Annotated in this window: 51 protein-coding genes (2 of these 51 only partly in view); 22 read left to right on the top strand and 29 right to left on the bottom strand. The window is 70.7% G+C overall.

Going from position 1 to position 57,362, the window contains the following annotated elements:
* The 5 genes from ACGFMK_RS09615 to ACGFMK_RS09595 all read left to right on the top strand — a co-directional run.
* Positions 1-1,034, top strand: the 3' portion of a protein-coding gene (locus ACGFMK_RS09615) for a hypothetical protein (RefSeq protein ID WP_392760011.1). The gene continues 25 nt to the left of window position 1, outside the view; 1,034 of the gene's 1,059 nt are visible here — the last part of the coding sequence; its start codon lies beyond the left edge, outside the window; it ends in the stop codon at positions 1,032-1,034.
* Positions 1,031-2,188, top strand: coding sequence for a DUF6346 domain-containing protein (locus ACGFMK_RS09610; protein WP_392760009.1), 1,158 nt, complete (start codon positions 1,031-1,033; stop codon positions 2,186-2,188). Before ACGFMK_RS09615 ends, ACGFMK_RS09610 begins: the two co-directional genes overlap by 4 nt.
* Positions 2,189-2,446: 258 nt before the next feature.
* On the top strand, positions 2,447-3,316 hold the full coding sequence (locus ACGFMK_RS09605; protein WP_392760007.1) for a ribokinase: 870 nt from the start codon (positions 2,447-2,449) through the stop codon (positions 3,314-3,316).
* Positions 3,317-3,371: 55 nt separating this feature from the next.
* On the top strand, positions 3,372-5,003 hold the full coding sequence (ptsP, locus tag ACGFMK_RS09600) for a phosphoenolpyruvate--protein phosphotransferase (protein ID WP_392760005.1): 1,632 nt from the start codon (positions 3,372-3,374) through the stop codon (positions 5,001-5,003).
* Between the two features lie 84 nt (positions 5,004-5,087).
* Positions 5,088-6,473: an MFS transporter gene (locus tag ACGFMK_RS09595; protein WP_392760004.1), complete on the top strand. Its 1,386-nt coding sequence runs from the start codon at positions 5,088-5,090 to the stop codon at positions 6,471-6,473.
* A gap of 73 nt (positions 6,474-6,546) precedes the next feature.
* On the opposite strand, the gene ACGFMK_RS09590 is transcribed toward ACGFMK_RS09595, so the two are convergent.
* Positions 6,547-7,212 (bottom strand): DUF1707 domain-containing protein, encoded by a 666-nt coding sequence (locus tag ACGFMK_RS09590; protein WP_392760002.1) that lies wholly within the window; start codon positions 7,210-7,212, stop codon positions 6,547-6,549.
* Positions 7,213-7,311: 99 nt separating this feature from the next.
* On the opposite strand from ACGFMK_RS09590, the gene ACGFMK_RS09585 reads away from it, so the two are divergent.
* Positions 7,312-8,343 carry a hypothetical protein gene (locus ACGFMK_RS09585; protein ID WP_392760001.1) on the top strand — a complete coding sequence of 344 codons (1,032 nt, stop codon included), beginning with the start codon at positions 7,312-7,314 and terminating at the stop codon, positions 8,341-8,343.
* A gap of 3 nt (positions 8,344-8,346) precedes the next feature.
* On the opposite strand, the gene ACGFMK_RS09580 is transcribed toward ACGFMK_RS09585, so the two are convergent.
* From ACGFMK_RS09580 to ACGFMK_RS09570, 3 genes are read right to left on the bottom strand one after another with little or no spacing between them, the layout of a single operon-like run.
* Positions 8,347-9,003, bottom strand: a complete 657-nt coding sequence (locus ACGFMK_RS09580; protein ID WP_392759999.1) for a response regulator — start codon at positions 9,001-9,003, stop codon at positions 8,347-8,349.
* The gene (gene macS / locus ACGFMK_RS09575) at positions 9,000-10,136 is read right to left on the bottom strand and encodes a MacS family sensor histidine kinase (protein ID WP_392759997.1); all 1,137 of its coding nucleotides are present in this window, start codon (positions 10,134-10,136) and stop codon (positions 9,000-9,002) included. Before macS ends, ACGFMK_RS09580 begins: the two co-directional genes overlap by 4 nt.
* A 3-nt stretch (positions 10,137-10,139) precedes the next feature.
* Positions 10,140-11,393 (bottom strand): AI-2E family transporter, encoded by a 1,254-nt coding sequence (locus ACGFMK_RS09570; RefSeq protein ID WP_392759995.1) that lies wholly within the window; start codon positions 11,391-11,393, stop codon positions 10,140-10,142.
* A gap of 205 nt (positions 11,394-11,598) precedes the next feature.
* On the opposite strand from ACGFMK_RS09570, the gene ACGFMK_RS09565 reads away from it, so the two are divergent.
* Both ACGFMK_RS09565 and ACGFMK_RS09560 read left to right on the top strand, forming a co-directional pair.
* Positions 11,599-12,528, top strand: coding sequence for a hypothetical protein (locus tag ACGFMK_RS09565; RefSeq protein ID WP_392759993.1), 930 nt, complete (start codon positions 11,599-11,601; stop codon positions 12,526-12,528).
* A 211-nt stretch (positions 12,529-12,739) separates the two neighbouring features.
* A complete protein-coding gene (locus ACGFMK_RS09560; RefSeq protein WP_392759992.1) occupies positions 12,740-15,898 on the top strand; it encodes a beta strand repeat-containing protein in 3,159 nt (1,052 codons plus the stop codon).
* A gap of 90 nt (positions 15,899-15,988) precedes the next feature.
* Here the strand turns inward: ACGFMK_RS09560 and ACGFMK_RS09555 are convergent, their stop codons facing one another.
* Positions 15,989-16,753: a dioxygenase gene (locus tag ACGFMK_RS09555; protein WP_392759991.1), complete on the bottom strand. Its 765-nt coding sequence runs from the start codon at positions 16,751-16,753 to the stop codon at positions 15,989-15,991.
* Positions 16,754-16,961: 208 nt separating this feature from the next.
* On the opposite strand from ACGFMK_RS09555, the gene ACGFMK_RS09550 reads away from it, so the two are divergent.
* Positions 16,962-17,414 carry a MarR family winged helix-turn-helix transcriptional regulator gene (locus ACGFMK_RS09550; protein ID WP_392759989.1) on the top strand — a complete coding sequence of 151 codons (453 nt, stop codon included), beginning with the start codon at positions 16,962-16,964 and terminating at the stop codon, positions 17,412-17,414.
* On the opposite strand, the gene ACGFMK_RS09545 is transcribed toward ACGFMK_RS09550, so the two are convergent.
* The 13 genes from ACGFMK_RS09545 to ACGFMK_RS09485 form a co-directional block, all read right to left on the bottom strand.
* A complete protein-coding gene (locus ACGFMK_RS09545) occupies positions 17,407-17,952 on the bottom strand; it encodes a TetR/AcrR family transcriptional regulator (protein ID WP_392759988.1) in 546 nt (181 codons plus the stop codon). The genes ACGFMK_RS09550 and ACGFMK_RS09545 overlap by 8 nt on opposite strands.
* Positions 17,953-18,318: 366 nt before the next feature.
* The gene (dnaB, locus tag ACGFMK_RS09540; RefSeq protein ID WP_323325756.1) at positions 18,319-19,725 is read right to left on the bottom strand and encodes a replicative DNA helicase; all 1,407 of its coding nucleotides are present in this window, start codon (positions 19,723-19,725) and stop codon (positions 18,319-18,321) included.
* 508 nt (positions 19,726-20,233) lie between these two features.
* Positions 20,234-21,022, bottom strand: coding sequence for an ESX secretion-associated protein EspG (locus ACGFMK_RS09535; RefSeq protein ID WP_392759985.1), 789 nt, complete (start codon positions 21,020-21,022; stop codon positions 20,234-20,236).
* An 88-nt stretch (positions 21,023-21,110) separates the two neighbouring features.
* Positions 21,111-22,493 carry a hypothetical protein gene (locus tag ACGFMK_RS09530; protein ID WP_392759983.1) on the bottom strand — a complete coding sequence of 461 codons (1,383 nt, stop codon included), beginning with the start codon at positions 22,491-22,493 and terminating at the stop codon, positions 21,111-21,113.
* 1 nt (position 22,494) lies between these two features.
* On the bottom strand, positions 22,495-23,100 hold the full coding sequence (locus tag ACGFMK_RS09525; RefSeq protein WP_392759981.1) for a DUF3558 domain-containing protein: 606 nt from the start codon (positions 23,098-23,100) through the stop codon (positions 22,495-22,497).
* Entirely contained in the window at positions 23,097-23,453 is a 357-nt protein-coding gene (locus tag ACGFMK_RS09520) for a hypothetical protein (RefSeq protein WP_392759980.1), read from the bottom strand. Before ACGFMK_RS09520 ends, ACGFMK_RS09525 begins: the two co-directional genes overlap by 4 nt.
* Positions 23,454-23,580: 127 nt before the next feature.
* Positions 23,581-24,036, bottom strand: coding sequence for a 50S ribosomal protein L9 (rplI, locus tag ACGFMK_RS09515; RefSeq protein ID WP_323325143.1), 456 nt, complete (start codon positions 24,034-24,036; stop codon positions 23,581-23,583).
* 11 nt (positions 24,037-24,047) lie between these two features.
* A complete protein-coding gene (gene rpsR, locus ACGFMK_RS09510; RefSeq protein WP_003098744.1) occupies positions 24,048-24,296 on the bottom strand; it encodes a 30S ribosomal protein S18 in 249 nt (82 codons plus the stop codon).
* Between the two features lie 42 nt (positions 24,297-24,338).
* Complete coding sequence (locus tag ACGFMK_RS09505) at positions 24,339-24,863, bottom strand: single-stranded DNA-binding protein (protein WP_392759978.1); 525 nt, start codon at positions 24,861-24,863, stop codon at positions 24,339-24,341.
* Positions 24,864-24,880: 17 nt separating this feature from the next.
* Positions 24,881-25,210 (bottom strand): 30S ribosomal protein S6, encoded by a 330-nt coding sequence (rpsF, locus tag ACGFMK_RS09500; protein WP_323325134.1) that lies wholly within the window; start codon positions 25,208-25,210, stop codon positions 24,881-24,883.
* 123 nt (positions 25,211-25,333) lie between these two features.
* Positions 25,334-26,254, bottom strand: a complete 921-nt coding sequence (locus tag ACGFMK_RS09495) for a hypothetical protein (RefSeq protein ID WP_392759976.1) — start codon at positions 26,252-26,254, stop codon at positions 25,334-25,336.
* 91 nt (positions 26,255-26,345) lie between these two features.
* Complete coding sequence (locus ACGFMK_RS09490) at positions 26,346-27,188, bottom strand: hypothetical protein (protein ID WP_392759974.1); 843 nt, start codon at positions 27,186-27,188, stop codon at positions 26,346-26,348.
* A gap of 188 nt (positions 27,189-27,376) precedes the next feature.
* Entirely contained in the window at positions 27,377-28,180 is an 804-nt protein-coding gene (locus ACGFMK_RS09485) for a hypothetical protein (protein WP_392759972.1), read from the bottom strand.
* Positions 28,181-28,295: 115 nt separating this feature from the next.
* Here ACGFMK_RS09485 and ACGFMK_RS09480 point away from each other — a divergent pair, with 115 nt between their 5' ends.
* Positions 28,296-29,069 (top strand): deoxyribonuclease IV, encoded by a 774-nt coding sequence (locus tag ACGFMK_RS09480; protein ID WP_392759970.1) that lies wholly within the window; start codon positions 28,296-28,298, stop codon positions 29,067-29,069.
* Here ACGFMK_RS09480 and ACGFMK_RS09475 read toward each other — a convergent pair.
* Together ACGFMK_RS09475 and ACGFMK_RS09470 are read right to left on the bottom strand one after the other, a co-directional pair.
* A complete protein-coding gene (locus ACGFMK_RS09475; RefSeq protein WP_392759968.1) occupies positions 29,062-30,618 on the bottom strand; it encodes a glycosyltransferase family 87 protein in 1,557 nt (518 codons plus the stop codon). The genes ACGFMK_RS09480 and ACGFMK_RS09475 overlap by 8 nt on opposite strands.
* 48 nt (positions 30,619-30,666) lie before the next feature.
* Positions 30,667-31,725: an ROK family transcriptional regulator gene (locus ACGFMK_RS09470; RefSeq protein ID WP_392759966.1), complete on the bottom strand. Its 1,059-nt coding sequence runs from the start codon at positions 31,723-31,725 to the stop codon at positions 30,667-30,669.
* 56 nt (positions 31,726-31,781) lie between these two features.
* Here ACGFMK_RS09470 and ACGFMK_RS09465 point away from each other — a divergent pair, with 56 nt between their 5' ends.
* Complete coding sequence (locus tag ACGFMK_RS09465; protein WP_392759965.1) at positions 31,782-32,828, top strand: Gfo/Idh/MocA family oxidoreductase; 1,047 nt, start codon at positions 31,782-31,784, stop codon at positions 32,826-32,828.
* A 66-nt stretch (positions 32,829-32,894) separates the two neighbouring features.
* Here ACGFMK_RS09465 and ACGFMK_RS09460 read toward each other — a convergent pair whose 3' ends face one another.
* The 4 genes from ACGFMK_RS09460 to ACGFMK_RS09445 all read right to left on the bottom strand — a co-directional run bounded on the left by ACGFMK_RS09460 (position 32,895) and on the right by ACGFMK_RS09445 (position 41,293).
* Complete coding sequence (locus ACGFMK_RS09460) at positions 32,895-35,375, bottom strand: transglycosylase domain-containing protein (protein WP_392759964.1); 2,481 nt, start codon at positions 35,373-35,375, stop codon at positions 32,895-32,897.
* Between the two features lie 80 nt (positions 35,376-35,455).
* Positions 35,456-37,723, bottom strand: coding sequence for a transglycosylase domain-containing protein (locus ACGFMK_RS09455; RefSeq protein WP_392759963.1), 2,268 nt, complete (start codon positions 37,721-37,723; stop codon positions 35,456-35,458).
* Between the two features lie 356 nt (positions 37,724-38,079).
* Entirely contained in the window at positions 38,080-40,563 is a 2,484-nt protein-coding gene (locus tag ACGFMK_RS09450; RefSeq protein ID WP_392759962.1) for a transglycosylase domain-containing protein, read from the bottom strand.
* A 331-nt stretch (positions 40,564-40,894) separates the two neighbouring features.
* Positions 40,895-41,293: a DUF5318 domain-containing protein gene (locus ACGFMK_RS09445; RefSeq protein ID WP_323325117.1), complete on the bottom strand. Its 399-nt coding sequence runs from the start codon at positions 41,291-41,293 to the stop codon at positions 40,895-40,897.
* 244 nt (positions 41,294-41,537) lie between these two features.
* On the opposite strand from ACGFMK_RS09445, the gene ACGFMK_RS09440 reads away from it, so the two are divergent.
* The 4 genes from ACGFMK_RS09440 (at position 41,538) to ACGFMK_RS09425 (ending at position 44,582) form a co-directional block, all read left to right on the top strand.
* The gene (locus ACGFMK_RS09440; protein WP_323325114.1) at positions 41,538-42,092 is read left to right on the top strand and encodes a PadR family transcriptional regulator; all 555 of its coding nucleotides are present in this window, start codon (positions 41,538-41,540) and stop codon (positions 42,090-42,092) included.
* A gap of 69 nt (positions 42,093-42,161) precedes the next feature.
* Positions 42,162-43,250: an inositol-3-phosphate synthase gene (locus ACGFMK_RS09435; protein ID WP_392759961.1), complete on the top strand. Its 1,089-nt coding sequence runs from the start codon at positions 42,162-42,164 to the stop codon at positions 43,248-43,250.
* A 73-nt stretch (positions 43,251-43,323) separates the two neighbouring features.
* Complete coding sequence (locus ACGFMK_RS09430) at positions 43,324-43,881, top strand: RNA polymerase sigma factor (protein ID WP_392759959.1); 558 nt, start codon at positions 43,324-43,326, stop codon at positions 43,879-43,881.
* Entirely contained in the window at positions 43,878-44,582 is a 705-nt protein-coding gene (locus ACGFMK_RS09425; RefSeq protein ID WP_392759957.1) for a hypothetical protein, read from the top strand. Before ACGFMK_RS09430 ends, ACGFMK_RS09425 begins: the two co-directional genes overlap by 4 nt.
* Here the strand turns inward: ACGFMK_RS09425 and ACGFMK_RS09420 are convergent.
* Positions 44,575-45,213 carry an HAD family hydrolase gene (locus ACGFMK_RS09420; RefSeq protein WP_392759955.1) on the bottom strand — a complete coding sequence of 213 codons (639 nt, stop codon included), beginning with the start codon at positions 45,211-45,213 and terminating at the stop codon, positions 44,575-44,577. The two genes, ACGFMK_RS09425 and ACGFMK_RS09420, sit on opposite strands and share 8 nt — an antisense overlap.
* 67 nt (positions 45,214-45,280) lie before the next feature.
* Here ACGFMK_RS09420 and ACGFMK_RS09415 point away from each other — a divergent pair, with 67 nt between their 5' ends.
* From ACGFMK_RS09415 to ACGFMK_RS09395, 5 genes are all read left to right on the top strand, one after another.
* Complete coding sequence (locus ACGFMK_RS09415) at positions 45,281-45,754, top strand: MarR family winged helix-turn-helix transcriptional regulator (protein WP_392759953.1); 474 nt, start codon at positions 45,281-45,283, stop codon at positions 45,752-45,754.
* Positions 45,744-46,964, top strand: coding sequence for an MFS transporter (locus tag ACGFMK_RS09410; RefSeq protein WP_392759951.1), 1,221 nt, complete (start codon positions 45,744-45,746; stop codon positions 46,962-46,964). Before ACGFMK_RS09415 ends, ACGFMK_RS09410 begins: the two co-directional genes overlap by 11 nt.
* A gap of 100 nt (positions 46,965-47,064) precedes the next feature.
* Positions 47,065-49,119 (top strand): PhoX family protein, encoded by a 2,055-nt coding sequence (locus tag ACGFMK_RS09405; RefSeq protein ID WP_392759950.1) that lies wholly within the window; start codon positions 47,065-47,067, stop codon positions 49,117-49,119.
* 87 nt (positions 49,120-49,206) lie between these two features.
* Positions 49,207-50,817 carry an SdrD B-like domain-containing protein gene (locus ACGFMK_RS09400; protein ID WP_392759948.1) on the top strand — a complete coding sequence of 537 codons (1,611 nt, stop codon included), beginning with the start codon at positions 49,207-49,209 and terminating at the stop codon, positions 50,815-50,817.
* The gene (locus tag ACGFMK_RS09395) at positions 50,814-51,491 is read left to right on the top strand and encodes an SDR family oxidoreductase (RefSeq protein WP_392759946.1); all 678 of its coding nucleotides are present in this window, start codon (positions 50,814-50,816) and stop codon (positions 51,489-51,491) included. Before ACGFMK_RS09400 ends, ACGFMK_RS09395 begins: the two co-directional genes overlap by 4 nt.
* A 148-nt stretch (positions 51,492-51,639) precedes the next feature.
* Here the strand turns inward: ACGFMK_RS09395 and ACGFMK_RS09390 are convergent, their stop codons facing one another.
* The gene (locus ACGFMK_RS09390; RefSeq protein WP_392759944.1) at positions 51,640-52,947 is read right to left on the bottom strand and encodes an amidohydrolase family protein; all 1,308 of its coding nucleotides are present in this window, start codon (positions 52,945-52,947) and stop codon (positions 51,640-51,642) included.
* Positions 52,948-53,000: 53 nt separating this feature from the next.
* Positions 53,001-53,297, bottom strand: a complete 297-nt coding sequence (locus ACGFMK_RS09385) for a hypothetical protein (RefSeq protein WP_392759942.1) — start codon at positions 53,295-53,297, stop codon at positions 53,001-53,003.
* A gap of 655 nt (positions 53,298-53,952) precedes the next feature.
* Here ACGFMK_RS09385 and ACGFMK_RS09380 point away from each other — a divergent pair.
* Entirely contained in the window at positions 53,953-54,297 is a 345-nt protein-coding gene (locus ACGFMK_RS09380; RefSeq protein WP_392759941.1) for a phage holin family protein, read from the top strand.
* Here ACGFMK_RS09380 and ACGFMK_RS09375 read toward each other — a convergent pair.
* Both ACGFMK_RS09375 and ACGFMK_RS09370 read right to left on the bottom strand, forming a co-directional pair.
* Positions 54,294-54,947 carry a response regulator transcription factor gene (locus tag ACGFMK_RS09375; RefSeq protein WP_323325092.1) on the bottom strand — a complete coding sequence of 218 codons (654 nt, stop codon included), beginning with the start codon at positions 54,945-54,947 and terminating at the stop codon, positions 54,294-54,296. The genes ACGFMK_RS09380 and ACGFMK_RS09375 overlap by 4 nt on opposite strands.
* A complete protein-coding gene (locus ACGFMK_RS09370) occupies positions 54,944-56,743 on the bottom strand; it encodes a sensor histidine kinase (protein ID WP_392759939.1) in 1,800 nt (599 codons plus the stop codon). Before ACGFMK_RS09370 ends, ACGFMK_RS09375 begins: the two co-directional genes overlap by 4 nt.
* Before the next feature lie 174 nt (positions 56,744-56,917).
* On the opposite strand from ACGFMK_RS09370, the gene ACGFMK_RS09365 reads away from it, so the two are divergent.
* A protein-coding gene (locus ACGFMK_RS09365) for an ABC transporter ATP-binding protein (protein ID WP_247059524.1) crosses the window boundary here: on the top strand, positions 56,918-57,362 show its 5' portion. 257 nt of this gene lie beyond the right edge of the window; 445 of the gene's 702 nt are visible here — the first part of the coding sequence; its start codon is at positions 56,918-56,920; the stop codon falls past the right edge of the window.

Below are 57,362 nucleotides of genomic sequence, written 5' to 3'. Positions count from 1 at the left end.
GAACCGAGGGACGGCACTGGATTCTCGCCGGTGTCCTGTTGGTTGTGGCGTCCGGGTTCCTGTGGATGGCTCTGGCGTCGACGCAGCAGAGCCCGCGGGTCGCCGGGTTCGTGTTCGGGGGTGCGTTCGGGTTGCTCGGCCTGAACCTGGTCCGGCGGTCGCTGAAGAAGCCCGTCGTCAACGAGCTCGTCATCGATTCGACGGGGATCTCACGGGTGATCGGCGGGGTCGCCTGGGCGGTCCGCTGGGACGAACTCCGCGCTGCTTCCGTGGTGACGCGAAAGCGCGACCAAGTTGTGCTCACTCCGGCCGTCGATCGGTTCGAGAACCTGCACCGGAGCTTGGTTCGCGTCAACGACGGCGACTACCTCGTGGCGGGGATCGAGCTGTACGACACTGAAACGCCGCGAGTGCGCGAAGCACTGGCGAAGTACGTCGGCGTCAAGCGCGAACGCGTCGTCAATGCCCCGGTCTCCACCCCGGTTCGGCAAGCGGTGTCGGCGCCGTGGACGCCACCGACCGCTGAGATGCCTGTCGTCGTTGCGATCCACGTGAACGGCTGGGATCGGGTGAAGCTCCGCTGGGTGCGGTTCTTCGCCCTCATGATCGAGCTGGGGCTCGGTGTCGCGATCGAGTTCGGGCCGCGGAACGGCCTTCGCACGGCCTGTCTGGTCGTCTTCGTCATCGTCTTCGCCGGTATGGCCTGGCTGGAGGTCTTCGAACGGCAGAGCCGCGCCCGGAAAACCCGGGTCACGCTTGAGCTTTCGGCCGCCGGGCTGCGCTGGAAGTCCTACTACCGGCAGATCGTGGTCTCGTGGCCGGAAATCGCGGAACTGCGCGTGCCGTCGGGACTCGTCGAGTTCCGGCCGGCGAGCGACGACTTCCCGCTCGACCGCCCCGAACTCGCGCACCTGCGCCAGGGCGACGGCTGGTACCGGCTGCCGCGCGCGCTGAGCGCGACGGCGGCGAAGGAGTTCGACGAGCACATCCGTGGGGTCCTGCCCGCGAGCGTGCGCCTGGCCGTGAGCCAGTGACGTCGTTGCCGACCGGCTACGAGTCGGTTCCGGTCGTCCGCCGCCGGCGGTGGCTGAAGACCGCGGGGACGGCTCTTGTGCTCGTGGTGCTGGGCCTCGGAGTCTGGACGGCGATCGCGCGCGGCTCGTCCCGGCACGGCCCCGACACACCTTCCGACGTCGTTGCGCGGGCCACGTCCTGTGATCGGGTCGGCCCGGTCAGCCGCGGCGGGATCGGCTTCTACTGGTCCTGCACGGCGGAAGTGACCCAGCTCGGCCGGACGCGGGTGGTGCGGTTCGGGCTGGACGAGCTGACACCGGCGGACATCGGCCGGCCGGTGCCTGTGTTCAAGAAGAGCTCGACGGACTTCAAGCGTTCGGCCGAAAAGCGCGTGCCCTGGTGGTCGATCGTGCCGGCGATCGGGTTCCTGCTCGTCTGCACGATCTGGGCCGTGTCCAGGAGGCGGCGACGGCTCCGCTACCACGTCACGCCGTGGCTTCCCACCACTCAGCTCGCTTCGCTGACCCGCCTCCAGCCAACCTCTGATGCGCCCGGTACCGGGCGCGGGAGCCACAAGATCGCGCCCGGCGATTGGTCGGCGCGGCGGTACTGGCTGACGGCCGGTGCGCTCATGGTGTTCGGGGCCGCCTGCGCGGTCACCGGAACGCTCGCGAGTCCCGGTGACGGCCGGGAGATCCTGACGACGCTGGGATTGTTCGGCCTCACGGCGCCGATCTGGCTCATCGTGTTCACCCCGCGCTGGCACCGCTCGCGGGCCACCACGACCGCCTTGACGATCTCCGCCGACGGGATCGGCTGGTATCGCCGGAGCCAGACGAGCTTCACACTCGGTTGGGCCGAGGTGGCGGAGGTCAGGCTGATCACCGTGACCCACCAGGGACTCGTTTTGCGCATGGTCGATGTCTTCCTGGCGCCGACCGCTGTCGCGCGGCAGGACGAGGTGCGTGGCCTGTGGGAACTCGGTGCCGAGATCGAGGGGCAGCGGCTGCCCGCGGCGGTCGGGGCGATCCGGCTGCCGGAGGCGTTTTCGGACAGCGCCGCGTGTCAGGTGCGGGAGGCGATGGCCGCGTTCCGCGCGGATCTCTTCCAGGAGTTCACCGTGGCGGTCGCGGCGGGGGCGCCGCCGACGCCGATCACTCGGGGGGCTACGTGATCGGCGCCGGCGACCCGATGCCCTTCCCGGCTTGCGCCGGTTGGGCAACGTCATCCCGTTTCCGCGATGACGCACCAGGAGAGCGGAGCCGGTTTGTGAAGTGACGGCCGGGGGACATGCATCCCCCGAACGAGTGACGGACATCCGCTGCTCGCATGATTGTCGCACTCAGCCCCGGATAAGTTACAAAAACCTTCACTTTCTTCGGCGCCACCCCTGATGACCAGGTCGGACCGCGATTCGTGGCAAAGTACGGACATGAACTCCGACGTACTCGTTGTGGGATCCGCCAACGCCGACCTCGTGGTCGCGGTGGATCGGCGGCCGGGTGGGGGTGAGACCGTGCTGGGCGGGGACACCGTGCTCTCCCCCGGCGGCAAGGGCGCCAACACGGCGGTCGCCGCGGGCCGGCTCGGGGCGGACGTGGCGCTGCTCGGCGCCGTCGGTGACGACGTCTACGGCCGGCTGCTGCTCGATTCGCTCCGCGCCGCCGGTGTCGACACCGGGCTGGTCCGGACCAGTGACCGGCCGACCGGCATCGCCTACATCACCGTCACACCCGACGGCGAGAACTCGATCCTCGTCTCGCCCGGTGCCAACTCGAGCCTCGAACCCGCGGACGTCGACGCCGTCTTCGACGGGGTGCAGGTCATGGTCGCCTCGCTCGAGGTGCCGCTGCCGGCCATCGAGCACGCCGTCGCGAAGGCCAGCGAAAAGGGCGTCAAGGTGCTGCTGAACCTGTCGCCGGCGGCGAAGCTCTCCGCCGAGACGCTGGCCAAGCTGGACGTCCTCCTCGTCAACGAGCACGAAGCCGCCTGGCTGACCGGGCCCGGCGCGGACTTCCGGAAGCTCCTCGACCTCGGGCCGCGCTCGGCCGTCGTCACGCTCGGCGCGGCCGGCGCGGTGGTCGTCGAGGCGGGGAAAGCCACCGAAGTCGCGTCGCCGAAGGTCGAAGCCGTCGACAGCACCGGGGCCGGGGACGCCTTCGCCGGCGCGCTCGCGGCGTCCCTCGCCGACGGCGCCGACCTGGTCGCCGCGGCGAAGTACGCGGTGCGGGTCGCGGCGTTCAGCGTGACCCGGCACGGCGCGCAGCCGTCCTATCCGTCCGTCGCTGACCTGGGGGAATGACTTGACGGCCCGCCACCACGAGATATCGAGCCGTTTCTGAGTTATGGTCTAGACCATGTCGTCTGAGCTTCTGTCCGGGGTCGCCGTCAGCCCCGGCCGCGCGAGTGGTCCCGTCGTCCGCGTCGCGGAGCCGCTGGGTGAGCCCGCCGCCACTCCCGCCCCGGCCGATCCGATCGCCGAGGCCGCCCGGATCGCGCCCGCCGCCGAAGCCGTGGCCGGGCGCCTGGAGAAACAGGCCGAGACCGCGACCGGCGAAGCGGCGACGATCCTGATCACGACCGCCGCGATGGCCGCCGACCCGGCGCTCGCCTCGCAGGCGGAACAGCTGGTCAAGACCCAGGGCCTGCCCGCCGCGAGGGCCGTCTACCAGTCCGCCGAGGGCTTCGCCGAGGCGCTGGCCGCCGCGGGCGGGTACATGGCGGAACGCGTGCGCGACGTCCGGGACGTGCGCGACCGGCTGATCGCCGAGCTGCTCGGCATCGCGCCGCCGGGGGTGCCCGAGCTGGCGTCGCCGAGTGTGCTGGTCGCCCGCGACCTCGCGCCGGCCGACACCGCGGGCCTCGACCCGGCGAAGGTGCTCGCCCTGGTCACCGAAGAGGGCGGCCCGACCAGCCACACCGCGATCCTGGCGCGGGCGCTCGGCATCCCGGCGGTCGTCGCCGTCCGCGGGCTGCTGGCGCTGGACGCGCAAGCGCTTGCGGTCGACGGTGACACCGGTGTCGTCGAGCTCGCCGACCCGGCCGCCCCGGTCGTCACCGCGACGGTGGCGCAGCGGGCCGAGTGGAACGGCACCGGCGCGACCTCCGACGGTCACCGCGTGAAGGTCTACGGCAACGTCGGCTCCCCGGCCGACGCGCAGGCCGCGGCGGACGCCGGCGCCGAGGGCGTCGGCCTGTTCCGCACCGAGTTCTGTTACCTGGACGCCCCGGCCGAGCCGTCGGTGGCCGACCAGCGCGCGGCCTACACCGCGGTCCTTTCGCCGTTCCGCGGCAAGCCCGTGATCGTCCGGACGCTGGACGCGGGCGCCGACAAGCCGCTGGCGTTCCTCTCGCCGGAAGCCGAGCCGAACCCGGCGCTCGGCGTGCGTGGCCTGCGCGTGGCGTTCGACCGGCCGGAGGTCCTGGACCGCCAGCTCGAAGCCATCGCGGGTGCCGCGGCGGACTCCGGCGCCGACGTCTCGGTGATGGCCCCGATGGTCGCGACCGTCGAAGAAGCCGCCTGGTTCGCCGACCGCGTCCGCGCGGCGGGGATCGCCAGGGCCGGCGTGATGATCGAGATCCCGGCCGCGGCGCTGAGCGCCCGCGAGATCCTCGAGGTCGTCGACTTCGTCTCGGTCGGCACCAACGACCTGGCGCAGTACACCTTCGCGGCGGACCGCCAGCTGGGCGCGGTCGCGAAGCTGAACGACCCGTGGCAGCCCGCGCTGCTGCGCCTGCTGAAGCTGATCGGCGACGCGGCCAAGGCCACCGGCAAGCCCGCGGGCGTCTGCGGCGAAGCGGCGGCCGACCCCCGGCTGGCGCTGATCCTGGCGGGCCTCGGCCTGACGAGCCTGTCGATGAACGCCCCGGCCGTCCGCACGGTGGGCGCGAGCCTGGCGAGCGTGACGCTGGCGGAGTGCGAGGCTCTGGCGGAAGCGGCCTTGGCGACGTCGGACCCGACGGCCGCCCGCGCCGCCGCGCGCCCCTGACTTCTCCAAAAACTTTCCGGAAGGTGTCGATCCGAGCCCGGCCCACTCGACGAACGGGTAGGAACCGAGTCGAGAGGACACCCCATGAGCACCACCACAGGAACCCGGGCCGGGCGGCGGGAGTGGGTCGGGCTGGCCGTGCTGGCGCTGCCCACCCTGCTCGTCTCGCTCGACGTCTTCGTCCTGGTCCTGGCGCTGCCGAAGCTCGCCGTCAGCCTGCACGCCGACGGCACCGAGCAGCTGTGGATCATGGACGTCTACGGCTTCATGGTCGCCGGGTTCATGGTCACCATGGGCACCCTCGGGGACCGGATCGGGCGGCGGAAGCTGCTGCTCGTCGGGGCCACCGCCTTCGGGCTCGCCTCCGTGGTCGCCGCCTTCTCCACCAGCGCCCTCATGCTCATCGCCGCGCGGGCCGTGCTGGGGATCGCCGGGGCGACGCTCGCGCCCTCGACCCTCGCGCTCATCGGGACGATGTTCACCGACTCGCGGCAGCGGGCGTCCGCGATCGGGATCTGGGCCGGCTGCTTCTCCGTCGGCGCGATCATCGGCCCGATGGTCGGCGGGTTCCTGCTCGAGCACTTCTGGTGGGGCTCGGTCTTCCTGCTCGGCGTCCCGGCGATGGTTCTGCTGCTGGTCATCGGCCCGAAGCTGCTGCCCGAGTACCGTGACGAGACCGCCGGCCGGCTCGACCTGCCCAGCGTCGCGCTGTCGCTCGCCGCGATCATGCCCGCCGTCTACGGCGTCAAGGAGCTCGCTCGCGACGGGGTCCACCCGGTGCCGGTCGCGGCGCTGGCCGCCGGGATCGCCTTCGGGTACGTCTTCGTGAAGCGCCAGCGGACGCTCGCCGAACCGCTGCTCGACCTGGGCCTTTTCGCCGGGAAGGCGTTCCGCACCGCGCTCGGCGGGATGCTCCTGTTCAGCATGCTCGGCGGCACCACGATGCTGTTCGTCGCGCAGTTCCTCCAGCTCTCGCTGCACCTGTCGCCCATCGCCGCGGCGCTCGGGCTGATGCCGGGGATGATCACCTCCACCCTCAGCTTCCTGGTCGCTCCCGTGCTGGCCCGGCGCCTCCCGACCGGTGCGCTGATCGCGGGCGGGGTCCTCACCGCGGCCTTCGGGATGGTCGTGCTGGCCTTCGCCGACGGCAGTCCCGTGTGGCCGGCGATCGGGTTCGCCGTGGCGTCCGCCGGGGTCGGGCCGATGGTGGCGCTCGGCACCGGCCTCGTCATCGGCTCCGTGCCGCCGCGCAAGGCCGGCGCCGCCGCGGCGCTCGCCCAGACCGCCAACGAGTTCGGGTACGCGCTCGGCATGGCGACCGTCGGCACCCTGGGCAACGCCGTCGTCCGCGCCCACGGCGAAGCCAACGGCCTCCACGTCGTCGCCGGGCTGAGCGCGGTCGCGTTCGCCGTTCTCGGCTACTTCGTCGCCCGCTACCTGCGGACCGCCCAGCCGGTCGCCGTCGCGTGACGGGCGAAGGCCTCCCTCGTCCGATGCCTGGACGGGGGAGGCCTTCTTGACGCCGGGGGCAGAGGGACCCCGGCTAGCCGAAGAGCCCGCGCCGCGGGTGGCGGATGACCAGCGAACCGCCGTGGACGCGGCCGCTCAGCACGTACCGGGGGTTCCCCATCCGCCCGTTGCTGTGGGTCTTGTCCTCCATCGAACCGAACTTGACGTCGCTGATCGCGTTGACGTCGACTGCGGCGTGCTCCGGGATGACGATCTCGACCGAACCCCACTTGGCGTCCAGTTCGATGTGCACCACCGGCGACTGGACCTGGGCCTCGGTGAAGTCCAGCTTGGTCGAGCCGTACTTGTTGCGCACGACCATCTCGGACGGCACCACCCACGGCCCGCCGCGGTGCAGCGACGAGTACTTCGCGTTGAGCTCGAAGCGCCGGCCGGGCACGTAACCGCCGCCGAAGCCCGCCGGCGGTGCGTAGGAGGGCGCGGACGCCTGAGCCGCGGCCGGGTGGAACAGGCCGGCGAGGTCGGCCAGCACAGCGTTCAGCTCACCCCGCGTCTTCGACGCGAGCGCCCGGTCGGTGCGCTCGGTGAACTCGTCCAGATCGATCATGCCGCGGCCGATAGCCTTCTGGAGCACGCCGACGACGTGCTCGCGCTCGTCGTCGGACACCCGAAGATCGCGCTCGCTCAACGGCTTGGTCTCGGTCATCGGTTCTGCCGCCGTGGTCTCTTCCTCGCCCATGTCCACGATGGTAGAACCGGATTCCACCAGGGAGATCGGGGGAAAACCCTGAACGGACCCGCAATTCGCGCGGCCGCGTCCATCGCGGCGCTCCTGCTGTTGGCCGGGTGCACCGGCGACGAGCCCGCGCCGCCGCCGGCCCCGGCGACGACCAGCGCGCCGCCGACCACCGCGGCCGCCCTGCCCGAGGGGCTCCAGGGAGTGGCCGCCACGGGTGGCATCGGGGTGACCGCGCTCCTCCACACCACCGGCCCGACCCTCTTCGACGCCGACCGAGGACCCGTGGCCGGCCCGCCCGGTTACCCCGGCGGCGACGTCGGGATGGACGCCGTCCGCGTCGGCAAGTCCGTCGTCTTGATCGCCTACACGCGCGGCGAGAACGTCACGGACCCGTTCGAGGTCTTCGGCTACACCGGCCCGGCGAGCCCACCGCGGTCGCTCGGCCGCGCCTGGTCGGTGGCGCCCGGGGCCGACGGCGAGAGCGTGTGGACGATCCGGCAGGACGCGCCGGACAGCTGCCGGCTCCAGCACGTGAAGCTCGACGGCGGCGAGCTCGGCCACGGCCAGTCCGCGAGCTGCCGCACCCAGGTCCGCGGCGAGAGCCGGCACGGCCTGCTGATCAGCATCAACGCCGACGGCGCCGAGTCGACGGACGCGCTCATCGAGCCGGGGACCGGCCGCACGGTCCAGCAGGCCCCGCGCATCCTCGCCGTCGCCGGGGACTGGATGCTGCTCGACGGCCTCACCGACCTCACCCTGGTCGACCTGCGGGACAACAGCCGCAAGAAGCTCAGCCGGCCGGCGATCGGGGCCGCGCCGACCGTGGTGCCCTCACGGGAAGGCACCCTGTTCGCCGCCGACTTCGCCGTCCCCTCCTACCGGGCGACCGCCACGCAGCTGCGCGACATCTGGCTCCTCCGCCCGGACGCGCTGAAGTGGGAGCACGCGCCGGGGATGCCGTTCGTCACCGAGCACCTCAAGGACGGTGGCGGTTTCGACTGGAGTGAGCAGGGTGACCTCGTGCTCGCGGACGGCGTCCTCGCCGCCTGGCACCCGGGCGAACCGACCTGGCGGCTGGGCAAGGCCACGCTGCCGGAGGGCGACTGGGGCGGCGTCACCGTGCTGCCCTGAGCCCTACTCTTCGTCGAGGCCGTGCTCGATCGCGTAGCGGGCCAGCTCGACGCGGTTGTGCAGCTGCAGCTTCCGCAGCGTCGACTGGACGTGGTTCTCGACGGTCCGGTGCGACAGCACGAGCCGTTCGGCGATCTGCCGCGCGGTGAGCCCCTTCGCGACCAGGCGCAGGACGTCGGTCTCGCGCTCGGTCAGCCGCGGCGGCTCGGCGCCTTCGGCGGGCGCGTCGGCCATCCGCCGGTACTCGCCGAGCACCAGCCCGGCCAGGCCCGCGGTGAACACCGGGTCGCCGGCGGCGGTGCGGCGGACGGCGTCCACCAGCTCGGCCGCGGACGCCGACTTGACCAGGTAACCGGACGCGCCGGCCTTCACCGCCTCCAGGACGTCCTTGTGCTCCCCGCTCGCGGACAGCACCAGCACCCGCGTCGACGGCAGGGCCGCGGTGATCTCGCGGGTGGCGTCGACCCCGGAGGTGGTGCCGAGGTTGAGGTCCATCAGCACGACGTCCGGTGCCACGGTCCGCGCGATCCGCAGCGCGGCGGCGGCGTCCGGCGCGGTCGCCCGCACGTCGAAGCCGTGTTCGGTCAGGTCACGGGCCACCCCGTCGCGCCAGATCGGGTGGTCGTCGACCACCATCACCGAAATCAGCGGCTCGCTCATGACTTTCCTCTGGTGCTCGGCACCTTGACCTCCCACTCCGTGCCCCGGCCGGGGCCGGTGTCGAGGGACGCGCTCCCGCCGAGGTCGCGCACCCTCCCCCGGATGGATTCCACCACGCCGAGGTGCCCGTTCGCGGCCGCTCGCTCGAGAACGCCGTCCGGAATGCCCGGTCCGTCGTCGCGGATGCTCACCACGACGTCGGCGCCGAGGTCCTCCAGCAGCACCCACGCGTGCGCGCCGGGGCCCGCGTGCTTCTCGACGTTCGCCAGCGCTTCGCGGGTGACGGCCACGAGCTCGTCGGTGACGTGCGCCGGCAGCTCGACGTCGTCGGCGGGGGTCGAGACCTGCACCGACGGCGTCGCGAGCAGCTGCAGGGCCGTGCGCAGGCTCGTCGTGCCGGTCTCGCTCGGCCGCAGCGGTTCCGTCGTCACCAGCGACCGCAGGGCGATCTCCTGCTCGCCCGCCAGCTTGGCCAGCTCGGCCGCTTCGCCGCCGACCTCGTTGCCGCGCTTGCGGACGCGGGCCAGCACCTGCAGCACGCTGTCGTGGATCGACCGCGCCAGCCGTTCACGCTCGGCCGTCGCCGCTTCCTTCCGCAACGCCTGCGCCAGGCGGGTCGCGGCCTGCCTGCTCAGCGTCGCCGCCATCCCGACCAGCAGCCCGGCGGCCGCGAGCAGGACGCCGTCGCGGGCGACGTCGAGGTCGAACTTCTCCCGCGCGAGCCCGGTCGCCACCCCGACGACCAGGCCGGCGAGCACCCCGCCGACCGCGCCGAAGCGGGCGCCCGCGGCCACCGGCGGCACCGCGGCCCAGACCGTGGTGATCAGCGGGACGCTCTGCGCGAACTGCGCGTCGCTCAGCACAAGAGGGGAAGTCAGCAGCAGCCCGGTGCCGACCACGACGTCGGCGACGACCAGCCACGGCGGCCGCGTCCGCTCGCGCAGGTACAGCACGCTGATCACGACCGACCAGGCCGCCATCGCGCCCAGCAGCGTCCAGGCCAGCCACTCACGCCGGTAGTGCTCGTGCTGCACGACGACCGTGCCGCAGGCGAACGCCCAGGTGAGCACGCGGAACGCGTTCACGCCGCGCCACAGCGGCGTGATCGGGTCCGGCGTCCGCGCGGTGGCCATTCCTTACTTTTCGTCCTTGTTCACGGCCGTCGCCGCGCGGGCGTTCTTTTCTTCGTCTTCTTCGTCGTCTTCACCGATCGTCGGCACCTCCGCGTCGGGCGTCCCGGGTTCGGCGTCGTTCGGCTGCGCGGCCTGGTCCTTGAGCACGTCGACCTCGGCCGGGTCCGGGTTCCGCTCGTGCAGCAGCGACCGGACGCCGGCGTTCAGCACGGCCAGCAGCGGCACGGCCAGCAGCGCGCCGGCGATCCCGCCCGCGACCAGGCCGGCGGTGATGGCCAGGACCACGGCCAGCGGGTGCAGCTTGACCGCCCGCCCGAGCAGCAGCGGTTGCAGGATGTGGCTCTCCAGCTGCATCACGCCGATCACGATGGCCAGCACGATCACGGCACCGATGAACCCGTTCGTCACCAGCGCGATCAGGACGGCGACACCGCCGGTCAGCACCGCGCCGATGATCGGGATGAACGCGCCGATGAAGACCAGCGTCGCCAGCGGGATGACCAGCGGCACACCCATGATCCACAGGCCGACGCCGATGCCGACCGCGTCGACGACGGCGACCGCGGCCGTCGCGCGGACGTAGCTGACCAGGGAGGCGAACCCGCGGCGCCCGGCGACGTCGACCCGGTTGCGGACCCGGCCGGGCACGGCGCGGACCAGGAACGTCCAGATGCCGTCGCCGCCGCTGAGGAAGAAGATCGTGATGAACAGCGTCAGCAGGAAGCCGGTGAGGATCTCGCCGACGGTGCTCGCCGTGGTCAGCGCCGTCGTGGTGATCGACGCCTGGTTGTTCTGGATGAAGCCGATCGCCTGGTTGATGAAGTCCTGGATCTGCTCCTGCCGCAGGTGCGGCGGCCCGTTCAGCAGCCAGTTCTTGATCTGGTCGAGGCTCGCGTTCACCTGCTGCTGCAGCTGCGGCAGGCCGGAGGAGAACTGCGTGATGACGAACGTCAGCAGCCCGCCCAGCACGGCCAGCCCGGCGATCAGGACGATCGCGGTCGCCAGCCCGCGCGGGAACTTCAGGGCCACCAGCTTCTGGACGGCCGGCGCGAGCAGCGCCGAAACCAGGAGGGCGATGGACAGCGGGATGACGACGACCGAGAGGTAGCCGATCACCCACACCACCGCGTACAGCGCGGCGACGATCACGATGAACCGCCACGCGAGCGCGGCGCTGATGCGCAGCCCCCGGGGGATCAGTCCCGTGATGTCCTCGTGCTCCGGCAGGAACGGGTCTTCTCCTCGCGCGTGGCTCACCGCCACACCGTAGCGGCTGAGCCGCCCTATTTGCCCGACTGCCAGCCGTGATCACTGATCGTCAGTTCGGAATACACCGTGTGTTCTTCACACGATGGGGGCATCAAGTCGTTTCGAGGGTGCGCGTCACGCCCCGTGTTTGCTTAGGTCGCTACCGCAACGTTATGTGGCAGTCGAACCAGAACACGCACACAGGAGACGACGAGTGGCGAACACCGCGAAGAACGAGGGGCAGGGCGCACCGCGCTCGCGCCGTCTCGTGTCGCGTGCGCTCCTCGTCGTCGGTGGCGCCATCGCCGGCACCGCCGCGGCGTGGCTCGTTTCCGGTGCGACCGCTTCCGCCGACATAGTCGACGCGGGCACGGCTTCCGTTACGCCGGCCACCGACGCGACGGTCGGCAGCCTCGGCGACGTCTCGCACGTCCCCGGTGACGTCGCCGATGCCGGTTCGCCCCAGGACATCACGTCGTGGAGCAGCCCCCGCGTCCTCGAGCACGAGGCCTCCGAGCGCGTCAGCGACTCGGTCTCGGACCTCACCGAGGACGCCGTCGTGAGCCCGGTCCACCGCACCCTCGGCGCGTTCGAGCACATCGCCCGCAAGCCCGAGGACACCCGCCAGGTCATCGAAGAGACTATCGCCCCCGAACCGGCGAAGGACTTCGGCCGCCAGGTGTGGCAGCTGCTCGACCCGGCCGGCAAGGGCGACCTGGTCCCGCTTCCGCAGCTCCCGGGGCTCGCCCCGGTCGAGCAGGAGCCGGTGACCGAGGGCGTCGGCCAGACCACGGACACGGTCGCCGTCTCGACCGTCGAACTCCCCGCCGCGTTGCGAGCCGCGCTCGCGATGCCGACGGGTGTCCAGCAGGGCGACGTCACCGGTGCCGCGGGCGAGTCCCGCGACTCGCACCGTGATCTGCCGTCGTCGCCGCTGGTTCCGGTGCAGCTTCCGGCCGCACCGTCCATCCCCACCGCCCCGGGTGGCAGCTCTGCCCCCGGTGGCCACCTCGACGGCTTGAACTTCGGCGTCCCCTCGTGGGTCTCCGCTGCCGTCAGCGATGCCGCCGCCAGCGCTTACCGCGGCGGCCTGCGGCACACGCCGCGCACCCCGGGCACGCAGCCCGGTGTCACTCCTGACTGAAACACCTCCCTCCACGGGTAGCTGACGCGCCCAAGTCCGTCTTCATCTGACGGCATCCGCGTCCGCACGAATCCCCCGTGGCACGGCGGTGCGCTTTGTTGCGCCCGCAAGAAGTTCCTTCCCTCCCGGTGCGGCTCGGACTCCGTTTCGACTTCGACGAGCGCACCCCCATAAGCCCGTAAGGGAACCCGAAATAAAGGAGAAACACCCCATGCAGACGTGGGCAAAGCGCGGACTCCAGACCGCGCTGGTCACGGGTGGTTTGCTGATGCTGGGCACCGGCATCGCCTCGGCTGACGAGAACGTCAACCCCGACTCCCCGGCCTCCCCGCTCGACCTGAACGTGACGGCTCCGATCTCGGAAGCCAACAACGCGGTCGGCACCCCGTTCGGCCAGCTGGACCTGCCCGCCGGGCAGACGGAGCTGAGCACCAAGCCGGTCACCAAGGCCGCGAACGAGGCCGTCAAGCAGCTCGACGAAGCGAGCCCGATCAGCCAGAGCACCCTCGGTGGCGCGACCAAGGCTGACGGCGCGGGCGCCTTCACCCCGGGTCACAACAACCTCAAGGGCAACAAGGTCGCCGGCGACGTCGTCGTCCCGATCCAGATCGTGGACAACGCGATCGGCGTGATCGGCGACGCGCACGTCGACGGCACGGACCACTCGCAGACCTGGAGCCACAACCAGGACGTCGCGACCGACGGCTCCAAGTCCGGCCTCGCCGGCAACGCCGTGGTCCTCGACTGGGCGCTCCCGGTCCAGATCGCCGGCAACTCCGGCGGCGTGGCGGGCGGCTCCGGCGCGGTGCACGGTGGCTCGGCCAGCCAGAGCACCACCGAGACCGGCAACATCGACACCGACGGCACCGGCTCCGGCCTGTCCGGCAACGTGGTGGCCGGCCAGTTCGCCACCCCGGTCCAGGTGACCGGCAACGCCGTTTCCTACCTGCTCGGCAACGCGTACAGCCAGTACGACGCCGACTCCGACGCCACCTCGGGTGGCTCGATCAAGTCCGCCGGTGACGGTGGCGCGGGCTCGGGCAACATCGTCGGTGCGCCGATCGCCCTGCCGGTGAAGTTCAACGGCAACGCCGGTGGCGTGTGGGGCTCGGACGCGGACACGCTGTCGAACTCGTCCGCCGACGCCAAGGCCGGGGACACCCGCGAGGGCTCGCTGGGCATCCCGACCTACGAAGAGACGAGCGGCAACGACTCGTTCCTCGACGGCAACGCGGGCGCCGTTTCGCTCTCCCCGATCGCCAACGTCGCGGGTGTCGCGGCGTCGTGGATCGGCAACGCGGCCACCGGTGGCGCGACGGGCCGCGACGGCGACCAGACCCAGGGCGGCAGCTCCTCCAGCACTGTCGACTCGGGTGGCTTCGTCAAGACGGCGGGCGACGGTTCGGGTGCGGGCGGCAACGTCATCAACCCGTCGGTCGCCCTCCCGGTCGAGGCGTTCGGCATCGGCGGGACCTACATCGGCAACTCGCACGCCAGCCACGACAACACCACCGACGCCAACGCGGGCAACGGCAGCTACACCAAGGGCAACGACGCCGTCCTCGGTGGCAACATCGTCAACACCCAGGCCGCGGGCGCGCCCGAGGTCTACGGCATCGGCGGCAGCCACATCGGCAACGCCTCCGGCACCTCGACCGAGGACAAGACGGTCACCGCCGGGGCGTACGACGGCTCGCAGGGTGACAACTCGTCCGGCTCGGGCAACGTCGTCCAGGTGCCGGTCGCCGTCCCCGCCGAGGTCTTCGGCGTGGGTGGCTCCTTCATCGGCCAGGGCTCCGGCTCGGCCGAGGAGACCAAGGTCGTCTCGGGCGGCGGCGGTGGCAGCACCAAGGACGACAACGGCTTCCTGAGCTCCAACCTGGGCACCGTCCCGGCGTCGCTCCCGGTGCAGGTCGCCAACATCGGCGGCGCCTTCATCGGCCAGGGCCACGGCAAGGGCTCGACCGACACCACCTCCAACGCGGGTGGCGACGTCAAGGCCAACGGCCCCGCGGGTGCGGGCGCCGGCAACATCGTCGAGGCTCCGGTCTCCCTGCCGGTGCTGGCCGCCGGCTCGGGTGCGGCCCTCGGCGGCATCGGCACCGGTGAGAACGACAACATCACCGACTCGTCGGCGGGTGGCGACGCCCTGACCGACGGGCAGGACGGCGCGATCGCCGGCAACATCGTGAAGGCTCCGTTCGCGGGTGCCGCGCAGCTGTTCAGCGACGGCGTCGCGGGTGCGGCCCTGGGCCACGGCACCGGCACGAGCGACACGGTGTCCTCCGCGGGTGGCGACGCCACGACCAACGGTGACCGCGGTGCGATCGCCGGTGACATCGTCGGTGTCGACGGGGTGCCCGTCGCGCAGATCTTCGGCGACGCGGTGAGCGCGGCCGGCGTCTCCAGCGGCAACGGCATGAACACCACCACCGTGACCAACGCGGGCGACGACACCACCTCCGGTGTCGAAGGCGCGCTGGCCGGCGACATCCTGGACATCCCGGTGACGGCGATCGCCCAGCTGTTCGGCGACGCGGTGGCCGTGGGCGGCGTGGCCCACGCGAACGGTGACAACGTCCTCACCACGCAGAACGGCGGCGAGCCGGTCACCGAGGGTGACGGGTCGAGCCTGTCGGGCTACAACTTCTACCACGACCTCGTGGTGCCGGTGCAGATCTTCGGGGTTCCCCTGGAGCTGATCGGCAACGCGACCGCGGACGCGACCGACATGACCAGCATCGACGGTGACGCCGCGGACGCTTCCGAGGCCATCGCGAACCCGGTCGAGGGTTCGGAGCTGGGCGCCGGCGAGCTGCCGTCGCTGACCGGGCTGGCCAGTGGCCTGCCGACGGCGGGGCTGCCCACCCAGGGCCTGCCCGCGCTGCCGACGGCCGTTCCGGCCCAGCGTGCCGACGTGCCGGTGAGCGACCCGATGTCCGGGATGCCGCACCTGCCGACCCCGGGGCTGCCCGTCGCGGGTGGCCTGCCGGGCCTGAGCAGCCTCTCCGCGCTGGGTGGTGCCCTGCCCGGGCACGGCACCGAGCGTGCGGACCTGCCGACCGGTGGTCTCCCGGTGCACGTCCCGGCCCTGAGCGGCGGCCTGCTGCCCACCCTGCCGGCCGTCCCGGCCCTGGGTGGCGGCGTCCCGACGCTGCCCGTCGCGCTCCCGGTGACCCCGGCCCTGCCGGCGAACCCGCAGCTGCCCGCCGCCCCGACGACGCTGCCGGCCGCGCCGGCCGCGTTGCCGGTGAACGCGAAGCTGCCGGTGCTGGACAGCGCGGCCCCGGCCGCGCAGGTGCCGGCCATGTCGGGCCTCGACTCGACCGGCTTCCTCGCGAAGCTGCTGGGTCTGGTCAAGCGCAAGTAGTTCCCGCAGTAACTGAATAGACTCTCCCTCCCTGGAGACGACGAGCCCCAGGAGCCAGCGCCGGCTCCTGGGGCTCGTTCGCGTCCCGGGTCAGGAGAACTGGAGAGAACGCTTCGCCAGGCCGTGCCAGAACCCGTCGATCACCGTGCGCCCCTCGCCCGAGCTGGCGCCGAGGGAGACGAACAGCGGCGCGAAGTGCTCGATCCGCGGGTGCGCGAGCGCCGCCGCCGGGGCCTTGTGCCGAAAGTCGAGCAGCGTGTCGACGTCACCGCCGCGCAGCACCTCGTCACCCCAGTGGTCGAACTCGGCCGACCACGCCGGCGGCGTCCCGTCGGTGGCGCGGGCCATGCCGCTCAGGTTGTGCGTGAAGAAGCCGCTGCCGATGATCAGCACGCCCTCGTCGCGCAACGGCGCGAGCTTGCGGCCGAGGTCGAACAGCTCCCGCGGGTCGAGCGACGGCATCGAAACCTGCAGCACCGGGATGTCGGCGTCCGGGTACATCTCGACGAGCGGCACGTAGGCACCGTGGTCGAGACCGCGCTCGGGCGCGTCGTGCACTGGAGTCTCGGTCGAGCGAAGCAGCTTCTTCACCTTCGCCGCGAGCTCCGGAGCGCCGGGCGATGCGTACTTCACCTGGTAGTAGCGGTCCGGGAAGCCCCAGAAGTCGTAGACCAGCGGCACGGTCGTGGTGGCCGACAGGGTCAGCGGCGCCTCTTCCCAGTGCGCCGAGACGACCAGGATCGCGGTGGGTTTCGGCAGGTCGGCAGACCAACCGGCGAGTTGACGGGTCCACGTGGCGTCGTCGGCGAGCGGCGGCGCACCGTGGCTGAGGTAGAGGACCGGGGTGCGGGTCATCGACAGCTCCAGTGATTGAAAGTTCAACTACTAGGGTATCTGACGCCGCTGCTGCCTGGGTTATTCCTCAGCCGGCTTCGAGGTTCGCCGCACGCCGTGACACGCGCTTCGACTCGGGCGTGCGCTTTGCGTCCTTCGTCGACCTCCTCCGGCGTGCCGGCGCCCAGGATGATCGTGTTGAGTACATGTAGTTCGGAGGGGGGCAACGATGACGGACGCGGTGGCCGAGGTCGAGCGCGCGATGATCGCGATCCGCCGCAGCCAGCAACGGCGGGCGCTGAGCCGGATCGCCAAGGAGCGCGGCCGCGGCGGGCACGACCCGGTGCACGAGCTGCTCGACGTCGTCGAAGAGCTCGCCGAACGCGGCGAAGCCGGCACGGTGACGGCGCTGAGCGCGGCGATGGGGGTCGACCAGCCGCGCGCGAGCCGGCTGGTCGCACGCGCGGTCGAGCAGGGCCTGCTCCGGCGCGTGGCCGACCAGCACGACGGCCGGCGCGCGGTGCTCGTGCCGACCGAAGCCGGCCAAGCCCACCTCGACGAGCTGCACGCCTTCCGCCGCGCCGTGTTCGCCGAGGTCATGGCCGACTGGCCGGACGACGACCGGGCGAACTTCGGCCGCCTGCTGAGCGCGTTCGTCCGCGGTTACGGGCAGCTCAAGTAGGCAGGAAGACCGCGGCCGCTTCCTCGGCGAGCGTGGCGGCGTTCGGTGCGTCCGGATCGGTCTGGGCCAGGTGCAGCAGCCCGAGGATGGCCGCGTAGGCGACGCGCGCCCGGGACGTCGCCCGGTCCGGTGGCAGGCCGAGCTCGCGGTAGGTGCGAGCGAGCAGTTCCAGCCGAGCCCGGTTCACCCGGTGGACCGCGTCCCGGACCCGGGGATCGTTGCGGTCGCCGAGCAGGCTCAGGTGCACCGAAGGCGCCAGCGGCTGGACGGCTGGGACGACCGCGGTGAGCAGCTGGCGCAACCGCTCCCCCGGATCGGAGATCGCGGCGAACTCGGCGAGTCCTTCGTCGCCGTGACCGCGGACCCACACGTCGAGCGCGGCCGCGATCAGCTCGTCGCGGTTGCGGTAGTGCGCGTAGAAACTTCCCTTGGTCACGCCGAGCGTCCGTGCCAGTGGCTCGACGCTCACCGCGGTCAGGCCACCGCTCGCGATCGCGTTCAGCGCGGCCCGCGCCCAGTCCCTGGGCTGACAGGTCAAGGGGGATCCCTGGAGCGCGTTCGCCGCGTGGTCACCGGGCACGACCCCGACGACGGCTCGCCCCGCCCGGCCGAGGCGTACTACCCGCCGCGCGAAGGGTCACGCTTCATGATCAACATGATCCCGCCGGGCGAGCTGATTCCCCGTCCGGATCTCGACACCGCCGCGGCGACGGCCGAGCTGGAGCGGCGGATGCCGGGCGTGCTGGAAGCCATGGACCCGAGCGTCCCCGGGACGCACACTACCGAAAGCATCGACTACGTCGACACGGTCGTCCAGAACGGCACCCGGCACGCCTGGCGCAACCACGGCACCGAGACGTGCACGAGCGTCGCCGTCGGGGCGGACCGGGTCGCGTATGCCCCGCTAGTCGTGGGAGAGGTCGACGAAGCGGCTGTAGTGCAGCTGGTGCGCTACGACGATCGTCGCGGTCGGGCCGGCGCGGTGCTTGGCGATGATCAGGTCCGCCTCGCCGGCGCGGGGGTCGTCGCGCTCCCAGGCGTCCGGGCGGTTGACCAGGATGACGAGGTCGGCGTCCTGCTCCAGCGAGCCGGACTCACGCAGGTCGGACAGCATCGGGCGCTTGTCCGTGCGCTGTTCGGGACCACGGTTCAGCTGGCTGATCGCGATCACCGGGACCTCGATCTCCTTCGCCAGCAGCTTCATCTGCCGCGAGAACTCCGAGACTTCCTGCTGCCGCGACTCGACGCGCTTGCCGGACGTCATCAGCTGCAGGTAGTCGAGGACGACGAGCTTGAGGTCGTGCCGCTGCTTGAGCCGCCGGGCCTTCGCGCGGATCTCCATCATCGTCATGTTCGGCGAATCGTCGACGAACAGCGGCGCTTCGGAGACCTCGCTCATCCGGCGGGCCAGCCGCGTCCAGTCGTCGTCGGACATCTTGCCACCGCGCATGTCGGCCAGGCGGATCTTCGCCTCGGCCGAGAGCATGCGCATGACGATCTCGGTCCGGCTCATTTCCAGCGAGAAGATGACGCTGGTCAGACCGTGGCGGATGGACGCCGAACGGGCGAAGTCCAGACCCAGTGTCGACTTGCCGACACCGGGACGCGCAGCGACGATGATCATCTGGCCCGGGTGCAGGCCGTTGGTCAGCTCGTCGAAGTCGGTGAACCCGGTCGGGATGCCCTGGGACTGGCCGCCGCGGGACGCGATCGCGTCGATCTCGTCCATCGTCGGCTGTAGCAGCTCTTCCAGCGCGACGTAGTCCTCGCTGGTCCGGCGCTCGGTGACGTCGTAGATCGCGGCCTGGGCGCGGTCGACGACCTCGTCGATGTTCGCGCCGTCCGCGGCCGCCGCGCCGTAGCCGTACTGGACGATGCGGGTGCCCGCCTCGACGAGCCGGCGCAGCACCGCCTTCTCCGCGACGATCTCCGCGTAGAAGCCGGCGTTCGCCGCCGTCGGCACCGTCGCGATCAGGGTGTGCAGGTACGGCGCGCCACCGATGCGACCCAGCTCGCCCCGGCGTTCCAGCTCGGCGGAGATGGTGATCGGGTCGGCGGGCTCGCCGCGGCCGTAGAGGTCGAGGATGCAGTCGTAGATCGCCTGGTGCGCCGGGCGGTAGAAGTCGTCGGGGCCGAGCGCCTCGATGACGTCGGCGACCGCGTCCTTCGACAGCAGCATGCCGCCGAGCACGGACTGCTCGGCCGTGATGTCCTGCGGCGGCTGGCGGTCGAACCCGCCACCGGAGCCGGGGTCACTCGGACCCGGGTCGTTCTCCGCATACATCGGACTGCGGTCGTCGGTCAGCGCCACCGCTCCGGACACCTCCTCGTCATCATGCGAACACCCGTTCGATTATGCCGGATCTTCACTCTCGAAGCACGTGGCGCGAGTCGCGCCACCGGTCCCCTTGCGCCGTGTCCCCCGATGATCGGCGAAGACGGGCCGCGAGTCTGATCGCCACGCCGGGGCACCACCGTGAGTACAGGCTCGGCGGGGACGCTATGTCCCCCGGAAGGCCGAAAGCAATTCAGGGTGGGGACCCATCTGTGGACAACCTGGGGATGAATGGGGGTAACCAGTCACAGGTGCCGCCACAGCTGTGGACAAGTTGGGGACAAGCGTGATCGCCTTCAGTGAATCCGCAGGTCAGGGCCTGTGAGTAAGGTGTGGAGAACTTCCGCAAAACCCGTCCGGCGTGTCGCATGAAACCCGTCGCTCGGCGTGTCGTGGGCCAGCCCGGGCCCATTGAGCGTCGCGGCCTGTGGATGAATATCACGCACGGTAGAACCGTCACTCGGTGGGCTGAACGGCCGGGATGTCACGCCGCTGTGAGCCTGCCCTGTGCGCTGCGTAACCGGTCAGCGAGAACGCGCTGGTCGGCCGGGGTGAAGGCGATCCGGCTCTCGCCACGCCCCGGTACCTCTTCGGTCAGCCACCGGCCTTCCGAGGTATCGATGTAGTTCACCGGACGTTCGATGCGCTGCCACGATCCGGTGCGGCTGCGGGCCGCCACGTAGAGGCTGCCGCTGCCCATTCGGCGTAACGCGAGGATCCGCCGGAGCTCGTCGGCCTCCTGCGAGCCGTCGGCCGGCCGGTCGTTGCGCATCACGGCGAAGCCGTCGTCGTCGCGGCGGCCGGACCCCTCGAGCTGGCTCTTCGGCACCGCGAGCGGCGTCCCGCGGCCCGGGGCGAGCTTCGGGATCTGGCCGAGGAAGTCGTCGAGCAGCTCGCCGGGCCGGGTCGACTCCAGGACGACGACGTCGAGCTGCTCGTGCTTCGCGAGCACGAACGCCTCGCCGCCGGCGCTGCCGGCGAGCAGCCGGTAGCTCACCGGCTTGCCCTGGAAACCGCCGTCGACCCAGCCGTAGTACTCCAGCTGCGGCCGCGCGACGGCTTCGAGCGTCGCGACGAACCCGGGGTGCATGCCGCGCGGGCCGAACAGTCCCGCCTTGGTGAGCTCGGTGTTGACGCGCTCGTCCTCGGCGCGCTGGGCCTCGTCGCTGTACCAGGTCGGCGTCTCGGCCAGGACCGTGTGCGGCTCCCCGCCGCGGCGCCGGATCAGGTTGATCAGGGTGCCGGTCGAAAGGGTGACCTGCCTGTCCAGCACCGCTCTTCCCCCTAGTGAAGATCAGCTTGGTGAACCCGGAAAGCCGGGCGCGCCCAATCTTGGCACGCGCCCGGTGGTCCCGCGTGTGCTACTCGCCGATGACCGGCGGGGCGGTCAGCTCGTCGGTTCCGAAGATGTCGTTCGGGTCCTCGCCGAGCAGGTACTTCGACGAACGTTCCTCGTCGCCGCCGCCCTGGCCCTTCGCGCCGTGGCCCATCCCGCCCATGCCACCCATCCCGGTGGCTCCGCCGCGGCCCGCCGCCGCGCCGCCCGCGCCCATCGCGCCGCCGGCTCCGCCACCCATGCGGCCGCCGGCGCCGGACGCTCCCGCGCCACCCGGCATCGCCGCACCGGTCGCGCCGCCGGGCCCGAAGCCCGCGCTGCCACCCGGGCCGAAGCCCGCGGTGGGGTCGCCGATCCCGCCGAGCCCGCTGGAACCGCCGGGCCCGAAGCCACCGGCGCCACCGCCGCCCGAAAAGTTCGGGGCGCTCCCGGGGCCGAAGCTCGGCACGCCCGGGACGTCCGACGGCGAGAAGCCCGACGAGTGCGTGCCGTCGGAGGTGAAGTTCGGCGGGGTGTAGTTGCCGGTCGGGACCTTCGACGGGTCGTAGTTCCCGCCGCCGGGGACCTTCGACGGGTCGAAGCCCGGCACCTTGGACGGGTCGTAACTCCCGCCCGGCACCTTCGACGGGTCGAAGCTGCCGCCGGGACCGCCACCCGGGCCGCCGCCGAAGGACGGCACACCGCCCGGCCCCGGCATGTTCACGCCGCCCGGACCGCCACCGGGACCGCCGCCAGGGCCGCCACCGGGTCCGCCGCCCGGGCCGTTCCCGTTCTTGTCGTCCTTCTTCTTGCCGTTCTTGTCCTGGTCGACGTTGACGTTCTCCTGCTGCCCCTGCAGCGCGGAGTACGTCGGCATCTTCTGGCCGTTGTCGTTGCTCGCCTTGTAGTAGGTGTTGAAGGCGTCGACGTTGGCCTGGCCCTTGGTGTTGTAGTCGCGGATCGCCCGGTCCGTGTCGGTGGTCCACGGCGTCACCGCGTTGAGCAGGTTGTTCTTCGGCGGGTCCTTCGGGACCTCCTGCACCTGGGCGTGCACCGTGGTGAACGCGTTGTTCTGCTCGCCGAGGTACTTGTCGGAGTCGGTGAGCTTGGTGCCCGAGTCCTCCATCCACACCCGCAGCGGGTGCGCGCCCGCGTTCTGCGCCGCCTCGGAGCCGCCGCCGGTCCAGGCCGCGTCCATGTCCTTGGCCAGGCCGTCGATCGTGGTGAGCCGGTCCTGGTAGGCGCCCTTCAGCCGGCTCGCCGCCGCCTGGCCGTTCGAGATCGAGCCCGTGCCGGGCCCGGTGGTGATCTGGTGCCAGATGTCGTAGCAGTCGATCTTGCGATCACCCTGTACCGACGTGTGGTCGTCCGAGTGGGTGGTCGCCATGTTGTAGGCGGCGAACCCGCCGAGCAGGACCAGTTCCAGCATCTCAGCCCCCCATCAAGGTCTGGACCATCGATTCACCGAACTTCTGCGCCACCGGGCACGGGTCCGCGGCGCCGGCGCCGTTGTCGTACTGCACGAGGATGTTGACCGACAGCTCGTCGGTCACCCCGACGAACAGGCCGCACTTGCCGTCCTTGCGGTCGTCCGCCGCCGCGGCGTAGACGGCGGGGTACCCGCTCACCTGCGTCTCGTCGAAGTAGGCGTCGTTCGCCTTCGTGTCGTAGACGTCCTGGAGCCCGTTCTTGTTCGCCGTCACCGTGGTCACGTCGATCTGGTTGCCCGGGTCGGCGGCCTCCTGGAACGTGCAGCTCGGGCCGTTGGCCGTGCTGCGCGGGGTGCCGTCGCCGAGGCTCAGTGCGGAGCGCCCGGCCGCGTTGAGCGTCGCGCAGGCGTCCGAGGTGATGCTCGCGGCGTTCAGCGGGCTCGGCACCCGCGGTGCGGAGCCGGCGGCGGGCTGGGAGGCCGACTCGCTGCCGCTGGGTTCGGCGGACGGCGCCGGGTTGGCGGTGCCCCCGGTCCGGCTCGAGCAGCCGGCGACGGCGAGCACGGCGAAGGCCAGTGCCGGGACGGCGAGAAGTCGTCGGTTCACGTGGCCTGGTTCCCCGTCTTCGAAAGGCCGGCCTGCGTCTCCGACTCGTTGGTGGTGATCTTCTTCTTCGCGGCCGTCAACGCCTCGATGTAGTTCTTGACGTACTCCTGCATCTTCTTGTTCTGCTCGAGGAAGGCCTTGCCGGACGGGTTCGCGAGCTTCTCCCAGTCGCCGCTGGCGAACTCCTTGCCGGGCGCCTTGACGTTCGCCATCAGGTTGGCGTCGTCGTAGTCGCGCTTGAGGTCGGCTTGGAGGTCCTGCCACTGCTTGATGATGCCGTCGATCTTGTCGGCGTCGAACGTGAAGCCGCCACCGCCGCCGGCCGGCGCCGACATGTTGACCTCGTTACCCATCCGGATCCATCCCCTTCGCGTCCCCGCCCATTCTCCTACGACGTGGCCGTGGTGTCCGGGGTTCCCCCGAAACGCGTGAAGGCGGGCCGCCCACCAGGGGCGACCCGCCTTCACGACGTGCCAGGTGCTACTTGGCCTTGACCTCGAGCCGCACCTCGACCTTGACGTCCGGGTGGAGCCGGGCGCCGACCGAGTGCTTGCCGACGGTCTTGATGTGGTCGCGCAGCTCGATGACGCGCTTGTCGAGCAGCGGGCCACCGGCCGCCTTGATCGCGTCCACGATCTCGGCCGACGTGATCGAACCGAAGAGCTTCTTCGAGCCCTCGGCCGACTTGCCGGTGAGCTGGATGGCGCCGAGGCCCTCCAGCGTCGCCTTGATCTCCTTGGCGTGGTCGAGGTCGCGGATGCGACGGCTCTCCTGCGCGCGCTGGATCGTGCGGACGTTCTTCTCCGCGCCCTTGGTGGCCGCGATCGCGTAACCCCGCGGGAGCAGGTAGTTGCGCGCGTAGCCGTCCTTGACCTCGACGACGTCGCCGGGGCCGCCGAGGTTGGCCACGTCGGTGGTGAGGATGATCTTCGCCATCTCCGTGCCTCCTAGCGCGCGGTCGAGGTGTAGGGCAGCAGCGCCATCTCGCGGGAGTTCTTGACCGCGATGGCGATGTCACGCTGGTGCTGGCTGCAGTTGCCGGTGACGCGACGGGCACGGATCTTGCCGCGGTCGGAGATGTACTTCCGCAGCAGGTTGGTGTCCTTGTAGTCGATCAGTTCCGGGCGGCCCTTCTTCTCGGCCTTGCAGAACACGCAGACCTTCTTCTTGGGCTTGCGAATGGGTGGCTTGGCCACTGGTTACTCCTGGAATTTCAAATCTTGTGGATGTGTACGAGATCAGAAGGGGGGCTCGTCCGAGAAGCCGCCACCGCCACCGCCGCCACCGGCGGGCGGGGCCGAACCCCACGGGTCGTCGGCGGGCATGCCGCCGCCACCGCCGCGGTTGCCACCGCCGCCGCCGCCTCCGCCGCCGAAGTCACCACCGCCGCCGCCACCGCGGCTGACCTTGTTGACCTTGGCCGTGGCGTAGCGCAGCGAGGGGCCGATTTCGTCGACCTCGAGCTCGACGACGGTGCGCTTCTCGCCTTCCTTCGTCTCGAACGACCGCTGCTTCAGGCGGCCCTGCACGACGACGCGGGCGCCGCGGGTCAGGGACTCGGCGACGTTCTCCGCCGCCTGGCGCCAGATGTTGCAGCGCAGGAACAGCGCCTCGCCGTCCTTCCACTCGCCCGACTGCTTGTCGAGCGTGCGGGGCGTGGACGCGACGGTGAAGTTCGCGACCGCCGCACCGGACGGGGTGAAACGCAGTTCCGGGTCGGACGTCAGGTTGCCGATCACCGTGATGACGGTGTCTCCAGCCATCGGGAATACCCTTCGGCTCAGGCCTTGGCGGCGACGGGCGGCTTGGCCGCGGCGCGCTTGATCTCGCGACGCATGACCTTGGTGCGGAGAACGGTCTCCTGCAGCGAAAGCTGGCGGTCCAGCTCCTTCACCGCGTCCGAAGACGAGTTCAGGTCCAGCAGGGCGTAGATGCCCTCCGCGTGCTTCTTGATCTCGTACGAAAGCCGGCGCCGGCCCCAGACGTCGACCTTCTCCACGCTGCCGCCCGAAGTGCGGATGACGTTGAGGAAGGTGTCCAGCGTCGGAGCGACAGTGCGCTCGTCGAGCGTGGGGTCCAGGATGACCATTACCTCGTAATGGCGTGACACAACCACTCACCTCCTATGGGCTCGCGGTCACGGACTGTCCGTGACAGGAGGGTTTGTCCAGGTAAGGCTACCTGGGGGGTACGACAGCGCCCGACAGTGGGGTCTTCCGGGGGTCGCCGGGGGTCAGCTCGCGCGGCGCAGGACCCAGGTGCGGACGAGGCCCGCCGTGACGCCGGCGAGCACGATCACCGCGAGCAGCATCGGCAGCTGGACGTCGTTCGGGCCGGCGGGCGAGGACAGCGACTGCGCGTTGCCGGCGTCGCGGACGTCGGCGCCCTGGCCGGCCTGGTCGCCGACGCCGACCTGCGGCGCGGTGGCGTCACCGGGGAGCGTGCCGTTGGCCGGGTAGCGCACGCCCGGCGCGACGGCGGTACCCGCGGTCGCGGTGGGGATGCCGCCGTAGTCGCGCATCGGCGCGGTACCGCCGCTGCCGCCCGCGGTGCCCGGGTTCAGGTTCGAGAGGTTGCCGGTCGAGCCGCCGGGGCCGGTCGCGGTGCCGCCGCCCTGCTGGGCGCCGGTGCCGCCCGCACCCGGCTGGCCCGGCGCGACGTAGTTCGTGGCGATCGTGGTCAGGCCACAGCTCTTGGCGACGTTTGCCGAGACCGCGCTGAGCACCTCGTTCTTGGTGCCGTCCAGCACGCCGAGCCCGTTGGCGCCCTTGAGCGCGGCGGCGACGGTGCTGCCGACCGCGGTGCCCGGGATCGTGCCGCCCGCGGCGTTCGGCACCTGGCCGACATTCAGCGCGCCCTTGCCCGCGATCGTGTCGGCCAGGGAGTTCGGCCACACGGTCGCAACGGTCCAAAGGTGAGAGTTCACGTAGTCCTGTGCGCCCTTGCGGACGAGTTCCTTCACCGACGAGCCCTGGATCGCGACCGTGTCGCCCATGCTGCCGTTCACCGAGCCCGAGCAGGTGCCGGCGAGCGTCGTCGCGGCCGAGGCCGTGTCGGCGGACAGGAACGCGCCTCCGGTGACGAAGGCGGCGACAGCGGTGACGGTCAGTGCGCGGCGGGTGGTCTGCCAGGTGGGGATCTTCCGCACGAGCACTGTCCTCCGGAGGGTTATCGGGGCGCGGTCCTAGGCAACAGCAACACCAGGATCAACGACGGGGATACGTGAAAGATACTCGGCAGTCGGCTCAATTGGCAGCGGCCATCCGGCGGAGTACCCAAGTGCGGACCAGGCCTGCGCTGACTCCGGAGAGTGCCAAAACGGCGATCAAGAGCGGGAGATTCGACCCGTTCGTGAAACCGTCCTGCGCGGAGGGTAGTGCTTCGGCGCGTCCCGCGGTCTGGATTCCGGAGTTGCCGGCCGCCGGGTCGTTCGGACCGGTGAGGCCGAACTGTGGGGCGTAACCCGGGATCTGGCTGCCGTACCGGATGGCGGGTGACGGCGTGAACAACCCGGCCGTCGCGAACGGGATCCCGCTGTAGTCGCGCATCGGCGCGTAGCCGGTCCCGACGGTGAACGGGAAGCCGCCGAACACCGGGCTGCTCGCGAACCCGGGCAGGAGCGGGCTGTTGGCGTCCGGGATCGGGGTGGCGCCCTGCGGGGTGCCACCCGCCGGAGCGCCACCAGGAGTGCCCTGGGCGGGCGGGTTCTGCTGCGGGTTGCCGCCCGAGCCGGGCGCGGGCGACTGCTGCTTGCCGCCGCCGTTGATCGTGTTGAGGCCGCCGGTCGCGGCGGTGTTGAGGCCGTCGGCACCTTGGTTGACCGCGCTCGCCAGCGGCGCGCCGACCACGGGGACCGGCGACACGACGGTGTTCACCACGTTGACGGTGACCTTGCAGACCGTGTTGAGCAGGCCGCCGACGGCGGAGGTGAGCACGGTGGTCGCCTGTCCGACGATGCCCAGGTCGACGGGCAGCGGCAGGCCGAGCAGCGTGCCCTGGATCTTGTCACCGGGCTTCGCGTCCACGGTGCTGCCGCAGGGCACGGTCTTCGTCTCGGCCGCGGACGCGGTGCCGGGCAGCCCAAGCACAGCCGAACCCGCGAGGACGAACGCCGTCGCACCGACCGCCGTTGCTCTGCGTGCCCGGTTCTCCATGCTCGCCGCCCCTCGTCTCGTGCCCTCTGCCCAGGACAACGACGTTAAGGCACTCGGGTGACGCCCGCTCGCTCAGGAATGTCCGGCATTCGAGTGGAAGGGGGCGTCACCGTGGGTGAATCTCAGGCGGGATTGCGGCGGATCCAGGCGCGGACGAGGGCCGCCGCGACGATCGCGAGGGCCAGCACCGCGAGCAGCATCGGCAGCTTCGCCGGCGGGGTGACGCCGGGCAGCGCCTCCGCCGTGCCGGACTTCTGCTCGTCGACCGTCGGGACCTGCTGGCCGGGGATGATCTGGGCGATCACCGGCGCCTGCACCAGGCTGCCGGGCAGGAGCGCGGCGTTGGTGAAGATGCCCGAGATCGCGTCGCCGGGCAGGCCGGCGCCACCGGAACCGCCGGTGACCGGGCCGGTGCTGTCGCCGGGCGGGGTCTGACCCGGAGGTGTCTGCCCGGGCGGGGGCGGCTGCTGGGGCGGAGTCGGCGGCGTTCCCGGCGGCACGGGCAGCGTCGGCGCGCCGACGCCCTGCAGGAGTCCCTGCGTCGTGTTCCCGACCGCATTGACCGCGCCCTGCGCGGTGGGGCAGACGGCCTTCGCCGCGGCGTCGCCGACCACCGGCACGTCACCGATGCCGAGCGCGCGCACCGTGTCGCCGACCGGGAGGGTCAGCAGCGGGGCCGAGCCGTTGGTGTTCTTCGCGCTCGAATCGAGGCCGACGGTCAGCCGGTCCGGGGAGTTGAGCGGGGCGCCCGCGTCCAGCAGCAGGCCCGTCTTCGCGTCGCGGGCCTGGCCGTTCTGGAGCGTGGCCGCGCAGTCGCCGCCGAGGGTCGGGCTGGTGTCCGCGCTCGCCACGCCCGGTGCCGCGAACGCGGCCGAGGCGGCGAGGGTGAACCCCAGTGCGGTGATCCGGGCGACGTGCTTCCCCATCGATGCCCTCCGGCAGTCGGACCAATCTGGATCACGGAACGCGCTCACGGTACTCCACGAGCGTCACCAACCGGTTCACCAAGCCCGAAGTTCATCCCGGAGTAGCGTGCTCGGCATGCTGATTGGCGCCCATGTCCGTGACGACGACCCGTTGACCGCGGTGGCCGACCGCAAAGCCGACGTCGTCCAGTTCTTCCTCTCCGACCCGCAGGGCTGGAAGGCCCCGAAGCCGCACCCGCACGGCGAGGCCATCCTGGCCGACCCGGTCGAGGTCTTCATCCACTCGCCGTACCTCATCAACGTCGCCTCGCTGAACAACCGGATCCGGATCCCGTCCCGCAAGAACGTCACGCAGCACGCGGACGGGGCCGCCGCGGTCGGCGCGAAGGGCCTGATCGTGCACGGCGGGCACGTCGGCGACACCGACGACGTCGAGGCCGGCCTGGACAACTGGCGCAAGCTGTTCGAGCGCGAGCAGGAGAAGGGCGGCTTCAAGGTCCCGATCCTGATCGAGAACACCGCCGGCGGCGAGAACGCGATCACCCGCGACCTTGAGGTCATCGCTCGGCTGTGGGACAAGGTCGGCGAGTTCGGCGCCGGGTTCTGCCTCGACACCTGCCACGCCTACGCGGCGGGCTGGGACCTCTCGACCGCCGTCGAGAAGGTCAAGGCCATCACCGGCCGGATCGACCTCGTGCACCTGAACAACTCCCGCGACGAGTTCGGCTCGACGCGCGACAGGCACGCGAGCGTCGTGCACGGCGAGGGCACGATCGACCCCGAGGCGCTGGTCGCGGTCGCCCGCGAGGCCGGCGCCCCGGTGATCGTCGAGACCCCGCCCGACGGCCAGGCCGCCGACATCGCCTACCTGAAGGAGCAGCTCAGCTAGGGACGGCGACGGCCTTCCGGCGGCGCCGGGTGGCGTTCGGGATGATCACGTCCCGGGCGCCGTCGAGGAAGCCGCCGGCCGGGTCGTCGTCACCGGCGGCCCGGATCAGGTCGGTCGCCGGGTGGTAGATCTCCCGGACCACCAGCACGCACAGCGCGACGACGGCCAGGTCGCGGACCACGACCGTGCCCAGGAACCAGCCTTCGGGCAGGCCCTTGTGGTCGACGCCGAGGTAGTAGAACATCCGCGGTACCCAGACCAACGCGTCGATCAGCATCCAGCCGAGCAGCAGCCGCCAGCGCGGGATCGCCAGCACGGCCAGCGGCACGAGCCACAGCGAGTACTGCGGGCTCCACACCTTGTTGGTCAGCAGGAACGCGGCCACGACGAGGAACGCGAGCTGCCCGAGGCGTGGCCGGCGAGGCGCGGCCAGCGCTACGTACGCGATGCCCGCGCAGCACGCGAGGAACAGCACGGCGATCGTCCAGTTGAGGTACGTCGGCGTCTGGTTCTTCTGCAGCACGCCGTCGAACCCGGCCCAGCCGGTCGTGTACGAGAAGACGTTGTAGAGCGAGTCCGGGTCCATCGGCCGCAGGGTGTTCATCCGGAAGAACTCCCACCAGCCGCGGGTCGCGGTGAGGATGAACGGCGCGTTCACCGCCACCCACGTCACGACGGCGGCCGTCGCGGTGCGCCAGAACGGTGTCAGCTTCCCGGCGCGCAGGCAAAGCACGAACAGCACGCCGAGCAGCAGCAGCGGGTAGAGCTTCGCGGTCGCGCCAAGGCCGAGCAGGAGCCCGGCGAGCAGCGGCCGTTTCCGGGACCAGGCGAGCAGGCCGGTGGCCGTGAACGCGGTCGCGATCGTGTCGAAGTTGGTGAACGCGTGCACCAGGACCAGCGGTGACGCCGCCACCAGCACCATGTCCCACGGACGCCGTTTCATCGTCCGCCCGGTCGCCCAGACGGTGACCAGCCAGGCCATCGACAGGAAGAACGCGGTGATGTTGAAGTAGATCGCCACGGGTAGCGCGCCGGGTAGCCAGCCGCTTTCGGCGATGTTGAGCCAGCCCGCCGCGAGCTTCGCGTTAACCCACTGGAAGAGCCCGGTGAACACCGGGTACTCCATGTACCGGGTGTCGTTCTCCGCGGTCTGCGAGCTCTCCTTCCACGACGTGTAGTACGGGAAGGTGCTCGGTCGGTCGAGCCGCTCGGAGCTGTAGAGCGGCACGATGTCGGAGTAACACATCGCGACGAACGGGCGGCCCGCGCGCCAGTCGAGCTGGGTGGCGCCGCTCGAGTCCTGGTACTGCTGGATGCAGGAGCCCTTGCCGAACCAGCAGAGCATCAGGGCCAGGGTCGCCAGCAGCAGGCCGACGCGCTGCGGGGACCAGAACCAGTGCCTGCCGACCGCGGCGTGCTCGCCGAGCGGGCCGCCGACGGGTCTGGTGACCGCCGCCGCGAGTGGGTCGTTCCAGCTCGGGACGACCCGATCCGCCCTGCTCAGCGTCACGGGGCCGGGGTCCGGCTCGCGCGTGGTCTCCTCTGGCACGACCGGGATGTTATCGGTGATGGCCCGACGCCGGAGTGAAGGCGACGATCATGCCGGATTCGCGTAGTACGAGGCCAGGACCTCGGCGGCCGCGCCGTGCGTGACGATCTCCTCGCCGAAGGAGTCCTCCACGACCTCGATGCGCTGCCAGTGCGGCAGCGGCAGGAGCTCCTCGAGCCGCTCGGAAACGGCGTCACGGTACGTGCCCGGTTCGTCCCGCACGGCCCGTCCGGCCAGCACGATCCGTTCCAGATCGAGGACCTGGACGAGGTCGGCGAGGCCGATCCCGAGGAAGCCGGCCGCGGTCCGCGTGTCGGGGGCCTGCTTGGCCATGATCTCGACGCAGCCGCGCCGTCCGCAGGCGCAGCGGGGGCCGTCGTAGGCGATCGTGGTGTGCCCGAACTCACCCGCGTTGGTCCGCGGCCCCCGGTAGAGCCGGCCGTCGATCAGCAGGCCGACGCCGATGCCGGTGCCGACCAGCACGACCGCCGTCGCCGTCGGCTCGCCGTGCGGCCACAGCTGGGCGAACGCGGCGGCGTTGGTGTCCTTGTCCAGCAGCACCGGCAGGCCGGTGCGCTTCTCGAGCAGATCGCGCAGGGGGACGTCGTGCCAGCCGGGCATGCTCGTAGCGTCACGGACCAGGCCGGCGATGTGGTCCAGCGGGCCGACCGCGCCCAGGCCGAGGCCGAGCACCGGGAAGCCGTCGGCGAGTTCGAGCGCGGTGGCGCCGATGGCCTCGACGGCCTGTTCGGGGGTGAAACCGACCGGGAGCGGGCCGCCCGCCGTCTCTTCGACCTCGCCGATGAGGTTGGTCCGCAGCACCCGGTACTCGTCGCGGTCGAGGCGGGCGCCGAGCGCGTGCCGGGCGCTGGACCGGACGGTCAGCTGCGTGCGGGGCTTGCCGACCCCCACGGACGGCTGACGTTCCTCGTCCAGCAGGCCGGCGTCGAGGAGTTCGGGCACGATTTTGGACACGGCCTGCTGGGTCAGCCCGGTGCGTTCGGCGAGCTCGACCCGGCTGAGGCCGCCGGCCCGCAGGATGTGCGCGAGCAGGAGGGCGCGGTTGTGCTCACGCACGTTGCGCAGGTTCCTCCCGGTGGCCGCCATGGATGAGATCTTCGCATGCCTGGTCAATTTCGCAACACTGTTGTTTAATGGGCGGCATGGTGGACGACTTGCGGGTGGGCATCCTCGGGTACGGCATCGGGGGACGCGTCTTCCACGCACCGCTGGTGGCGGCGACCCCCGGGCTGACCCCGGCCGTGATCACAACGTCGAGCAACGCCGTCCAGGCGCGCACCGACTACCCGGGCGCCGAGGTCGTGCCGGACGCCGACGCGCTGTTCGAGCACGCGGGCGACCTCGACCTGATCGTCGTCAGCACCCCGAACCGCACGCACGTGCCGCTCGCGCTGCGGGCCATCGAGGCCGGCGTGCCGGTGGTCGTGGACAAGCCGTTCGCGCCGACCGCGGCCGAGGCCGAGCGGGTCGTCGCCGCGGCGAAGGCGGCGGGCGTCGGGCTCACGGTGTTCCAGAACCGCCGGCTCGACTCCGACTTCCTCACCGTGCGCCAGGTGCTCGACTCCGGTCGGCTCGGCGAGGTGTTCCGCTTCGAATCCCGCTACGACCGCTGGGTGCCCAAGCCGAAGGACAACTGGCGCGAGTTCGGCGACCCGGCCGAGGCAGGCGGCCTGCTCTACGACCTCGGCGCGCACATCGTCGACCAGGCGCTGCAGCTGTTCGGCCCGGTCACCCGGGTCTACGCCGAGGTCGACCGCCGCCGCGCCGGCGTCCAGGTCGACGACGACGTGTTCGTCGCGCTGCACCACGCGAACGGCGTCCGGTCACACCTGTGGGCGACGGCGCTCGCGGGCACCCTGAACCCGCGGTTCCGCGTGCTCGGCGACCAGGCGACGTTCACCAAGTACGGCCTCGACGTGCAGGAACCCCAGATCAAGACGGGCATGCGGCCCGGCGACGACGGCTGGGGCGTGGAGCCGGCCGCGGACGCGGGCACGATCGGCGTCGGCAACGACCTCAAGACCGTGCCCACCTTGACCGGCCGCTACGAGCAGTTCTACGCCCAGGTGCGCGACGCCCTGCGCGGCGAGGGCGAGTTCCCGGTCGACCCGGAGTCGTCGGTCGCCGCGCTGCGCGTGATCGAGGCGGCGCACCGCTCCGGCGTCGAAGGAACCGTCGTCGAGCTCTGACCCCACAGACCGGCCGTGACCTCGGTAACCCCCAGTACTGGGGTCACGGCCACCTTCTTTCCCGCCTCAGCCGCCCGGGTTCGGGCTGCCGCTCTGGCCGGAGTCGTTCCCGTTGCCCGTGCCGGTGTTCCCGGTTCCGGTGTTGCCCGTGGTGTTGTTCCCCGTGGTGTTGCCGTTGTTGTTACCGCCGTTGCGGTTGCGCTGCCGGTCCTGCAGTTGCTGAAGCCGTTGCTGGAACTGGCGGAGCTGGTCCTGCTGCTGGCGGTTGCCGGGCTGGGCCTGCTGGTTCCGCGGGTCGCGCTGCTGCTGTTGTTGTTGCTGCTGTTGCGGTTGCTGAGGCGGCTGCTGGACCTGGACCTGGTCCACCGGGGAGCTGATCGCCGCCACGCGGTCGAAGCGCTCGGCCGGTTTGCCCTGCAGGTACAGCTGCATGAAGCGGTCCCAGATCGGGCCGGCCAGGGTCGACCCGAAGATCGGTGCGCCCGTCGGGCTGCGCAGGGCTTTGTCGCCGTCGCTGCCGACCCAGACCGCCGCCGAAACCGAAGGCGTGTACCCGACCATCCATGTCTGGGCGTTCGCGTTGGCCGCCGACGCCGGTTCGTCGTTCTGCGGGGTGTGCTGCTGGGTGCCGGTCTTGCCGGCGCACTCGTGGCCCGCCGGGCAGGTCAGGCGTGAGAACTGGATCACCGGGGCCAGCGCCGCCGTCACGTTGCCCGCGATCTGCGCGCTGCGGGCCGGGTCGTTGTCGGCGAAGGCGTCCGTGGACCGGTTCTTGGCCTCGTACGCCGTTTCGCCGTTCGCGTTGGTCACCTTCTGCACGAAGTGGCGTTCACGCTGGACGCCGCCCGCGGCGAACGTCGCGTAGCCCGAGGCCATGTCCGCCGGCGTGACCTCCGTGCCGCCGCCGCCGATCGAGATGTTGTTGTCGCCGGTGAACAACTGGCTGCGCCCACCGTTGCCGGAAGTCCGGACGCCCGCCTCCTGCGCGGCTTCCGCCACCCCGGACGGCTTCGTCACGTTCAGCACCATGTCGTAGAACACCGTGTTCGTGGACCGTTGCATCGCCTCGGCGACGGTGCACTGCTCGGAGCAGCTGCTGCTGTCACCCGCGTTGCGGATGGGCAGGTCGACGCCGGGGAACGTGCGTGGTGAGGTGCCGTCGAACCGCGCGTCGAGGCCGCGGCCGAGCTTGAGGAACGCCGCGAGGTCGAACGGCTTCATCGACGACCCGGGGTTGTGCGGCTCGTCCGCCCAGTCGCGTCCGGCCTGGTCCTCGCCGTTCGGGCCCTTCACCACCGGGGCACCGCCGTAGTAGGCGAGCACCCCGCCGGTCTTCGGGTCGACGGCGACCAGCGCGTCGAGGATCCGGTCGTCGGTCTGGTCGGCCATCCCCTCGGTCACCGCCTGCTCGGCCGACTGCTGCGCCTGCGAGTCGATCGTGGTGAACACCTGGAACCCGCCGCGGTAGTACTCCTGCTCGCTGATCCCCTGCGCCGCCAGTTCCGCCTTGACCTGCTTCTTGACGAACGGGTTCAGCGCGCCGGCCTGCTTGCTCTCCACCAGCGGGATCGGGGTCGGGAACTTCGCCGACGCGCGCTGGGCCGGCGTCAGGTAACCGTTCTTCAGCATCCGGTCCAGCGCCGTGGTCCAGCGGGCCGTGGCGACGGCGGTGTTCTCCGAGCGTCCCGGCTGCTGGATCAGCCCGGCGAGCAACGCGGCCTGCGAGTAGTCGAGCTGGCCGACGTCCTGGCCGAAGTAGGCCTGGGCGGCGGCCTGGATGCCGTACGCGCCGCGGCCGAAGTAGATGATGTTGAGGTAGGCGGTGATGATGTCCGCCTTCTCGTAGGTCTGGTTCATCTTGAACGACTTCGCGAGTTCGGTCCACTTGCGCGTGAGCGTCGGATCGTCGTCGCCGGAGGCGTTCTTGATGTACTGCTGGGAGATCGTCGAACCACCGCCGGAACCGCCGGTGACCTGGTTGTACGCCGCCCGCAGGATGCCGCCGACGTCGAAGCCCGAGTTCGTCTCGAACGACGCGTCCTCGGTCGCGATCACGGCTTTCTTGACGACGTCCGGGATCTGGTTCGCGGCCAGGATCTGCCGGTTCCCGCCGGTGGGCACGTCCTTGCCCATCTCGGTGCCGTCGCTGAACAGATACGTAACGGCCTGGCCCTGCGCCTGCGCGACGGTCTCCGGTGACGGGACGTCGACGGCCAGGTACGTGATCACGAACGCGATCGCGGGGACCACGAAGAACAGCCCCGCCACGACGTAACCGATCCGGCGGATCCGTCGCCAGCGCTGTTTCCGCACGTCCTGCTCGGTGCTCGGCCGGGGGCGCCGCGGCGGCTGGCCCGGGCGCTGCCGGATGATCGGCACCGTCGGCGGGTCGTCCGGCTCGGTGCCGTTGTGGACGTGGTGGGTGATCAGCTCCGGTTCGCTGCCCTGCAGCCCGGCGCGCGGCAGCGGCCGGGCCGACGGCCGTCGGGTACGGCGGCGCGGATCGGGAGCGCGACCGCGCGAAGTGCGGGTTCGGTCGTTGGTCACGGGCCGGCCTCCACGGTGGGCTGCGGACGCAGTCCTCTCGGAGGGCACACGTACCGCGGCCCACCGTGGTTCAGCCGTGGCTAGTTGCCCGGGTCGGCTCCCGAGGTCGGCGTCTCCTTCGACGACGTCGGCTTCGTGTGCTTCGGCGTGCTCTCCGGCGTCGACGACTGGTTGCCGTGACCGTGGTCGTTGCCGTTGTTCCCGCCGTTGTCACCCTGGTCGCCGCCGCCCTGGTCGGCGTTCTCGTCCGTCGGCGTCGAGTCGGTCGTCGTCGCGACGTCGGACGACGGCGGCGGCGCGACCTCACCACCGATGCGGTCGACCTTGTCGAACTTCTCGCCCGGCTTGCCCGCCAGGTACAGCGACAGGAACTTCTGCCACATCGGACCGGCGATGGTCGAGCCGTAGATCGGCGAGTTGTTCTTGCCGTGCAGCGGCTTGTTGCCGTCGCCGCCGACCCAGGCCGCCACCGAGACCGACGGCGTGTAGCCGACCATCCAGGTCTGCGAGTTCGCGTTCGCCGCCCACGCCGGCTCACCCGCGGTCTTCGTGTGCTGCTGCGTCCCGGTCTTGCCGGCGCACTCGTGGCCGGCGGGGCACTTCAGGTGCGAGAAGTCGATCACCGGCTTGAGCGCTTCGGTGACGTTCCCGGCGATCTGGCGGCTCTTGTCCGAGTCGCTGTCGAACGCCGGCTTGGAGTCCGTCGAGGCCTCGTACGCGACCTCGTTCTGCCCGTTGACGACCTTCGTCACGAAGTGCCGGGCCCGCTGCTCGCCGTTGGCCGCGAAGGTCGCGTACGCCGAGGCCATGTCCACCGGCGTGATCTGGGTTTCCCCACCGCCGAGGGAGATGTTGTTGTCCTTGGTCGAGATGATCGACTGGCCGCCGTCGTCCTTGGTCGTGACGCCGGCCTCCTGCGCGGCCTGCTTGACCGGGCCCTGCTTCGTCTGGTTGAGGACCATGTCGTAGAACACCGTGTTCGCCGAGCGCATCATCGCCTCGGAGACCGTGCACTCCTTCGAACAGCTGCTGCCCGGGCCCGCGTTGCGCACGACACGGCCGTCGAACGTGCGGTTGTTGGAGCCGTCGAACGTCGCGTCGAGGCCCTTGCCCATCTTCAGGAACGCCGTGAGGTCGAACGGCTTCATCGACGAACCCGGGTTCTGCGGGGTGTCCGCCCAGTCGCGTCCGGCCTGGTCCTGGCCGTTGACCTGGACGATCGGCTTGCCGCCGTAGTAGGCGAGCACACCGCCGGTCTTCGGGTCGACCGCGACGAGCGCGTTGAGCAGCTGGTCGTCGACCTGGCCCTTCATCGCGTCGGTGGCCGCCTGTTCCGCGGCCTGCTGCGCCTTCGGGTCGATCGTCGTGTGCACCTGGAAGCCACCGGAGTAGTAGCGGTCCTCCGGGATGTCGTGCGCGGCGAGCTCGTCCTTCACCTGCTGCACGATGAACGCGGGCGGCGCGCCGGCCTGCTGCTTGCTGTCCTCGAGCGGGATCGGCGTCGGGAACTGCGCCGACTGGCGGTCGGCCGCGCTGATGTAGTTGTTGTTCAGCATCCGGTCGAGCGCGGTGTTCCAGCGGTCGTGCGCGACCTTGTCGTTCTCCGACCGGCCCGGCTGCTGGATCAGCCCGGCGAGCAGCGCCGCCTCCGAGTAGGTCAGATCCTTCGCGTCCTTGTGGAAGAAGGCCTGCGACGCCGCGCCCACCCCGTACGCCCCGCGCCCGAAGTAGATGATGTTCAGGTACGCGGTGATGATGTCCTTCTTCTCGTACGTCTGGTTCATCTTGAAGGACTTGGCCAGCTCGGTCCACTTGCGCGTCAACGTCGGGGCGTCGTTGTCGGTGGCCTTCTTGATGTACTGCTGCGAAATCGTCGAACCACCGCCGGTACCGCCGGTGGCCTGGTTGAACACGGCGCGCAGCAGGCCGGTGACGTCGAAGCCGGAGTTCGTCTCGAACGAGGAGTCCTCGGTCGCGATCGCCGCGTGCTTCATGATGTCGGGGATCTGCTCGGGGCTGAGCAGCACCCGGTTCCCGCCGCGCGGCACGTCCTTGCCCATCGGCGAGTCGTCGGCGTAGAAGTACGTCACCGCCTGGCTCTGGTTCTGCGCGACCTCCGTCGGCGACGGGACGTCGACCAGGAAGTACGTGATGACGAACGCGATCGCCGGGAGCACGACGAACACCCCGACGACGCCGTAGGCGACGCGCCGGATGATCTTCCAGCGCCGCTTCTTCCGCTGTTCCGGGGTGAGGACCGGCTTGCCGTCGCCGTCGGGCTCCGGGTCGTCGTAGCCGTCCGCTTCCTCGTACGCGTGGTGCGTCATCAGCTCGGGCCCGCCGCTCATCGGCGGCGGCTCCGGCCGGTGGCCGCGCGGCTGCTGCCACGGCTGTTGCGGCTGGCGCGGCGGTGGCTGCTGCTGCGGCCGGCCCCCCGGCGGAGTCGGTGGGCGGCGCGGACCCTGGCCGGCGCGGGGTCCCTGCGGTCCGGACGGCCCCTGACGGCGCGGATCAGGACCCTGGCCGGGCCAGGAGCGGGATCGATCGTCGGGCACGGGGCAGTCCTCCAGTCAGCTTGGAATGGCGACAGCCGCCACCCCCTGTTGGAAGGGACGCGCGTGGAGCCCGCGGGTTGCCGGATGATCACTCCGGAACCGGTTCAGGGCCCTCCGCGTGCTCGCGGAGGGCCCTGAACGGGAACGTGCTAACCCGGGCCGGCGCCCGGTGGCGAGGCGACTCCCCCACCACCTCCGCCGAACGTGTTGCCGATGCCGGGATCACCGGGCCCACCCGGACCGGGCCGGGTCAGCGTGGGCCGGCTCGGCTTCGTCGACGTGTTCGTGTCGGTGTTCGTCGGCTCGGTGCTCGTCGTCGTTTCCGGCGTGGTCGGCGTCGTCGTCGTGGTCGGTGTGCTCGGCGGTGGTGTCGGCGTCGCAGTCACCGTCGCGGCGTCCTTGCCGATCGGGGCCACCTTGTCGAACTTCTCCGCCGGTTTGCCCTTGAGGTAGAGGTTCATGAAGTTCTGCCAGGTCGGACCGGCGATGGTGGCACCGAAGATCGGCTTGTTCTTCGGGTCGTGCAGCGGCTTGTTGCCGTCGCCGCCGACCCAGACCGCGGCCGACACGGACGGCGTGTAGCCCACCATCCAGGTCTGCGCGTTGCGGTCGCCGTACGACTTCGGGTCGTCGGCCTTCGCCGTGTACTGCTGGGTACCGGTCTTGCCGGCGCATTCGTGGCCGGTCGGGCACTTCAGGTTCGAGTGCTTGATGACCGGCCCCAGCGCCTCGGTGACGTTGCCCGCGATCTGCTGGCTCTTCGACGCGTCGTCGTCGAACGCCGGGTTGGTCTTGATGTTGTTCTCGTCGAACTCCACCTCGTCCTGGCCGTTCGTCAGCTTCGAGACGAAGTGCTGCTCGTGGTAGGTGCCGCCGTTGGCGAACGACGCGTACGCCGCCGCCATGTCCTCCGGCGTCACGGCCGTGCCACCACCACCGAGCGAGATGTTGTTGTCGTCGGTGTAGAGGACGCTCTTGCCGTCCGGCGCGACCTTGACCCCGGCCTCCTTGGCCGCTTCCGCGACCCGCGACGGTTTCGTCACGTTCAGGACCATGTCGTAGAACACGGTGTTCGCCGAGATCTCCATCGCCTTCGCGACGGTGCAGTCCTTGCCGCAGCTCGCGCTGTCACCCGCGTTCCGGACGGTGCGGCCGCCGAGCACCCGGTTGTTCGAGCCGTCGAACGTCTCGCCGAGGCCCTTGCCCATCTTGAGGAACGCCGTGAGGTCGAACGCCTTGACCGACGAACCCGGGTTGCGTGCCTGGTTGGCGCGGTCCTGCCCGATCTGGTCCTTGCCGTTGGCGTCCTTCACCAGTTCCGGCCCGCCGTAGTAGGCGATCACCCCGCCCGTCTTCGGGTTGACGGCGACCAGCGCGTTCAGCAGGTTTTCGTCGGTCTGGCCCTTCATGCCCTCCTGGGAGGCCTGCTCCGCCGCGGCCTGCGCCGCCGGGTCGATCGTGGTGAAGATCTTCGCGCCGGTGGAGAACAGCTTGTTCTCGTCGTAGCCCTTGGCCGCCAGCTCGTCCTTGATCCGCTGCTGGAGCTGGTAGGTCATCTTCCCCGAGTCCTGCTCCTTGTTGGAGTTCTTCGGGATCGGCGTCGGGTACTGCGCGGCGTTCCGGTCGGCCTGCGGCAGCCACTTGTTGGCCACCATCTGGTCCATCACGTACGTCCAGCGCTTCTGGGCGTACGCCTCGTTTTCCGAGCGGCCCGGACCCTGGATCAGGCCGGCCAGCAGGGAGGCTTCGGAAGCGTTGAGGTCCTTGGCGTCCTTGTTGAAGTAGGCCTTCGCGGCCGCCTGGATGCCGTTGGCCCCGCGTCCGAAGTAGACGATGTTCAGATAGGAAGTGATGATCTCTTCCTTGGACTGCTGGTTGTTCATCTTGAACGACTTCGCCAGCTCGGTCCACTTGCGGGTCAGCGTCTGCTGGTCGTTCTGCGTCGCCTGCTTGATGTACTGCTGGGAGATCGTCGAACCACCACCCTGGCCGCCGGTGACCTGGTTGAAGACCGCGCGCAGGATGCCGGTGACGTCGAAGCCCGAGTTGGTCTCGAACGTCGCGTCCTCCGCCGAGTACACGGCGTGCTTGACGACCTCGGGGACCTCGCCCGGCTTGAGCAGCTGGCGGTCACCGCCCGGCGGCAGCTCGCGGCCCATGAGCTGGCCACCCGCGTCGTAGTAGGTGATCGGCTGGCTCTGCAGCGCCTTGATGCTCTCCGGCGTCGGCACGTCCACCAGGAAGTAGGTGATGACGAACGCGATCGCGGGCACCACGACGAACAACCCGAAGAAGACGTAGGCGCACCGGCGGATGATCTTCCAGCGGCGCTTCTTCTTCTGCGCCGGCGTCAGGACCTTCTTGCCCTTTTCGTCGAGCTCTTCCTGGGGCTCGACGTCGTCGGCGTATTCGTTGAAGGCGGCGTCGTCGTCGTAACCGTCGTCGTACGGGTCGCGGCCGAGGTCGTCGGTGCCGTTGTGCGCGTGGTGGGTGATCAGGTCCGGTTCACGCCCGGGCGGCGGCACCGGACGGCGGCCGCCCGGTGGCTGGCGGAAGCCCTGCGGGGGCGAGCCGGGCGGACCCTGCTGGGGCCGCTGCCCGGGGGGCGGCGGCACCGGCCGGCGCGCCGGCATGCCCTGCTGACGGGGACGCTGCGGGCGCCGGGCCGGCTCGTCGGCGGGCCACTGCGGGCCGCCTTCGTCGCCGGAGGGCCACTCCGGGGCGCCACCGCGTCCGCTGGGGACGCCACGGGGCGGCGTACCGCGTTGGGGACGGCGGGGGGCTTCTTCGCCGGGCCACGCCGGTCCGGGGTCTTCCCCCGGCCACGGGCCTGACTGGGCACGGCGAGGTGCATCTGGCTCCTGGCCGGGCCAGGAGCGGTTGCGATCGTCGTTCACGAATGGGCCTCCCAGACCGGCGCCCGGTAGTGCGCCGTTCTGCGCTCTTCAGCGGTTGTGTTCCAGCTCACCGGCCCGCGGTCCTTCGCGGACCGTCGGCCGGCTCCCCCGTACCGAGGACGTACGACCGGACCAGGTGGTTCCAGTGACAAGCACGGCACACCTCGACGTCGTACACGGTGAACTCGGCGAACCGGCCGGCCATCCTGGCCAGCTCTTCGGGGGTCCTCGCCGAGCCCGCGACGTGCTTGAGTTCGTCACCGTAGACCCAGGACACCAGGGTCAACGGTTCCTGGCGGCAGATCGGACAGGGCTGGTCACCGGCCCGGCCGTGGAACTTCGCCGCCCGCAGCAGGTACGGGCTCGCGTCGCAGGCCTCATGGCTGCCGACGCGCCCGGAGCGGACTTCGGCCAGCAGCGCACGGCGCTGCAAGGCGAAGTCCACGACCTGCCGCTGGTTAATCACCAGGACAGAGTACGGGCTCTTCCTGTGTGGTCCACGCCCCCTAGCGTGACCTGTCTCGCGGCCGCCGGGGACACGCCGGACGTTCGATAACTCTCCGGTGAATTTCGCCCACGATGCGCTGAACTCGCCTGTTGGCTTCGCCACTTCGATGTATCGGGGCGATATAGTGGCTGAGTAGGTTGGACCGAGGCGATCATTCGGAGCAACGCCGGTCGCCGAGGTTTGTTCCCGGAAGGGGGTGCCCGTGCTGGAGTTCGCGATCCTGGGTCTTCTGCACGAAGCCCCCATGCACGGGTACGTGCTGCGCAAGCGGCTGCACGAGACGCTCGGCACGCTGCGGACGTTTTCGTACGGCTCGCTGTACCCGACCCTGCGGCGGCTGCTGCGGGCCGGGTACCTGGTCGAAGAGCTCGACGAAGCCGACGACCGCGCGTGGTCCCGGCGGGGCCGCCGGGTCTACAAGCTCACCGCGGAGGGCAAGGAGCGCTTCGGTGAGCTGCTCGGCGACGCCGGGCCGCAGACCTGGGACGACGAGGGGTTCGGTGTTCACCTGGCCTTCTTCTCGCGGACCCCGGCCGACGTGCGGATGCGGATCCTCGAAGGCAGGCGGCGGCGCGTCGAAGAGCGCCGCGAGGGTTTGCGGGCCGCGCTGGCCAGGACCGAGGAGAGGATCGATCGCTACACCCGCGAGCTGCACCGGCTGGGTCTGGAGACCAGCGAGCGGGAGGTGCGCTGGCTCAACGAGCTCATCGCGCACGAGCAACACGAACAAGCCGAGCGGCAGGGTCCCGAGACCTGAGCCACGCGGCCGCGCCGCAGCGTCGCGGCAGACCTACTGAAGAGACACGGATTGAAGGAGAAACCCCCCATGGGCGAGAACCGCCGCGTACGGGTGGCCATCGTGGGCGTCGGCAACTGCGCGGCGTCGCTGGTCCAGGGTGTCCAGTACTACCGCGACGCGGATCCGGCCACCCGCGTCCCCGGCCTGATGCACGTCGACTTCGGCGGCTACCACGTCCGCGACATCGAGTTCGTGGCCGCGTTCGACGTGGACGCCAAGAAGGTCAGCCGTGACCTGTCGGAGGCGATCTTCGCGTCCGAGAACAACACCATCAAGATCGCCGACGTGCCGCCGCTCGGCGTCACTGTCCAGCGCGGTCACACCCACGACGGCCTCGGCCGCTTCTACCGCGAGACGATCGAGGAGTCCGACGAGACCCCGGTCGACATCGTCGCCGCGCTGCGCGAGGCGAAGGCCGACGTCCTGGTCTCGTACCTGCCGGTGGGCTCCGAGGTGGCCGACAAGTTCTACGCGCAGGCCGCGATCGACGCCAAGGTCGCGTTCGTCAACGCGCTGCCGGTGTTCATCGCCTCCGACCCGGAGTGGGCGCAGAAGTTCACCGACGCCGGCGTCCCGATCGTCGGTGACGACATCAAGTCCCAGGTCGGCGCCACCATCACGCACCGCGTGCTGGCCAAGCTGTTCGAGGACCGCGGCGTCCAGCTCGACCGGACGATGCAGCTCAACGTGGGCGGGAACATGGACTTCCTGAACATGAAGGAGCTCGAGCGCCTCGAGTCGAAGAAGATCTCGAAGACCCAGTCCGTCACCTCGCAGGTCGACCGCGACCTCGGCAAGGGCAACGTCCACATCGGCCCGTCCGACTACGTGCAGTGGCTCGACGACCGCAAGTGGGCCTACGTCCGGCTCGAGGGCCGCGCCTTCGGTGACGTGCCGCTGAACCTGGAGTACAAGCTCGAGGTGTGGGACTCGCCGAACTCGGCGGGCATCATCATCGACGCCGTCCGTGCGGCGAAGATCGCGCTCGACCGCGGCATCGGCGGCCCGATCCTGTCGGCCTCCTCCTACTTCATGAAGTCGCCGCCGGAGCAGTACGACGACTCGACCGCGCGCGACGCCGTCGAGAAGTTCATCCACGGCGACGTGGAGCGGTAACCCCTCTCGCCGGAAGGCCACCACCCGGGCGTAGTGCCTGGTGGTGGCCTTCTTCGCGTGGTGCACTAAACCGGTGGGGCGGGGCGGGCGTGAGCGTGGTGTGAGTGCGAGCGTGGGGGAGAGTGTGCCGGGGGATCTGGGCGCGCCGACCTTCCACGCCCTCTTCCGGGAGTACTTCGGTCAGATGACGAGATTGGCGCACCTGCTCGGCGCGGACGACGCCGAGAACGTGGCGCAGGAGGCGTTCGTCAAGCTCCACCAGCGCTGGGACACCCTCACCGACCGCACGCGGGTGGCGGGTTACCTGCGCGCGACCGTGGTGAACATGTCCCGGTCGCGGACCCGGCACCTGCGGGTGGTCCGCCGGACGCCGCAGGAGCGGCCGGTCGACGAGCTGTCGGCCGAGGTCACGGCGGTGGCCAACTGGGAACACCAGCGGATTCGCGCGGTACTGGGCAAACTGTCCAGGAGACAGCGTGAAGTGCTGGTGCTGCGCTACTGGCTGGACCTGAGCACGGCGGGCATCGCGGAGACCCTCGGCATCTCGCCGGGCACGGTCAAGGCGACCACCCACCACGCGATGGAGAACCTGCGCAAGCACCTGGGGGACGACCTGGGAGGTGAGCGATGACCGACCTCGAACGCAAACTGGCCGAGACACTGCGGGAGCAGGGCGAGGAGGTCACGCCGAACCTCGACGCGGCCTGGGCCGAGCAGCAACGCCGCCAGCGCCGGCCCCGGCGGCGCCGGGCCGCGGTGTGGGTCGCCCCGCTGGCCGCGGTGCTGGTAGTGCTGACCAGCGTGCTGCTGACCACCCAGCTCCAGACGCCTTCGACTCCGTCGGCGACCCCCGGTGCTGTGCTGCACCTGCCGCAGCCACAGTTCGTGCCGATGTCCGAGCTGCTCGGGCTGAGTTCCGCAGTGGCTCTGACCGAGTTCGCGGGCCAGACCGATCGCTGGCGGGCTTGGGCTTTCCCCGCCCAGCGACAGAGCACCACTTCCCAGCGCTACCTCTGCGTCGCGGCGACGCCGGCGGACAAGTCATTCGACAGGACTCTGCCGGAGTACGGGACGAAATCGCCGCAGTGCGTAGTCATCGCCCCGATCGGCACGAAGGCCGTACTCGCCGGGTACGTCGGCGAAGCCGGTGGGCCGTTGCCGCCTGGTAAGGCGGTCTACCTGCTCGAATCCACGTCGAACGACCTGCGCCTGTACGACGCGAGGGGGGATCTGAGCCAAGGCAAATGGATCGGCCGCGTCTGGAACTCGTATCAGTTATTCCTGGCCGATGTGAACCCCGACTCGCCTCCCGTGCGCGCCGAAGTCAGCTGAGCCCCAGCGCACCCGGCAGGTCGGTGATCGTCTCCACCACCGCGGTCGCCTGATTCAGCACCTCGGGGTCCGGCGGGAAGTGCGGGTTCGGCACCGCGTAGACCGCCATCCCCGCGGCCAGCGCCGAGCGCAGCCCGTTCGTCGTGTCCTCCACCGCCGCGCAGTCCGACGGCGCCACCCCCAGCAGCTCCGCCGCCCGCAGGTAGACGTCCGGCGCCGGCTTCCCGGCCCCGACCTGCTCCGACGAGACCGCCGCACCCACCGGCAGGCCCGTGACGTCGAGGAAGCCCTTGATCAGGAGCACCGGCGACGAGCTCGCGATCGCCACCGGCCACCGCTTCGCGACCTGGCGGACGACGTCGACCGCGCCGTCGATCAGCGGCGGCTGCTCGGCGTACCGGGCGGCCATGCGCTTGACCACGACCGTCGCGATCTCGGGTGGCGTGAGCCGCGCGCCCAGCTCTTCGACCAGGTAGCGGGCCCATTCCGGGGTGCTCATCCCCTGCTGCGCCCGCGTCGCCTCCGCGCGCCAGGTGCCGCCGTGCTCGGCGACGACCGCCCGGCGGACCTCGTCCCAGATCCGCTCGGAGTCCACGAGTACGCCGTCGAGGTCGAAGATCACCGCGTCCATGTCCCTGAGCGTAGCCTGTGAGACGAGTTACTTAGCTACCCTTACTAATTTTTGTTAGCATAGCTAAGTGACTTCCCCGATCGCCGACCTCGCGCACCGGCTGCGGCCGCTGGTCTTCCGGCTGTACCACCAGGTGCGCCGCCAGACCCCGCAGCTGACGCTGACCCTCACCCAGGGTTCGGTGCTGAGCGAGCTGGTCAACGGCGGTCCGCGCCGGATGAGCGCGCTGGCCGAGTTCGAGCAGGTGAAGCTGCCGTCGATGACCGACGTCGTCAGCCGCCTCGAACGCCTCGGTCTCGCCACCCGCGCGCCGGACCCCGCCGACCGGCGGGCGGTGCTCGTGGACGTCACCGACGAGGGTCGTCGCTTCTACGCCGAGATGGTCGCCGCCCGCGAAGAGTTCCTTCGCGAACGCCTGATCGTCATGGACGACGCCGACCGCGCAGCGATCGAGGCCGCCCTTCCGGCCCTCGCCAAGCTACTCATCGATTCCCAAAAAGCTGACACCACGAAAGAAGCACTGATCAGTGATGAGCGCTGAACACCACTCGAGCCTGCTGGACGCCGTCAAGGGCCAGCCCAAGCAGGTGTGGATCACCGCGTTCGCCGCGGTCATCGCCTTTATGGGGATCGGCCTGGTCGACCCGATCCTGCTGTCCATCGCCAAGGGTCTTGACGCGACGCCGTCCCAGGTCACCCTGCTCTTCTCGTCCTACCTCGGCGTCCAGGTCGTCGCGATGCTGGTCACCGGCGCGGCGAGCGCGAAGTTCGGCCCCAAGCGCACGGTCCTGGTCGGGCTGACGCTGATCGTCGCGGCCACCGCGCTGTGTTCGGCCGCCGGGTCGATCGAGCAGCTCGTCGGGCTGCGCGCGGTCTGGGGCCTCGGCAACGCGTTCTTCATCGCGACGGCGTTGTCCGTGATCGTCGGCGCCGCGACCGGCGGCCAGTCCGGCGCGATCCTGCTCTACGAAGCCGCGCTGGGTGTCGGCCTGTCGGTCGGCCCGCTGCTGGGTGCCCTGCTCGGCAGCATCTCGTGGCGCGGCCCGTTCCTCGGCACCGCGGTCCTGATGGCCGGCGCGCTCGTGCTGTGCGCGGTGTTCCTGAAGAGCGACAAGCACGAAAAGCGTGATCCGATCAAGCTGCTCGACCCGCTGCGCGCGCTGAAGCACACCGGGCTGCTGCGCACCTCCGTCGCTTCGGCGCTGTACACAGCCGCGTTCTTCGCGGTGCTGGCCTGGTCGCCGTTCGTCCTCGGCTGGAGCGCCATCGCCGTCGGCCTGATCTTCTGCGGCTGGGGCCTGTGCGTCGCCGTCGCCGGGGTCGCCCTGGCGCCTCGCCTGGCCGCCAAGCTCGGTGAGCGGCACGCCGCCGCGGCCGCCGTCTTCGGGTACGCCGTGCTCATGCTGGTGCTGGCCGTGCCGAGCAAGCCGGTGCTGGTCGCCGGGATCATCGTCTCTGGCCTCGTGTCGGGTCTGCTGAACACGCTGTTCACCGGCACCGCGATGTCCATCAGCGACGCGCCGCGCCCGGTCGCCAGCGCGGGGTACAACTTCTGCCGCTGGCTCGGTGGCGCCGTCGCGGCGACGCTGGTCGGGCACGTGGCCGAGTGGTTCGGTTCGCCGCAGGCGCCGTTCGTCGCCTCCGCCGTGCTGTGCGTCATCGCCGGTGGCCTGCTCTCGCTGCGCGAGAAGAAGGCCGACCCGCACACCGTCCCGCGGGAAGCGGCGTTGGTCGGCGGCGAGGAGTTCTGACGGGCGGCCAGTACACCTGACGTTCACCTGAATGTCTGGATTGACTGGTTTGCGGGGCTTACGGTCGGTTCGTTCCCGAACTCCCCACCATGGAGGCCTCGTGCCCGACCGTTTGCTCCCGCTCTTCCCCGCCCACCCGGGTGGGCGCTCCCCGATCACCTGCGAATACCGCTGTGGCAACGCCTGTGCCCACCCCGAGCCGAACGAGTCCGGGAACGAGTACTTCGGCGACGTCGTCAAGGACATCTCCCGCCGCCGGGTCTTCAAGGCCGGCGCCGTGATGGCGGCCGCCGCGGGCGGGTTCGCCGCCCTGTCCGGCACCGCGGCCGCCGCCCCCGCTCGGCCCCTGCGTCCGGCTCCCGGCACCGACTTCGACCCCGTCCCGCCGAACAAGCTCGACGCGGTCACCGTCCCCGACGGTTACGCGCAGCGCGTCGTGATCCGCTGGGGTGACCCCGTGGTGCCGGGCGCGCCGAAGTTCGACTTCACCAAGCAGACGGCGGCCGCGCAGGCGAAGCAGTTCGGGTACAACAACGACTTCGTCGGCCTCATCCCGCAGGACCCGCTCGGGTTCGGCAACCTGCTCGTGGTGAACCACGAGTACACGACCGAGGTGCACCTGTTCCCGGCCGACCAGTACGACCCGGCGAACCCGACCGAGGAACAGGTGAAGATCGCCTGGGCGGCGCACGGCCTCTCGGTGCTGCAGGCGCGTCGCGACCCGGTCCACGGCGGTCTCGAGGTCGTCCCGAGCCGGTTCGGCCGCCGGATCACGCTCGACACCGTCTTCGAGGTCCGCGGGCCGGCCGCCGGCTCGAAGTACCTGAAGACGTCCGCCGACCCGACCGGGCGCAAGGTCCGCGGCACGCAGAACAACTGCTCCGGCGGCGTGACGCCGTGGGGCACCGTGCTTTCCGGCGAGGAGAACTTCCACCAGTACTTCGCCAACGCCGACAAGGTCACCGACCCGGTCGAGGCGGCGCGGCTCAAGCGCTACCTCGTCGGCACCGGCGCCAGCACCCGCAAGTGGGAGCGGTTCGACAAGCGCTGGGACGTCGCCCAGGAGCCGCAGGAACCGAACCGGTTCGGCTGGGTCGTCGAAATCGACCCGAACGACCCGAACTCGACGCCGGTGAAGCACACCGCGCTCGGCCGGTTCAAGCACGAGGCCGCGAACGTCAAGATCACCGCCGACGGCCGCGTCGCCGTCTACTCCGGGGACGACGAACGCTTCGAGTACATCTACAAGTTCGTCTCGAAGGGCAAGTACAAGCCGGGCAGGAGCGCGCACGCGCGCCGGCACAACTCGGCGTTGCTCGACGAAGGCACGCTGTACGTAGGCCGCTTCACCGGCGACAGCCCGGCCGCCGAGATCGACGGCACCGGCAAGCTCCCGTCGGACAGCGAGTTCGACGGCACCGGCGAGTGGATCCCGCTGGCGAGCGGCGACAAGTCCTTTGTGGACGGATTCGCCGCGGAGGAGGTCTACGTCTTCACGCGGCAGGCGGCCGACAAGGTCGCCGCCACGAAGATGGACCGTCCGGAGGACATCGAGCCGAACCCGGTCAACGGCCGGATCTACGCGGCCCTGACCAACAACAGCGATCGCGGCGCGGTGGGCAAGGCCGGCGTCGACGAGGCGAACCCGCGCGTGGCCAACAAGAACGGCCACGTCCTGGAGTGGGAGGAGCACCGCGGCGACGCGGCGTCGACGAGGTTCTCCTGGCGGCTGCTGCTCGTCTGCGGCGACCCAGCGACGGCCGACACCTACTTCGGCGGCTTCGACAAGACCCAGGTCAGCCCGATCTCGTGCCCGGACAACGTGGCCTTCGACCGCCACGGAAACCTGTGGATCTCCACCGACGGCAACGCGCTCGGCGCGAACGACGGCCTGTTCTCGGTGCCGGTGACCGGCCCGGAACGTGGTCACGTCAAGCAGTTCCTGTCCGTGCCGGTCGGCGCCGAGACGTGCGGCCCGGTCGTCACCGACCACCTGGTGCTCGTCGCGGTGCAGCACCCGGGTGAGAACGCGGCCGGTTCGGCGAACCCGACGTCGCACTGGCCCGACGGCGGCGCCACGCAGCCGCGGCCGTCGATCGTCTCGGTGTGGAAGAAGGGCCGCTTCGGGCGGCCCGGCCGCATCGGCGAGCGCTGACGCGGCGGGCTCGCACCGGCGGAGGTTCACCCTGAAGGGGACCGCTCTCGGCCGGTGCGGGCCCGTGCCGCGCGCCATAGTCGTGGGGTGATCACTTCGGCGCGCGCGATGGCAGTGGCGGTGGTGGCGGTCTCCGGGGTGGTGGTGCCCGGAGCGGCTGCAGCGGACCCGCCGCCGGCTTGCGGCGGTGTCGCGGCGAACCCGAGTGTCGAGCAGACGGCGGCGAACGGCGCCCCGGACGGTTACGTCTTCGCCCCGGCCGCGCCGGTGCCGCCCGGCACGCCGTCGGCGAAGCAGCCGAAGCTGCTGACCGAGCAGGCGTACGCCGTCGACGGCCAGCGTTCCGCGGTGATCCAGACCCCGGACAACAAGGCCAGCACCGCCTACCAGACCGAGAAGTTCGTGCCCGGCGGTGTGTACACGCTCAGCGTGTCGACCGGCTCCGCGCTGCCGAGCGGGAACCCGGCCACCGGCCTGCGGTTCTACGACGCGACCGGCGCCCAGGTGCAGGAGACCAAGCTGGTCGCCGACCACAACGCGGCGGACGGGCACCTCGTCAAGCAGGACTTCCCCGCGGCGACGGCCCCGGCGAAGGCGACGGCGGTGAAGTTCTTCGCCACGACCAGCGCGGAGCGGCTCCGCTGGGACTGCGTCGGCCTGCAGCTCGCGGCGTACTCGGTGAAGAAGGAAGTGCAGAACCCGGCGACCGGCGCGTGGGGCCCGTTCGCGACGGTCACGGCGGGCGAGACCGCGCACTACCGCGTCACCGTGACGAACGAGGGCACGCAGGACCTGACCGGCATCACCGTCCAGGACCCGTGGTGCGCCACGCCGTTCGAGCCGTTCCCGCTGGCCGCGGCCGCGAACCGGCAGCTGACCTGCGATCACCCGAACCTCACGGTGGCCGACACCGGGCACGTGAACACGGCGAAGGTCACCGGCGTCCACTACCCCGGCGGCACGCTGGGCGACAAGACGTCGTCCGCGACGATCACCGTGGTCCCGCCGCCGGCGATCGCCAAGATCGGCGACTTCGTCTGGGCCGACCGCAACCGCGACGGGCTGCAGGACCCGGGTGAGCCGGGCGTCGCGGACGTCAAGGTGACGCTGAAGGACGGCGCGGGCGGCACCGTCGGCACCGCGACGACGGACGCGAGCGGCAAATACGGCTTCGAGAAGCTGAAGGACGGCACCTACCAGCTCTGTTTCACCGTCCCGGCGGATTTCACCGTGACGCGCAAGGACGCCGGCAGCGACGACAAGGACTCCGACGCGGACCCGGACGGCTGCACCGCACCGCGCACGCTCGGCGGCTCGAACCGTGAGGACTTCACGGTGGACCTCGGCCTCGCCTCGCTGACCAACCGGCTCGGCGACTTCGCCTGGACCGACACCGACGGCAACGGCCTGCAGGACGCGGGTGAACCGGGCCTCGCCGGGGTGAAGGTGACGCTGAACAACGGCACGAGCGTCGTCACCGGCCCGGACGGCGCGTACGCCTTCACCGGTCTCGAAGACGGCAGCTACCAGGTCTGCTTCACCGCGGACGGCCGCAAGCCGACCAAGAAGGACGCCGGCGACGACGCTCGCGACTCGGACGTCGACCCGTCGGGCTGCGCCGACGCGCGGACCCTGGGCCCCGGCAAGCGCGACGACCGCACGGTGGACGCCGGATTCGCCGTTACGGTGGGGGCATGACGGACCTTCCCCTCGCCCTCGTCACCGGTGCCTCGCGCGGAATCGGCGCGGCGGTCGCCCACCAGCTCGCCCCCACGCACCGCCTGCTCCTCGGCGGCCGGGACACCGGCGCGCTGGCCGCACTGGCGAAGGAACTGCCGGGCGCGCAGCCGTGGCCGGTGGACCTGACCGACCCGGCCTCCCTCGAGCAGGCGGCCGCGGACATCGCGTCCCTGGACGTCCTGGTCCACTCGGCCGGCGTGGCCCGCCTCGGCCGGATCGAGGAGGCCTCCCCCGCAGCCTGGCGGGAGAACTTCGAGGTCAACACCCTCGCGGTGGTCGAGCTGACCCGCCTCCTGCTGCCGGCCCTCCGAGCGGCCCACGGCCACGTCGTGGTGATCAACTCGGGCGCGGGCCTGAACGCCCGCCCCGGCTGGTCCCCGTACGCGGCGAGCAAGTTCGCCGTCCGCGCCTTCGCCGACGCCCTCCGCGAGGAGGAACCGGACATCCGCGTGACGTCGGTCTACCCGGGCCGCACGGACACGGAGATGCAGCAGACGATCTTCAAGGGCGAAGGCCGCGAGTACGACACGTCGCACCTGCTGAGGGCGGACTCGGTGGCAACCGCGGTGGTGACGGCGGTCTCGGCCACCCCGGACGCCCACCTGACCGAGCTCATCCTGCGCCCCCGCTGACCAGAGCGGCCCCCGCTGACCAGAGCGGCCCCCGCCCGTCCCTGGGGGGCTGCCCCGAGTCCAGTTTATCGGCGGCGGCCGACAGACCAGGCCGTTCGCGGCCTCGAGCCCCGAGTTGTCCACATCAGGCGGGGCCTGTGGACAACGCTCAGGCCCGCAGCCTGGCCGCCGTATCCGCCACTCCGGCCTGCACCTTCGCCCGGTCCACCTTCGTCGACTCGCCGTCCGTGACCACCTGCTCGCCCGCGACCCACACGTCGCGGACCCGGCGGGATCCCGCCGCCCAGACCAGGTTCGACAGCAGCTGGACGTCCGGGACGTCGAGGCCGCACGCGAACGCCGGGTCGTCCAGGTCGACGTGGACCAGGTCGGCCCAGCGGCCTGGCTCCAAAGCGCCGATGTCCGAGCGGCCCAGAGCGGCCGCGCCGCCGCGGGTGGCCAGCAGGAAGGCGTCCGCCGCGGTCAGCACCGTCGAGTCGCCCGTGGCCAGGCGGGCGAACATCGCCGAGAGCTGCAGCTCTTCCCAGAGGTCGATGTCGTCGTTGGACGCCGGGCCGTCGGTGCCGAGGCCGACCGCGACGCCGGCCGCGCGCAGCTCCGTGAGCCGCGCGATGCCCGACGCCAGCTTCGCGTTCGAGCCGGGGCAGTGCCCCACGCCCACGCCGTGGGCGGCGAACAGCGCGATGTCGGAATCCGACAGGTGGATCGCGTGCGCGGCGAGCACCCGGCCGTCGAGCATGCCGAGTTTGGCCAGCAGCGCGGGCACCGAGCCGTGGGCCTCGCGCGCCACCAGATCCTCGGCAGCCGCCTCGGCGACGTGGATCTGGATCAGCGCGCCACGCGAAGCCGCCGATTCGGCCGTCGCGCGCAGGCCCTCTTCGGACAGCATGTACGCCGAGTGCGGGCCGTAGCCGAGCTCGATGCGGTCGCCGTGGCCGAAGCGCAGCCCGTCGGTGTCGATCCAGCGCTCGATCGCGGCCACCTGCGCACGCCAGTCGAGGCCCGGCAGTTCCATCACCGGCGGCGCGACCAGCACGCGGCCGCCCGTCGTGAGGACCGCGTCGACCAGCTGCTCGCCTTCGAAGTACATCTCCGCGCTGGTCGTGACGCCGTGGCGCAGCATCTCGACCGAGCCCAGCAGCATGCCGGTGCGGACGTCCTCGGGCCGCAGCTTCGCTTCGGCGGGCCAGATGATCTCGTTGAGCCACGGCAGCAGCGGCAGATCGCCGCCCATGCCGCGCAGCAGCGTCATCGGGCTGTGCGCGTGCGTGTTGATCAGGCCGGGCAACAGGATGCCGGTCAGGGTGGTGACCGGCGCGGCGGATTCGGGGGCGGTGGCCGCCGGTCCGCAGTACGAAATCCGCCCATCGGCGTCGACATCGACGACCGCGTCGCGCAGGAGTGAACAGGACGGGTCGGCGGGGAGAACGACAGGAGCGTGGAAACGGCGTTGCATGTCGGGATACTACGCACCCGGAACACGGGCCCTCCCGGTCGCCGGTGGCCGGCTCAGACGAACCGGATCACCTCTTGTTCGCCTGAGCTGTGGCGGATCACCACCTCGCCGCCCTTGCTCACCGCTTCTTCCAGTACCGCGTACACCTGTAGTGCTCGGTTTATCGTGTCGGTCTTCGAGTCGCCGGTGAGCTCGACTGCCTGGTCCAACGCCCGTGAAGCGCGTGGTACCAGGTTCACCGTCACCCGCTCCAGGCCACCGCCGCCCCCGCCGGTGCGCGGTGCCGGTTTTCCGGGAGCGGTTTTCGATTCACCGAGTTCGTTAGTTACCGCCCCACTTTTCGGTGTCACGACAACCGTCCTTTCGTAGGCGAGGCCAGGTCCCCCATTGGCCGGCCCCGGAGCACTTCGCCGAGCTGGACCGCGTCACCGCGGTCGGTGCTCGTCGGAAGCGACGTTCGGCGGACAAGTGCGTCACCCGAAGGTCCCGCACCTCCAGGTTCATTCTCATCATCCGCGTACTGCTTGTCTGCTGTCAAGGTGAAGCACATATGAGAGATGTATCTAACGCGTATGTCTTGTTGTCATCTTACCCATGGGTAGCTGTACGTAGTCGGGGCCCCCGAACGTGGGGTGAACCAATTCGGCGAGTGGTCTGTTTTGTGATTCCTTCGCCAATTGATCGGCCTGAGTCTTTCTGGCGCTACATAGTCCATTTTGGACCAACTGCTTCATTCGCGTCGAAGTGGGTCCTGACCACGTTGTCAGCTCGCAACGCGAGCTGTGTGGACACGGCGGGCGGCCGAGGGTCTGTCCTCGCGACTGAAAACATGACAAAAAGCTGACGAGTTGTCCTGGATGTGCGTCAGAAATAATGATCTTCTATTACTCTCTGTACTCGTCTTGGTCATCAGTTCACCACATCGGTGGTACGGTGTCGACCAACAACGAGGGACCGGCCGTTCGGTGCGCCGCGAGCACCGATCAGGGAAGGTGAGGGAGATCGGTGGACGAGGCGATCGAGACAGACCTGTCCAAAGCTGAGCCGAACCCCTCGGAGCGCGCCGAGGTGCACGTCGAGCGTGTCAGGGTGAGAGGTCGCCTCAAGATTGCACTCGGTCCGTTGTCCGGGGAAGCCGAGGGGGAGGTCGATGCCAGAGACGCCGCGGGCCGGATCGCCTACGCGTGCGCTGCCGCGATCATCGTCGGCATGTCGATCATGGCGGCGGTGGGTGTCGCCCTGGCCGGCATGTCGTTGCACTGGCCGGCATGGCTTTCAGCACTGATCGTCGGCCTTGTCTTCGTGCTGATGACAACGCTACTGCTCGTGTGCCGAAGGGACACCGACTAGGAGACGACTCCGCTCCGCCACGCCCACGCCGCGATTTCCACGCGGTTGCGGGCGCCGATCTTGCCCTGCACCGACGCGAGGTGCGTCTTCACCGTCGAGAGCGACAGGTAGAGCTCGGACCCGATCTCGGTGTTCGTCAGCCCGCGCGCGGCCGCCTTCACGACGTCCATCTCACGCGCGGTCAACGGCTCGGAAGGGGGCTTGACCTGCGGTTTCGCCGGGCCGCTGCCGTCGAAGTGCTTGAGCAGCCGGACGGTGATCTGCGGTGAGACGAGCGCGTCGCCGCGGTCGGCCGCTCGGACCGCTTCGATCAGGAGGGCCGGTCCGGCGTCCTTCAGCAAAAAGCCGGACGCGCCGTTGCGCAACGCCGTGTGCACGTACTCGTCGAGGTCGAAGGTGGTGACCACCACCACCTTCAGCGGGTCGGTCACGTCCGGGCCGGCCAGCTGCCGGGTGACCTCGAGGCCGTCGAGGCCGGGCATGCGGATGTCGAGCAGGCAGACGTCGGGGCGCAGCTCGCGGGCCTTCGCGACCGCCGAGACGCCGTCCGCGACGTCGGCGACGACCTCGATGTCGTCCTGCGCGTCCAGGATCATGCGGAAGCCCATCCGCACCATCTCCTGGTCGTCGGCGATCAGTACCCGGATCACTCGTCCCCTTCCGCTTCTTCCACGGCCGCCAGCGGCAGCCAAGCTTCGACGCGCCAGCCGCCGTCCGGGCCGCGCCCGGCCGAGAGCCGGCCCTTCAGCAGCGCGACGCGTTCACGCATGCCGACCAGACCGTAACCGCCCGATCCCCCGGCGGGCCGCTGCGTGCGCTCGCGTCCGTTGTCGGTCACCCGCAGGTGCAGCTCGGGGCCGCTCACCTCGGCGAGCACGAACGCGTCGGTCGCGCCCGAGGCGTGCTTGCCGACGTTCGTCAGCGACTCCTGCACCAGCCGCAGCGCCGAGCGCCCGACCTCGTGCGGCAGGTCCGGCGGCAGGTCGAGGTGCATGGACGTCGGCACGCCGTGGTTGGCGCCGTCGACCAGCTTCCGCAGGTCGGCGCCGAGGTCGGTGGTGGCCTGCTCGCTGAACTCGCTCGACCCGGCGGGGGCGTCGCCGCGCATCGAGCGGACCAGCCGCCGCATCGCCGCGAGGGCCTCGACGCCGGCGTTCTCGATCCGGCCCATCGCCTCGACCGCGATCTGCGGGTCCCGCTCGGCCATCATCCGCGCGGCCTGCGCCTGCACCACGATCCCGGTCACGTGGTGGGCGACGATGTCGTGCAGCTCGCGGGCCAGCGCCATCCGCTCGGCGGTCTGCGCCTCGGACACCGCGGACTGGACGACCGTGGTGCGCTCGGAGTCCCGCGACCGCAGCATCAGGCCGACGGCGATCGAGATGCCCAGCATCAGCGCCGCGGCGAAGGCCAGCACCGAAAGCGTTTGCGGGTCGGTCTGCAGGTTGCCGGCGGGCTGGTTCGAGTTGAGGATCGCCCCGAGCGCGACGACGGCCGACAGCACGGCCACCCGCGGCCACGAGGCGCTCAGCCCCCGGGCGCGGGTCAGGTTCACCACCACGCCCATCCCGGCGATGACCTGCACGAACGGCACACCACCGGGCATCGGGTAGGAGGTTCGCAACTGCAGCAACGGCGTGACGACCGCGGAGAGCAGCAGGACCCCGGCGATGCCGAGGACCGCGTCCGCGGGCCGCCGCGGCGACAGCACCGCGATGACGGACGCGACGAGCGAGCAGAACAGGATCGGGAAGCCGCGGGCGGTGCTGGAGTACGTGTAGCCGAACTCGAAGAGCAGCGCGAAGGCGAGCAGCCCGATCAACGGCCACTGCCCCATCGCCAGCTCGTTGACCCGCCGGAGCTTGCGCGTCCGCGGATCGGCCTTCGGGCCGCGGTCCCGGTTCATGACGGCGGGCACCACCGCCCCGGCGAGCAGCAGGAGCCCGAACAGCATCGCCTGGATCACCGAGCTCGAGCCGATGCCGCTGACCCTGTTGTAGCGGCCGAACACGGCGACGAGGCACCCGACGACCAGCGCGCTGACCACGCAGAACGCCACCCCGGCCCGGGCCCGGCGAGCGACGTAGTAGAGCATCAGCACCCCGGCGACGACCTCGGTGATGGTCACCTTCGGCAGCACGCTCGAGTACGCCGGGATGTCGAACGCGTGGATGGCCAGGGTGGAGAACACCAGCACGGCGGCGCCGGCCGCGCCGGCGACGGCGGCCCGCTTCTGGGCCCACAACGCGCACGCCGCCATCGCGAAGATGCCGGGCAGCAGCCCGAAGTCGACGAAGCGCGGGCCGTGTTCGTCGAGTGCGGCCTGCGTTGTGAAGACGACGTCGAAGAGCAGCGCGGCGAACAGCACGGCCGCGGGCACGCCGATGCGCCGCACCAGGGCGGCGGTACGGGTGTAGAGCGTGTTCGGAGGAGGCGCGGCGGGCACAACGTGACGTTAGAGGATCCGCGGGCGTCCGCACCTTGGCCGAGTGGCTCGCGCTCCCTCGGCCGATCGGCCGATGCGGGCGGGCCCGTGACTGGCCGTCTGCCCGAAGTGGACACCCCCTGCTCTCGGCGAAGCTCATCGGCATCAAGATCCCGACCGACAGGGGAGAACCTCGTGGACCCGAACACTCCACAGTGGACCGATGGGCCGGTGCTGTCCGGCCGTGGGCTCGTGAAGCGCTACGGCGCGCAGTACGCCCTGGCCGGCATCGACATCGACATCCAGCCGCGCGACGCCGTCGCCATCGTCGGGCCGTCCGGCTCGGGCAAGACGTCGCTGCTGCACGTGCTGGCCGGCATCCTCCGCGCCGACGACGGGCAGATCTTCCTGGCCGGGCAGCGGATCGACCACCTCGGCGAGAAGAAGCGCAGCGAACTGCGCCGCACCGAGTTCGGTTTCGTCTTCCAGTCCGGGATGCTCGTCGCGGAGCTGTCGGCGGAGGAGAACGTCGCCCTGCCGTCGCTGCTGGCCGGCCTCGGCCGCAAGGAGGCCATCGACGCCGGGCGCCAGTGGCTTTCGCGCCTCGGCCTGGCCGGCAAGGAGCGCCGCCGCCCCGGTG

Origin of the sequence: Amycolatopsis sp. NPDC049252 (assembly GCF_043197175.1) — a bacterium.
Lineage (GTDB): Bacteria > Actinomycetota > Actinomycetes > Mycobacteriales > Pseudonocardiaceae > Amycolatopsis.
Note: the sequence above shows the minus strand (reverse complement) of the source record. Positions and strands in the feature narration are given on the sequence as shown.

What these genes read in the sequence shown, in the direction of transcription:
- ACGFMK_RS09605 (WP_392760007.1), top strand. Translation starts at nt 2,447, where the DNA reads ATGAACTCCGACGTACTCGTTGTGGGATCCGCCAACGCCGACCTCGTG.
- ptsP (WP_392760005.1), top strand. Translation starts at nt 3,372, where the DNA reads ATGTCGTCTGAGCTTCTGTCCGGGGTCGCCGTCAGCCCCGGCCGCGCG.
- ACGFMK_RS09595 (WP_392760004.1), top strand. Translation starts at nt 5,088, where the DNA reads ATGAGCACCACCACAGGAACCCGGGCCGGGCGGCGGGAGTGGGTCGGG.
- ACGFMK_RS09590 (WP_392760002.1), bottom strand. Translation starts at nt 7,212, where the DNA reads ATGGGCGAGGAAGAGACCACGGCGGCAGAACCGATGACCGAGACCAAG.
- ACGFMK_RS09580 (WP_392759999.1), bottom strand. Translation starts at nt 9,003, where the DNA reads ATGAGCGAGCCGCTGATTTCGGTGATGGTGGTCGACGACCACCCGATC.
- macS (WP_392759997.1), bottom strand. Translation starts at nt 10,136, where the DNA reads ATGGCCACCGCGCGGACGCCGGACCCGATCACGCCGCTGTGGCGCGGC.
- ACGFMK_RS09560 (WP_392759992.1), top strand. Translation starts at nt 12,740, where the DNA reads ATGCAGACGTGGGCAAAGCGCGGACTCCAGACCGCGCTGGTCACGGGT.
- ACGFMK_RS09555 (WP_392759991.1), bottom strand. Translation starts at nt 16,753, where the DNA reads ATGACCCGCACCCCGGTCCTCTACCTCAGCCACGGTGCGCCGCCGCTC.
- ACGFMK_RS09550 (WP_392759989.1), top strand. Translation starts at nt 16,962, where the DNA reads ATGACGGACGCGGTGGCCGAGGTCGAGCGCGCGATGATCGCGATCCGC.
- ACGFMK_RS09530 (WP_392759983.1), bottom strand. Translation starts at nt 22,493, where the DNA reads ATGCTGGAACTGGTCCTGCTCGGCGGGTTCGCCGCCTACAACATGGCG.
- ACGFMK_RS09520 (WP_392759980.1), bottom strand. Translation starts at nt 23,453, where the DNA reads ATGGGTAACGAGGTCAACATGTCGGCGCCGGCCGGCGGCGGTGGCGGC.
- rplI (WP_323325143.1), bottom strand. Translation starts at nt 24,036, where the DNA reads ATGGCGAAGATCATCCTCACCACCGACGTGGCCAACCTCGGCGGCCCC.
- ACGFMK_RS09505 (WP_392759978.1), bottom strand. Translation starts at nt 24,863, where the DNA reads ATGGCTGGAGACACCGTCATCACGGTGATCGGCAACCTGACGTCCGAC.
- ACGFMK_RS09485 (WP_392759972.1), bottom strand. Translation starts at nt 28,180, where the DNA reads ATGGGGAAGCACGTCGCCCGGATCACCGCACTGGGGTTCACCCTCGCC.
- ACGFMK_RS09480 (WP_392759970.1), top strand. Translation starts at nt 28,296, where the DNA reads ATGCTGATTGGCGCCCATGTCCGTGACGACGACCCGTTGACCGCGGTG.
- ACGFMK_RS09470 (WP_392759966.1), bottom strand. Translation starts at nt 31,725, where the DNA reads ATGGCGGCCACCGGGAGGAACCTGCGCAACGTGCGTGAGCACAACCGC.
- ACGFMK_RS09465 (WP_392759965.1), top strand. Translation starts at nt 31,782, where the DNA reads ATGGTGGACGACTTGCGGGTGGGCATCCTCGGGTACGGCATCGGGGGA.
- ACGFMK_RS09455 (WP_392759963.1), bottom strand. Translation starts at nt 37,723, where the DNA reads ATGAGCGGCGGGCCCGAGCTGATGACGCACCACGCGTACGAGGAAGCG.
- ACGFMK_RS09450 (WP_392759962.1), bottom strand. Translation starts at nt 40,563, where the DNA reads ATGCCGGCGCGCCGGCCGGTGCCGCCGCCCCCCGGGCAGCGGCCCCAG.
- ACGFMK_RS09435 (WP_392759961.1), top strand. Translation starts at nt 42,162, where the DNA reads ATGGGCGAGAACCGCCGCGTACGGGTGGCCATCGTGGGCGTCGGCAAC.
- ACGFMK_RS09425 (WP_392759957.1), top strand. Translation starts at nt 43,878, where the DNA reads ATGACCGACCTCGAACGCAAACTGGCCGAGACACTGCGGGAGCAGGGC.
- ACGFMK_RS09420 (WP_392759955.1), bottom strand. Translation starts at nt 45,213, where the DNA reads ATGGACGCGGTGATCTTCGACCTCGACGGCGTACTCGTGGACTCCGAG.
- ACGFMK_RS09410 (WP_392759951.1), top strand. Translation starts at nt 45,744, where the DNA reads ATGAGCGCTGAACACCACTCGAGCCTGCTGGACGCCGTCAAGGGCCAG.
- ACGFMK_RS09395 (WP_392759946.1), top strand. Translation starts at nt 50,814, where the DNA reads ATGACGGACCTTCCCCTCGCCCTCGTCACCGGTGCCTCGCGCGGAATC.
- ACGFMK_RS09390 (WP_392759944.1), bottom strand. Translation starts at nt 52,947, where the DNA reads ATGCAACGCCGTTTCCACGCTCCTGTCGTTCTCCCCGCCGACCCGTCC.